This is a genomic window from Micromonospora sp. NPDC023737 (assembly GCF_040639715.1).
In the GTDB taxonomy this organism is placed as follows: Bacteria; Actinomycetota; Actinomycetes; order Mycobacteriales; family Micromonosporaceae; genus Micromonospora.
In genome coordinates this window covers 57672-108325 of sequence record NZ_JBFAAL010000018.1, presented here as the reverse complement: position 1 = coordinate 108325, position 50654 = coordinate 57672, and the positions used below count along the sequence as shown (strand labels likewise).

The 50654-nt window shown below is 71.5% G+C and carries 57 protein-coding genes, 1 pseudogene and 1 riboswitch (1 of these 59 only partly in view); of the genes and pseudogenes, 22 read left to right on the top strand and 36 right to left on the bottom strand.

The features are described 5' to 3' along the window. Positions 1 to 480: C39 family peptidase (locus AB0F98_RS27660; protein ID WP_357741063.1), on the top strand; the 480-nt coding region annotated here is incomplete at its 5' end. Positions 481 to 570: 90 nt separating this feature from the next. Here AB0F98_RS27660 and dusB read toward each other — a convergent pair. The 4 genes from dusB to AB0F98_RS27640 form a co-directional block, all read right to left on the bottom strand. Continuing rightward, complete coding sequence (gene dusB / locus AB0F98_RS27655; protein ID WP_357741060.1) at positions 571 to 1743, bottom strand: tRNA dihydrouridine synthase DusB; 1173 nt, start codon at positions 1741 to 1743, stop codon at positions 571 to 573. Between the two features lie 62 nt (positions 1744 to 1805). Beyond that, positions 1806 to 3185, bottom strand: a complete 1380-nt coding sequence (locus AB0F98_RS27650; protein ID WP_357741058.1) for a glycine--tRNA ligase — start codon at positions 3183 to 3185, stop codon at positions 1806 to 1808. 114 nt (positions 3186 to 3299) lie between these two features. Then, complete coding sequence (locus tag AB0F98_RS27645; protein ID WP_357741055.1) at positions 3300 to 3839, bottom strand: hypothetical protein; 540 nt, start codon at positions 3837 to 3839, stop codon at positions 3300 to 3302. A 24-nt stretch (positions 3840 to 3863) separates the two neighbouring features. Beyond that, on the bottom strand, positions 3864 to 4205 hold the full coding sequence (locus AB0F98_RS27640) for an antibiotic biosynthesis monooxygenase family protein (RefSeq protein WP_357741052.1): 342 nt from the start codon (positions 4203 to 4205) through the stop codon (positions 3864 to 3866). A gap of 27 nt (positions 4206 to 4232) precedes the next feature. Here AB0F98_RS27640 and AB0F98_RS27635 point away from each other — a divergent pair, with 27 nt between their 5' ends. Genes AB0F98_RS27635 through AB0F98_RS27600 form a run of 8 tightly spaced genes read left to right on the top strand, consistent with a single transcriptional unit; the run spans position 4233 to position 8726 of the window. Beyond that, positions 4233 to 4490, top strand: a complete 258-nt coding sequence (locus AB0F98_RS27635; protein WP_076473332.1) for a DUF6703 family protein — start codon at positions 4233 to 4235, stop codon at positions 4488 to 4490. 54 nt (positions 4491 to 4544) lie between these two features. Further along, positions 4545 to 5501 carry a metal ABC transporter substrate-binding protein gene (locus tag AB0F98_RS27630; protein ID WP_357741049.1) on the top strand — a complete coding sequence of 319 codons (957 nt, stop codon included), beginning with the start codon at positions 4545 to 4547 and terminating at the stop codon, positions 5499 to 5501. Further along, positions 5498 to 6259: a metal ABC transporter ATP-binding protein gene (locus AB0F98_RS27625; protein ID WP_357741046.1), complete on the top strand. Its 762-nt coding sequence runs from the start codon at positions 5498 to 5500 to the stop codon at positions 6257 to 6259. Before AB0F98_RS27630 ends, AB0F98_RS27625 begins: the two co-directional genes overlap by 4 nt. 2 nt (positions 6260 to 6261) lie before the next feature. After that, complete coding sequence (locus AB0F98_RS27620) at positions 6262 to 7134, top strand: metal ABC transporter permease (protein WP_357741043.1); 873 nt, start codon at positions 6262 to 6264, stop codon at positions 7132 to 7134. A gap of 43 nt (positions 7135 to 7177) precedes the next feature. Beyond that, a complete protein-coding gene (locus AB0F98_RS27615; RefSeq protein WP_357741040.1) occupies positions 7178 to 7477 on the top strand; it encodes a metalloregulator ArsR/SmtB family transcription factor in 300 nt (99 codons plus the stop codon). Positions 7478 to 7505: 28 nt separating this feature from the next. Then, the gene (locus AB0F98_RS27610; RefSeq protein ID WP_357741037.1) at positions 7506 to 7904 is read left to right on the top strand and encodes a transcriptional repressor; all 399 of its coding nucleotides are present in this window, start codon (positions 7506 to 7508) and stop codon (positions 7902 to 7904) included. A gap of 39 nt (positions 7905 to 7943) precedes the next feature. Next, entirely contained in the window at positions 7944 to 8549 is a 606-nt protein-coding gene (locus tag AB0F98_RS27605; RefSeq protein ID WP_357741034.1) for a hypothetical protein, read from the top strand. A 9-nt stretch (positions 8550 to 8558) separates the two neighbouring features. Further along, positions 8559 to 8726: a hypothetical protein gene (locus AB0F98_RS27600; protein ID WP_355147226.1), complete on the top strand. Its 168-nt coding sequence runs from the start codon at positions 8559 to 8561 to the stop codon at positions 8724 to 8726. A 136-nt stretch (positions 8727 to 8862) separates the two neighbouring features. On the opposite strand, the gene AB0F98_RS27595 is transcribed toward AB0F98_RS27600, so the two are convergent. From AB0F98_RS27595 to AB0F98_RS27580, 4 genes are all read right to left on the bottom strand, one after another. Continuing rightward, positions 8863 to 10797 carry an acyl-CoA dehydrogenase family protein gene (locus AB0F98_RS27595; protein ID WP_357741088.1) on the bottom strand — a complete coding sequence of 645 codons (1935 nt, stop codon included), beginning with the start codon at positions 10795 to 10797 and terminating at the stop codon, positions 8863 to 8865. Positions 10798 to 11026: 229 nt separating this feature from the next. After that, the gene (locus AB0F98_RS27590; RefSeq protein WP_357741030.1) at positions 11027 to 11530 is read right to left on the bottom strand and encodes a DUF6328 family protein; all 504 of its coding nucleotides are present in this window, start codon (positions 11528 to 11530) and stop codon (positions 11027 to 11029) included. A gap of 132 nt (positions 11531 to 11662) precedes the next feature. Further along, positions 11663 to 12412, bottom strand: a complete 750-nt coding sequence (locus AB0F98_RS27585) for an SIS domain-containing protein (RefSeq protein WP_357741027.1) — start codon at positions 12410 to 12412, stop codon at positions 11663 to 11665. A 52-nt stretch (positions 12413 to 12464) separates the two neighbouring features. Beyond that, complete coding sequence (locus AB0F98_RS27580; protein WP_357741024.1) at positions 12465 to 13295, bottom strand: alpha/beta hydrolase; 831 nt, start codon at positions 13293 to 13295, stop codon at positions 12465 to 12467. A 73-nt stretch (positions 13296 to 13368) separates the two neighbouring features. Beyond that, a riboswitch (TPP riboswitch) is annotated at positions 13369 to 13473 on the top strand. Positions 13474 to 13549: 76 nt separating this feature from the next. Between AB0F98_RS27580 and AB0F98_RS27575 the strand changes: the two genes are divergently transcribed. The 5 genes from AB0F98_RS27575 to gndA all read left to right on the top strand — a co-directional run bounded on the left by AB0F98_RS27575 (position 13550) and on the right by gndA (position 18491). After that, on the top strand, positions 13550 to 14140 hold the full coding sequence (locus AB0F98_RS27575; protein ID WP_357741021.1) for an ECF transporter S component: 591 nt from the start codon (positions 13550 to 13552) through the stop codon (positions 14138 to 14140). Between the two features lie 127 nt (positions 14141 to 14267). Beyond that, a complete protein-coding gene (locus AB0F98_RS27570; protein ID WP_357741083.1) occupies positions 14268 to 15728 on the top strand; it encodes an ABC transporter ATP-binding protein in 1461 nt (486 codons plus the stop codon). After that, entirely contained in the window at positions 15725 to 16528 is an 804-nt protein-coding gene (locus AB0F98_RS27565) for an energy-coupling factor transporter transmembrane component T (protein WP_357741018.1), read from the top strand. Before AB0F98_RS27570 ends, AB0F98_RS27565 begins: the two co-directional genes overlap by 4 nt. A gap of 114 nt (positions 16529 to 16642) precedes the next feature. Beyond that, positions 16643 to 16939 carry an MTH1187 family thiamine-binding protein gene (locus AB0F98_RS27560; RefSeq protein ID WP_357741015.1) on the top strand — a complete coding sequence of 99 codons (297 nt, stop codon included), beginning with the start codon at positions 16643 to 16645 and terminating at the stop codon, positions 16937 to 16939. Between the two features lie 109 nt (positions 16940 to 17048). After that, entirely contained in the window at positions 17049 to 18491 is a 1443-nt protein-coding gene (gene gndA, locus AB0F98_RS27555) for an NADP-dependent phosphogluconate dehydrogenase (RefSeq protein ID WP_357741012.1), read from the top strand. A gap of 188 nt (positions 18492 to 18679) precedes the next feature. Here gndA and AB0F98_RS27550 read toward each other — a convergent pair whose 3' ends face one another. The 4 genes from AB0F98_RS27550 to recO all read right to left on the bottom strand — a co-directional run bounded on the left by AB0F98_RS27550 (position 18680) and on the right by recO (position 20942). Then, positions 18680 to 18946 (bottom strand): thioredoxin reductase, encoded by a 267-nt coding sequence (locus AB0F98_RS27550; protein WP_245828472.1) that lies wholly within the window; start codon positions 18944 to 18946, stop codon positions 18680 to 18682. A gap of 75 nt (positions 18947 to 19021) precedes the next feature. Further along, positions 19022 to 19207 carry a hypothetical protein gene (locus tag AB0F98_RS27545; protein WP_357741009.1) on the bottom strand — a complete coding sequence of 62 codons (186 nt, stop codon included), beginning with the start codon at positions 19205 to 19207 and terminating at the stop codon, positions 19022 to 19024. A 112-nt stretch (positions 19208 to 19319) separates the two neighbouring features. Further along, a complete protein-coding gene (locus AB0F98_RS27540) occupies positions 19320 to 20102 on the bottom strand; it encodes an isoprenyl transferase (RefSeq protein ID WP_357741080.1) in 783 nt (260 codons plus the stop codon). Between the two features lie 39 nt (positions 20103 to 20141). After that, entirely contained in the window at positions 20142 to 20942 is an 801-nt protein-coding gene (gene recO / locus AB0F98_RS27535) for a DNA repair protein RecO (RefSeq protein WP_357741006.1), read from the bottom strand. Between the two features lie 102 nt (positions 20943 to 21044). Here recO and AB0F98_RS27530 point away from each other — a divergent pair, with 102 nt between their 5' ends. Further along, the gene (locus tag AB0F98_RS27530; RefSeq protein WP_357741003.1) at positions 21045 to 21944 is read left to right on the top strand and encodes a DUF4097 family beta strand repeat-containing protein; all 900 of its coding nucleotides are present in this window, start codon (positions 21045 to 21047) and stop codon (positions 21942 to 21944) included. Here the strand turns inward: AB0F98_RS27530 and AB0F98_RS27525 are convergent. The 9 genes from AB0F98_RS27525 to AB0F98_RS27485 form a co-directional block, all read right to left on the bottom strand. Further along, the gene (locus AB0F98_RS27525; RefSeq protein ID WP_357741000.1) at positions 21931 to 23034 is read right to left on the bottom strand and encodes an acyltransferase; all 1104 of its coding nucleotides are present in this window, start codon (positions 23032 to 23034) and stop codon (positions 21931 to 21933) included. The two genes, AB0F98_RS27530 and AB0F98_RS27525, sit on opposite strands and share 14 nt — an antisense overlap. 234 nt (positions 23035 to 23268) lie before the next feature. Then, positions 23269 to 24180 carry a GTPase Era gene (gene era, locus AB0F98_RS27520; protein WP_357740997.1) on the bottom strand — a complete coding sequence of 304 codons (912 nt, stop codon included), beginning with the start codon at positions 24178 to 24180 and terminating at the stop codon, positions 23269 to 23271. After that, the gene (locus tag AB0F98_RS27515; protein ID WP_357740994.1) at positions 24177 to 24305 is read right to left on the bottom strand and encodes a hypothetical protein; all 129 of its coding nucleotides are present in this window, start codon (positions 24303 to 24305) and stop codon (positions 24177 to 24179) included. Before AB0F98_RS27515 ends, era begins: the two co-directional genes overlap by 4 nt. Then, positions 24302 to 24688 carry a cytidine deaminase gene (locus AB0F98_RS27510; protein WP_357740991.1) on the bottom strand — a complete coding sequence of 129 codons (387 nt, stop codon included), beginning with the start codon at positions 24686 to 24688 and terminating at the stop codon, positions 24302 to 24304. The genes AB0F98_RS27515 and AB0F98_RS27510 overlap by 4 nt, the downstream gene beginning before the upstream one ends. Next, positions 24681 to 26090: a hemolysin family protein gene (locus tag AB0F98_RS27505; RefSeq protein ID WP_357741077.1), complete on the bottom strand. Its 1410-nt coding sequence runs from the start codon at positions 26088 to 26090 to the stop codon at positions 24681 to 24683. Before AB0F98_RS27505 ends, AB0F98_RS27510 begins: the two co-directional genes overlap by 8 nt. Continuing rightward, on the bottom strand, positions 26066 to 26539 hold the full coding sequence (gene ybeY / locus AB0F98_RS27500) for an rRNA maturation RNase YbeY (RefSeq protein WP_076473311.1): 474 nt from the start codon (positions 26537 to 26539) through the stop codon (positions 26066 to 26068). Before ybeY ends, AB0F98_RS27505 begins: the two co-directional genes overlap by 25 nt. Before the next feature lie 14 nt (positions 26540 to 26553). Beyond that, complete coding sequence (locus tag AB0F98_RS27495; RefSeq protein ID WP_350793502.1) at positions 26554 to 27615, bottom strand: PhoH family protein; 1062 nt, start codon at positions 27613 to 27615, stop codon at positions 26554 to 26556. Between the two features lie 225 nt (positions 27616 to 27840). Then, positions 27841 to 29217 (bottom strand): serine hydrolase domain-containing protein, encoded by a 1377-nt coding sequence (locus AB0F98_RS27490; protein ID WP_357740987.1) that lies wholly within the window; start codon positions 29215 to 29217, stop codon positions 27841 to 27843. Then, positions 29214 to 29573, bottom strand: coding sequence for a histidine triad nucleotide-binding protein (locus AB0F98_RS27485; protein WP_357740984.1), 360 nt, complete (start codon positions 29571 to 29573; stop codon positions 29214 to 29216). Before AB0F98_RS27485 ends, AB0F98_RS27490 begins: the two co-directional genes overlap by 4 nt. Before the next feature lie 91 nt (positions 29574 to 29664). On the opposite strand from AB0F98_RS27485, the gene AB0F98_RS27480 reads away from it, so the two are divergent. Next, complete coding sequence (locus tag AB0F98_RS27480) at positions 29665 to 30426, top strand: SDR family oxidoreductase (RefSeq protein WP_357740981.1); 762 nt, start codon at positions 29665 to 29667, stop codon at positions 30424 to 30426. Positions 30427 to 30453: 27 nt separating this feature from the next. Here the strand turns inward: AB0F98_RS27480 and AB0F98_RS27475 are convergent, their stop codons facing one another. The 3 genes from AB0F98_RS27475 to hrcA form a co-directional block, all read right to left on the bottom strand. After that, positions 30454 to 31188 carry a 16S rRNA (uracil(1498)-N(3))-methyltransferase gene (locus AB0F98_RS27475; RefSeq protein ID WP_357740978.1) on the bottom strand — a complete coding sequence of 245 codons (735 nt, stop codon included), beginning with the start codon at positions 31186 to 31188 and terminating at the stop codon, positions 30454 to 30456. Between the two features lie 153 nt (positions 31189 to 31341). Beyond that, positions 31342 to 32487, bottom strand: a complete 1146-nt coding sequence (gene dnaJ, locus AB0F98_RS27470; RefSeq protein ID WP_175649306.1) for a molecular chaperone DnaJ — start codon at positions 32485 to 32487, stop codon at positions 31342 to 31344. Positions 32488 to 32556: 69 nt separating this feature from the next. Continuing rightward, positions 32557 to 33579, bottom strand: coding sequence for a heat-inducible transcriptional repressor HrcA (gene hrcA / locus AB0F98_RS27465; protein WP_357740975.1), 1023 nt, complete (start codon positions 33577 to 33579; stop codon positions 32557 to 32559). Positions 33580 to 33841: 262 nt separating this feature from the next. On the opposite strand from hrcA, the gene AB0F98_RS27460 reads away from it, so the two are divergent. Further along, on the top strand, positions 33842 to 34501 hold the full coding sequence (locus tag AB0F98_RS27460) for a DUF4870 domain-containing protein (RefSeq protein WP_357740972.1): 660 nt from the start codon (positions 33842 to 33844) through the stop codon (positions 34499 to 34501). A 36-nt stretch (positions 34502 to 34537) separates the two neighbouring features. On the opposite strand, the gene hemW is transcribed toward AB0F98_RS27460, so the two are convergent. Beyond that, on the bottom strand, positions 34538 to 35761 hold the full coding sequence (gene hemW, locus AB0F98_RS27455) for a radical SAM family heme chaperone HemW (RefSeq protein ID WP_357741072.1): 1224 nt from the start codon (positions 35759 to 35761) through the stop codon (positions 34538 to 34540). A 19-nt stretch (positions 35762 to 35780) separates the two neighbouring features. On the opposite strand from hemW, the gene AB0F98_RS27450 reads away from it, so the two are divergent. Next, positions 35781 to 36566: an enoyl-CoA hydratase-related protein gene (locus tag AB0F98_RS27450; protein ID WP_357740969.1), complete on the top strand. Its 786-nt coding sequence runs from the start codon at positions 35781 to 35783 to the stop codon at positions 36564 to 36566. A gap of 133 nt (positions 36567 to 36699) precedes the next feature. On the opposite strand, the gene AB0F98_RS27445 is transcribed toward AB0F98_RS27450, so the two are convergent. Further along, complete coding sequence (locus tag AB0F98_RS27445; protein ID WP_357740966.1) at positions 36700 to 37464, bottom strand: SDR family NAD(P)-dependent oxidoreductase; 765 nt, start codon at positions 37462 to 37464, stop codon at positions 36700 to 36702. Between the two features lie 415 nt (positions 37465 to 37879). Here AB0F98_RS27445 and AB0F98_RS27440 point away from each other — a divergent pair, with 415 nt between their 5' ends. Further along, positions 37880 to 38743, top strand: a complete 864-nt coding sequence (locus AB0F98_RS27440; protein WP_357740963.1) for a hypothetical protein — start codon at positions 37880 to 37882, stop codon at positions 38741 to 38743. A 214-nt stretch (positions 38744 to 38957) separates the two neighbouring features. Beyond that, the gene (locus AB0F98_RS27435) at positions 38958 to 39863 is read left to right on the top strand and encodes a phytanoyl-CoA dioxygenase family protein (protein ID WP_357740960.1); all 906 of its coding nucleotides are present in this window, start codon (positions 38958 to 38960) and stop codon (positions 39861 to 39863) included. Positions 39864 to 39936: 73 nt separating this feature from the next. Here AB0F98_RS27435 and AB0F98_RS27430 read toward each other — a convergent pair whose 3' ends face one another. The 7 genes from AB0F98_RS27430 to AB0F98_RS27400 form a co-directional block, all read right to left on the bottom strand. After that, the gene (locus tag AB0F98_RS27430) at positions 39937 to 40575 is read right to left on the bottom strand and encodes an MOSC domain-containing protein (RefSeq protein ID WP_357740957.1); all 639 of its coding nucleotides are present in this window, start codon (positions 40573 to 40575) and stop codon (positions 39937 to 39939) included. A gap of 59 nt (positions 40576 to 40634) precedes the next feature. Next, complete coding sequence (locus AB0F98_RS27425; RefSeq protein WP_357740954.1) at positions 40635 to 41465, bottom strand: carbohydrate ABC transporter permease; 831 nt, start codon at positions 41463 to 41465, stop codon at positions 40635 to 40637. Then, entirely contained in the window at positions 41462 to 42448 is a 987-nt protein-coding gene (locus AB0F98_RS27420; RefSeq protein WP_357740951.1) for a sugar ABC transporter permease, read from the bottom strand. Before AB0F98_RS27420 ends, AB0F98_RS27425 begins: the two co-directional genes overlap by 4 nt. After that, positions 42445 to 43734, bottom strand: a complete 1290-nt coding sequence (locus AB0F98_RS27415; protein ID WP_357740948.1) for a sugar ABC transporter substrate-binding protein — start codon at positions 43732 to 43734, stop codon at positions 42445 to 42447. Before AB0F98_RS27415 ends, AB0F98_RS27420 begins: the two co-directional genes overlap by 4 nt. Before the next feature lie 235 nt (positions 43735 to 43969). Beyond that, complete coding sequence (locus AB0F98_RS27410) at positions 43970 to 44254, bottom strand: GlsB/YeaQ/YmgE family stress response membrane protein (protein ID WP_076473295.1); 285 nt, start codon at positions 44252 to 44254, stop codon at positions 43970 to 43972. 293 nt (positions 44255 to 44547) lie between these two features. Then, positions 44548 to 46425 carry a translation elongation factor 4 gene (gene lepA / locus AB0F98_RS27405; RefSeq protein WP_357740944.1) on the bottom strand — a complete coding sequence of 626 codons (1878 nt, stop codon included), beginning with the start codon at positions 46423 to 46425 and terminating at the stop codon, positions 44548 to 44550. A gap of 87 nt (positions 46426 to 46512) precedes the next feature. Next, positions 46513 to 47046, bottom strand: a complete 534-nt coding sequence (locus tag AB0F98_RS27400; protein WP_357740940.1) for a DUF4240 domain-containing protein — start codon at positions 47044 to 47046, stop codon at positions 46513 to 46515. Positions 47047 to 47209: 163 nt separating this feature from the next. Between AB0F98_RS27400 and AB0F98_RS27395 the strand changes: the two genes are divergently transcribed. Then, positions 47210 to 48187, top strand: a complete 978-nt coding sequence (locus AB0F98_RS27395; protein ID WP_357740937.1) for a phosphotransferase — start codon at positions 47210 to 47212, stop codon at positions 48185 to 48187. Between the two features lie 182 nt (positions 48188 to 48369). After that, positions 48370 to 48636: a 30S ribosomal protein S20 gene (gene rpsT / locus AB0F98_RS27390; protein ID WP_076473291.1), complete on the top strand. Its 267-nt coding sequence runs from the start codon at positions 48370 to 48372 to the stop codon at positions 48634 to 48636. A gap of 140 nt (positions 48637 to 48776) precedes the next feature. Here rpsT and AB0F98_RS27385 read toward each other — a convergent pair whose 3' ends face one another. The 3 genes and pseudogenes from AB0F98_RS27385 to AB0F98_RS27375 form a co-directional block, all read right to left on the bottom strand. Beyond that, positions 48777 to 49238 (bottom strand): hypothetical protein, encoded by a 462-nt coding sequence (locus AB0F98_RS27385; protein WP_357740934.1) that lies wholly within the window; start codon positions 49236 to 49238, stop codon positions 48777 to 48779. Next, the gene (gene holA, locus AB0F98_RS27380; RefSeq protein WP_357740931.1) at positions 49235 to 50206 is read right to left on the bottom strand and encodes a DNA polymerase III subunit delta; all 972 of its coding nucleotides are present in this window, start codon (positions 50204 to 50206) and stop codon (positions 49235 to 49237) included. The genes AB0F98_RS27385 and holA overlap by 4 nt, the downstream gene beginning before the upstream one ends. 192 nt (positions 50207 to 50398) lie before the next feature. After that, a pseudogene (locus tag AB0F98_RS27375) lies at positions 50399 to 50654 on the bottom strand (ComEC/Rec2 family competence protein) (its annotated part continues 1334 nt past the right edge of the window); the annotation flags it as partial.

Sequence of the window (50654 nt, the reverse complement as noted above, 5' to 3'; positions counted from 1 at the left end):
GCCCAGCCGAACTTCTTCTACTGCGGCCCCGCCGCCACCCGCAACGCCCTCTCCGTCCAAGGCAAGGACATCAACGTCGACGCCATGGCCAAGGAAATGGGCACCACCGAGAACGGCACCAACTCCATCAACGACATCACCCCGGTGCTGAACAAGGAAACCGGCAAGAACGCCTACCACAGCGTCGAAATCTCCAACCCCACCGCCGACGACAAGCAGACCAACACCCTGCAGGCTGACATCGTCCGCACCATCGACGACGGCCACGCCGTAGTCGCCAACATCGCCGGCACCAGCACCGACACCAACGGCAACACCCACTCCTACGAAGGCGGCCACTACATCAGCGTCACCGGCTACCACGACGGCGGCAAAACCGTCACCATCGCCGACAGCGCCGACCCCAACACCGCCTCCTACCAAATCAGCGTCGAGCACCTCGCCGACTGGATCGCCACCCGCGGCTACTCCACCAACTGACCCCCAGCACCAACCGAAAGGGCCGGCCCCCACAAAGGGGGCCGGCCCTTCGCCGTCTCCGGCTTCGGAGCCCGGCAACTTCTCGGTCGGTCAGCCGCCGGAGTCGGCGAGTTCGGCGCCCTCCGGCACGGTGTCGTCGTCCCGGCTCGCGAGCCAACCGTCGGGCAGGAAGACCTTGCCCGGCGAGTTGGTGCGGCCGCGCGGCTGGCCCAGGGTCTCCACCGGGAACGGCACGGTCGGGTCGAGCTTGGCGAGCAGGTCGTCCAGTTGGGACAGGCTCTCGATCATCGCCAGCTCTCGACGCAGCTCGCCGCCGATCGGGAAGCCCTTCAGGTACCAGGCGACGTGCTTGCGGAAGTCGGTGCAGCCGTCCCGCTCGCCCCGGCCCGGGGCACGCTCGCCGGCGCTGAACTGCTCGACCAGTAGCTCCGCGTGCCGGCGCATGGTCGTGGCCACCTCGCCGAGGGTGGGCAGCCGGCGTTCGGGCCGGCCGTTGAACGCGGCCTCCAGGTCGGCGAAGAGCCATGGCCGGCCCAGGCAGCCGCGGCCGACCACCACCCCGTCCACGCCGGTGTACGCGACCATCCGGAGTGCGTCGTCCGCCTCCCAGATGTCACCGTTGCCGAGCACCGGCACGTCCAAGGCTTGCTTGAGGGTGGCGATGGCGTCCCAGTCGGCGGTGCCCGAGTAGCGCTGGGCGGCCGTACGCCCGTGCAGCGCCACCGCCGCCACCCCAGCGTCCTGGGCAGCGAGCCCCGCCTCGACGTACGTCAGATGGTCGTCGTCGATGCCCTTGCGCATCTTGACCGTGACCGGCACCCCGGCGGGCGACGCGGCGTCCACCGCCGCCTTGACCAGCCGGGCGAAGAGTCGGCGCCGCCACGGCAGGGCCGCTCCGCCGCCCTTGCGGGTCACCTTGGGCACCGGGCAGCCGAAGTTCAGGTCGATGTGATCGGCCAGGTCCCGTTCGACGACGATCCGCACGGCGGCCGCGGTGGTCTCCGGGTCGGTGCCGTAGAGCTGGAGGCTGCGCGGCTGCTCGTCAGCGCCGAAGGCGATCATCCGCAGCGTCTTCGGGTTCCGTTCGACCAGCGCGACGGTGGTGATCATCTCGCAGACGTAGATGCCGCCGCCCTGCTCCCGGCAGAGCTGCCGGAATCCGACATTGGTGATGCCCGCCATCGGCGCGAGCACCACCGGCGGCCACACCTGATGCTGCCCGAGGGTGAGTGGTCGCAGCGCGGGCAGGGTCGGGGCGGTCACCCGACAAGTGTACGGGGCCCCGGCAGGCGCTCTCGCTCGCCGCCGGAGCCCCGCATCGCAGCTCAGCAGCCGGGCAGGCGCTCGATCAGGTAGCGCTCGACCTGGTCGAGGGAGACCCGCTCCTGCCCCATGGTGTCCCGGTTGCGCACGGTCACCGCGTTGTCGTCCAGGGTGTCGAAGTCGACAGTCACGCAGAACGGCGTGCCGATCTCGTCCTGCCGGCGGTAACGGCGGCCGATCGCTTGCGAGTCGTCGAACTCCACCACCCAACGCTTGCGCAGCGTAGCGGCGAGCTCCTTGGCCTTCGGCGAGAGCGCCTCATTGCGGGACAGCGGCAGCACCGCGACCTTCACCGGCGCGAGCCGCGGGTCGAAGCGCATCACCGTCCGCTTGTCCACGCCGCCCTTGGTGTTCGGCGCCTCGTCCTCGTCGTACGCCTCGAGCAGGAAGGCGAGCACGGCCCGGGTGAGGCCGGCGGCCGGCTCGATCACGTACGGAATCCAGCGCTCGTTCTTGGCCTGATCGAAGTAGGACAGGTCGACCCCGGAGTGCTTGCTGTGCGTGGAGAGGTCGAAGTCGGTCCGGTTGGCGATGCCCTCCAGCTCCGCGAACTCGGTGCCACCGAACTGGAAGCGGTACTCGATGTCGACGGTCCGCTTCGAGTAGTGCGACAACTTCTCCTTCGGGTGCTCGTAGAAGCGCAGGTTCGCCTCCGACAGGCCGAGGTCGATGTACCAGTTCCAGCGCTCCTGGAGCCAGTACTCGTGCCACTTCTCGTCGGTGCCCGGCTCGACGAAGAACTCCATCTCCATCTGCTCGAACTCGCGCGTACGGAAGATGAAGTTGCCCGGGGTGATCTCGTTGCGGAACGACTTGCCGGTCTGCGCGATGCCGAACGGCGGCTTCTTGCGCGCTGCGGTCGCCACGTTGTTGTAGTTGACGAAGATGCCCTGGGCGGTCTCCGGCCGCAGGTAGTGCAGACCCTCGTCGCTCTCCACCGGGCCGAGGTAGGTCTTCATCAGGCCGTTGAACATCTTCGGCTCGGTGAAGGTGCCCTTGTTGCCGCAGTTGGGGCAGTTCAGCTCGGCCAGGGAGGTCAGCGGCTTGCCGTGCTTCTCGGCGTACGCCTCCTCCAGGTGGTCGGCGCGGAACCGCTTGTGGCAGGACTGGCACTCGGTGAGCGGGTCGACGAACTCGGCGATGTGACCGGAGGCCTCCCAGACCTTCCGGGCCAGGATCACGGCCGAGTCCAGGCCGACGACGTCGTCCCGGCCCTGGACCATGGTCTTCCACCACTGCCGGCGGACGTTCTCCTTGAGCTCCACGCCGAGCGGACCGTAGTCCCACGCCGACCGGGTGCCTCCGTAGATCTCGCTGGAGGGAAAGACAAAGCCTCGGCGCTTGGCGAGGCTGACGACGGCGTCGATACGGTCAACTGGCATGTTTCCTCCTACGCCGGCTGGCGGTCGGCGGGGACGTGATGGGGACGGAACGAGCAGTTCGGGACAACGCTAGCGACGGCAGCGCCCTGAGCCCAGCAGAATACCGGGGCGGGTTCAGTTGATCCCGCAGACCTCCAGGCCACCGGTCTGCGGGTCCTGGCCAAGGATGACCTGTTGCCGCTCCCGCCGGCCACCCTCGAGCATCACGTCGACGGGCACGGTGAGGTTGTTGGTGTCGACGTCGCCGACCCGGTACGCGGTCACCTGCGGCTCCGCGGCCACCCGGCTCTCGAAGTCCGGCCGCGACTCGCGGCGCTGCGCGTCGTCGCAGAGCTGGTCGTACGCCTGGCCGAAGTTCTGGTCGACGAGCGCCTGATAGTAGTCGGTGGAGACCGTGCGGCCCTGCTCACGGACCGCCTGCACGCCACTGACCGCGAGACCGACCACCGCGCTGCCGCCTCCGCCGCAGCAGAGCAGCAGGGCCAGCGCACCGACCCCGAGGCCCAGCCAGAGCCGGGCCCGACGTCCCTCGGTGGGCGGTGCGGCGAACGGCGGCGACACCCCGGGACCGGGCGGCGGAGCGGGAGGTTGTTCGCCGGGCGGCCCGGGCGGCGAGGGGTGCGGCGGTGGGGCTGCCGGTCCGGGAGCGGTCATACGAGCAATCTAGTGCCCGCAGGCTCAGCGGTAAGGACCAGCGGCACGATCACTGGCGTTGACCACCACCGTCCCGCCGGGCGCGGCGGTGGCGAGCGCCTCGTACGCGGACGGCTCGTCGAGCGACTGTGCGAGCAGCGGGACAGCGGCGACCTTGACCTCGAAGCCGCCGAGCGCCCGCCGGTACGCCCCGACGGACTCCCACTCGGTGACCAGGCACCAGTGCGCCGGGTCGTCGAGCGCCCGGACCAGTTGGCCGCGCAGGTAGCCGGGGCGGGCGGCCAGCGCGGTGAGGGCGGCGTGCGCGCGTTCGGTGAACTCGTCGGCGACATCGACGTCGACCACGAACCGGTTGGTCACCAGCACCGGCGTCCTCCTCGTAGAGTCTGTGGGATGCAGCGTACGCAGAGCCCTGTGCTGGGCCGGCTGGCCCGGGTGAACCCGACGGCGGTGTTCCTGATCACCCTGGCGCTGGTGCTGGTCGCCCTCTTCGCACCCGGCGTGATCGGCGGGGTGCTGCTACTGGCGCTCGCCGCGGTCCTGGTCGCGCTGCTGGCCACCACCTGGCCGGTGCAGGCGCCGCAGACGCGCCTGGTGCGGCTGCTGATGCTGACGCTGCTGGTGGCGGTGGCCCTGGTCAAGCTGCTGTGACATGCACTCATGCGTTTTTGACAATCATTATCGTTACGACGGACAGTTGGCGTCATGAACAACCGCCGCACCGTCCGCGCCCTGGCCGCCGCCACCACCGCCCTACTCACTCTCGGCGGCGCTGCCGCCTGTTCCTCCGGCGGCCCGGCCGGCGCCGACCCGCAGCGCGTGGACGTGGTCGCCGCGTTCTACCCGCTCCAGTTCATCGCGGAGCGCATCGGCGGCGACGCGGTCCGGGTCACCAACCTGGTCAAGCCGGGAGCCGAGCCACACGACCTGGAGCTCACCCCGAGCCAGGTCGGCGAGGTCAGCCAGGCCGAGCTGGTCGTCTACCTGAAGGGCTTCCAGCCGGCGCTGGACGAGGCGGTCCAGCAGAACGCCGGCGACCGGTCCTTCGACGTCTCGACTGTCGAGCCGCTGATGGACGCCACCGCCGGCGGCCACCAGCACGAGGGCGAGGAGGCCGAGGAGGAGGAAGCGGCGCTCGGCGGCAAGGACCCGCACTTCTGGCTCGACCCGACCCGTCTCGCCACCGTCGCCGACCAACTCGCCGATCGGCTGGGCAAGGCTGACCCCGACCGGGCCGCCGACTTCACCTCCCGCGCCAAGGAACTCCACGCCGACCTGGCGAAGCTGGACACCGAGTACGCCACCGGCCTGAAGACCTGCGAGCGCCAGGAGATCGTGACGAGCCACACGGCCTTCGGCTACCTGGCCAAGCAGTACGGGCTGGAGCAGGTGGGCATCACCGGCCTCAACCCGGAGAGCGAGCCCTCTCCGCAGCGGCTCGCCGAGGTGGCTGAGGAGGCGCGGGCCCACAAGACCACCACGATCTTCTTCGAGACGCTGGTCAGCCCGAAGATCGCCGAGACCATCGCCGCGGAGGTCGGCGCGACGACCGCCGTGCTGGACCCGATCGAGGGCCTCACCGACGACAGCGGCTCGTCGGACTACCTTTCAGTCATGCGTACGAACCTGCAAGCGCTGCGCACGGCGCTGGGCTGCTCGTGAACCCACCCGTGATCACCGTCGCACACGCGGCCGTCGGCTACGACGGCCGCGCCGTGCTGCGCGACGTCTCGCTCACCGTCACCGCCGGTGAGGTGGTCGCCGTGCTCGGTGCCAACGGCTCCGGCAAGTCCACCCTCATCCGGTCCGTACTCGGGCTGGTGCCGCTGAGCGCCGGGTCGGTCAGCCTCTTCGACCGCCCGCTGCGCCGCTTCCGGCAGTGGGAGCGGATCGGGTACGTCCCGCAGCGGCTCGGCGCGGGCGGCGGCGTACCGGCCACCGTCCGGGAGGTCGTGGCCGCCGGCCGGCTCGCCCGGCGAGGCATCCTCCGCCCACCCGGCGCCGCCGACCGGGCCGCCGTCGACAGCGCGCTGCGCGCGGTCGGGCTCGCCGACCGGGCGAACGACGCCGTCGCCACCCTCTCCGGCGGGCAGCAGCAGCGCACCCTGATCGCCCGGGCCCTCGCCGGCCGTCCCGAACTGCTGGTGCTGGACGAGCCGACCGCCGGGGTGGACGCGGCCAGCCAGGAGGCGTTCGCCGCGGCGCTGCGCGACTTCGTCGCCGACGGTGGAACCGTGCTGCTGGTGGCGCACGAGCTGGGCCCGCTGCGGCCGGTGATCAGCCGGGCGATCGTCGTCCACGAGGGTGGCATCTGCCACGACGGCCCGGTGCCGGATCCGGCCGGTCACCACGCCGAGCCCGACCACGACCACGTGCACCCGCACTGTCCCGACGAGCCGGCCCGGCTCTGGAGCATCTGACCATGGAACTCTTCCAGTACCCGTACATGCAGCGCGCCCTGATCGCAGCGCTGATCATCGGCCTCGCCGCCCCGGCGCTCGGGATCTACCTGGTGCAGCGCCGGTTGGCGCTGATCGGCGACGGGATCGGGCACGTGGCGCTGACCGGGGTCGGCGCCGGCCTGCTGCTCAACCGCTCCCCGGTGCTCGTCGCGGTGATCGTGGCGACCCTCGGCGCGATCGCCATCGAGCTGGTCCGCTCGCGTGGGCGCACCTCCGGTGACCTCGCCCTGGCGCTGCTCTTCTACGGCGGCATAGCCGGCGGCGTGATGCTCGTCGGGCTCTCACACAGTCCCAGCGCGAACCTCAACGCGTACCTCTTCGGGTCCCTGACCACCATCTCGCCGGCCGACCTGACCACGATCGTGGTGCTCGGCGCGGTGATCCTGGTGGCCATGCTCCTGCTGCGCCCGGCGCTCTTCGCGGTCAGCCACGACGAGGAGTACGCCAGGGTCTCCGGTCTGCCGGTGCGGACGCTGAACATGCTGATCGCGATCACCACCGCGGTCACCGTGACGATCGCCATGCGGGCGGTCGGCGTACTGCTGATCAGCGCGCTCATGGTGGTGCCGGTGGCCAGCGCCCAACAGGTGACCCGCGGTTTCCGGACCACCATGACGGCGGCGATGGCGCTCGGCCTCTTCGCCGCCGGCTCGGGCGTCTGGGTGGCGGCCACCGCCGACACCGCACCCGGCGCGTCGGTGGTGCTGATGGCGATCGCCTCGTTCCTCGTGGTCGCGCTGGCCGCAGCCGGCTGGCGGGTGGTGCGCCGCCGGCGGGTGCCCGCGGCGGCGGCGCCGACGGCCCCGGAGCCGCACGAGGTCGTACTGGGATGACCGCGGCGGGCGCGAGCCCGGCGGAACTGGTTATCGTTACGGGGTGAGCGGCGGATCGGGCTACGACGGCTTCGAAGGTGCCAGCGAGCTGTTGCGCGCGCTGTCGGCCCCGGTCCGGTTGGCCATCGTCAGCGAGCTCGCCTCCGGCGAGCGGTGCGTGCACGAGTTGGTGGAGAAGCTGGGGGTGACGCAGCCACTGGTCTCCCAACACCTGCGGGTGCTGCGGGGAGCCGGTGTGGTGCGTGGCTCCCGGCGGGGTCGGGAGATCGCATACTCCCTGGTCGACGAGCACGTCGCGCACATCGTGGCGGACGCGGTCAGCCACGCCGGGGAGAGATCATGAGGCGGCGACGGGTCGGAGGTGTCACGTGGTGAGCGAGAGCAGCGCAACGCTGCGCAACACCCGTCAGCGCAGCGCGGTCAGTGCCCTCCTGGCCGAGGTCGAGGGATTCCACAGCGCGCAGGACCTGCACGCGATGCTGCGTACGCGGGGTGAGCGGGTCGGTCTCACGACGGTCTACCGGACGCTGCAAGGGCTCGCCGACGCCGGCGAGATCGACGTGATGCGCCCGCCGGGCGGCGAGCACCTCTACCGCCGGTGCAGCGAGGGGCACCACCACCACCTGGTCTGCCGGGCCTGTGGGCGGACCGTCGAGGTCGAGGGCCCCGCCGTGGAGAGCTGGGCCGAACGGGTCGCCGCCCAGCACGGCTACGTCGACGTGAGCCACACCATGGAGATCTTCGGCACCTGCCAGGGCTGCGCCGGCTGACCTCCCCAACCGGCCGCCGGCCGTGACACGCTGTCCGGCGTGAAGATCTACGCCGATCGTTTTCCGACCGCCGCCCGACAAGTCCTCACCGACCTGCTCGTCGTCGTCTGGGTGTACGCCGCTATCCGCGGCGCGCTCTGGCTGCACGATCTGGTGCAGAAGCTCGCCGTACCCGGTCAGAAGTTGGAGGGCGCCGGCGGCGGGCTCGCCGACAACCTGGCCGAAGCCGGCGGCAAGGTCGGCCGGGTGCCGCTGGTCGGCGACGAGCTGACCGCCCCGTTCGAACGCGCGGCCGGTGCCGCCCGGGCGCTGGCCGAGGCCGGCCGTGACCAGCAGGAGCTCGTCGACCAGTTGGCCCTCGCGCTCGCCGTAGCCGTGCTGATCTTCCCGCTCGGCCTGGTGCTCGTCGGCTGGCTGCCGCTGCGGGTGCGCTGGGTCCGCCGCGCCGGGTCTGCCGCGAAGCTGGCCGCCGCGCCGGAGGGGCGCGACCTGCTCGCGCTGCGCGCACTGGCCGGCCAGCCGCTGGATCGGCTGACCCGGATCGCACCCGACGTGGCCGGGGCGTGGCGCCGCGGCGACGACGCCACCGTCGACGCGCTCGCCGCGCTGGAGCTGCGCAGGCTCGGCCTACGGGCGGGCCGCTAAGGTCTTCGGGTGTTCTACTTCCTGGTCGTCATCGCCGTTCTGCTGCTCGGCTACGCCGCCGTACTGGTCAGCCTGGTCCGTAAGGGCCGTCGCATCCCGCCCGCGGCCTACCTCGGCCTGGCGGCGCTCAACGGGCTGATCCTCGCGGCGATCCTGGCCTGGGCCATCGCCCGCTGACCCGCTCCGGGGTGGTGTGGAGGGGCTTGGGGGGGGCAGGTCTCTTCCGGAGCCTGATACCTCAGCGGCATATTTATACCTCTGTGGTATCAGGCTCATTCAGAGATGCAGGTCCGCTGCCAGGTGTCGCTCCAGGTCACTGGGGCGGTGGGATCCGACGGCGGACGTCGGCCGCGGTGGACGGGCCGGGCGACCAACGGGCCACCCAGGGCAGCTCGTCGGACGGGGTGATCACACCGGACTCCAAATCGGCGTAGCGGCCGGCGAGGATCCGCTTCGCCGCCGCGACGTCGACCGAGTCCGTGTTCTCCCAGAGCGCCGAGAGGAGGGCCTCGACCCGTACCCGGGCCTGCCGGCAGAAGAGGTCGGCCAGTTCGAGGTTCTCCGGCCGGGCGTCCCGCTCGGCGTGCGCACGGACGCAGACCGCCGCCATCGCGAACAGCTCCGCGCCGATGTCCACGATCCGTCCCAGGAACGCCTGCTTGCGCTCCATCCGGCCCTGCCAGCGGGACATCGCGTAGAACGTCGAGCGGGCGAGCTTTCGCGAGACGCGCTCCACCTGCCGCAGGTGACCGGCGAGCGGCCCGAACTCGGCGTACGCCCTGGGGCTCTGACCGCGGCCGACGGCGAGCGTGGGCAGCCACTTCGCGTAGAAGGCCCCGGCCCGAGCCCCCGCCTTCGCCTTACGACCAAGGCCCGCGTCCGGGTCGATGATGTCCCCGGCGACCGAGAGGTGCGCGTCGACCGCCTCCCGGGCGATCAGCAGATGCATGATCTCGGTCGAACCCTCGAAGATCCGGTTGATCCGTACGTCACGCAGGAGCTGCTCGACGGCGGCCGGTCGCTCACCCCGGGCGGTCAGCGACTCGGCCGTCTCGTAGCCGCGACCGCCGCGGACCTGGATCAGGTCGTCGGCGATCCGCCAGGCCATCTCGCTGGCGTAGAGCTTGACGAGCGCCGCCTCGATCCGGATGTCGTTGCGGTCGTCGTCGGCGAGCCGGCAACAGATCTCCAGCATGGTCTCCATGCCGTACGTCGTCGCGGCCATGAAGGCGAGCTTCTGGGCGACCGCCTCGTGCGTGCCGACGGGCCGGCCCCACTGCACCCGATCGGCGGCCCACTCCCGGGCCACGTTCAACGACCACTTGCCGGCGCCCACGCACATGGCCGGCAGCGACAGGCGGCCGGTGTTGAGTGTGGTCAACGCGATCTTCAGCCCCTTGCCCTCACCCCCGATGACGTTCTCCTTCGGCACGAAGACGTCGTGGAACCGCGTGACGCTGTTCTCCAGCCCGCGCAGTCCGAGGAAGCCGTTGCGTCGCTCCACCGTGATGCCGTCGGCGTCACCGTCCACGACGAAGGCGGTGATCCCACCGCGGCGCCCCTCGCCGGCCGGCACCCGGGCCATCACGACGAGCAGGGTGGCCACGGTGCCGTTCGTCGCCCAGAGCTTCACACCGTTGAGCCGGTAGCCGGTGCCGTCCTCGGTCGGCTCGGCGGTGGTGGCCAGCCGGGCCGGGTCGGAACCGACGTCCGGCTCGGTCAGCAGGAACGCGGAGACCTCACCGGCGGCCAGCCGGGGCAGGAAGCGCTGCTTCTGCTCCGCCGTACCGAACATCTTCAGCGGCTGCGGCACGCCGATGGACTGGTGCGCGGAGAGCAACGCGCCGATCGCCGGACTGACCGAACCGGCGAGCATCAACGCCCGGCAGTACTGGAGGTTGCTCAGTCCGAGCCCACCGTACGCCCGGTCGATCTTCATCCCGAACGCGCCGAGGCGACCGAGCCCCTGGAACACCTCGTCGGGGATGCGCGCGTCCCGCTCGATCGCGGCGCCGTCCACCTCGGTCACGAGGTACTCCCGGAGCCGGGCGAGGAACTCCTCGGCGCGGGCGTCCTCGTCCGGGTCGGAGCTCGGCCAGGGGTTGATCAGGTCGAGCCGGAACCGGCCGAGGAAGAGCGACTTGCCGAAGCTCGGGCGGTCCCAGGTGGACTCACGGGCCGCCTCGGCGACCTGGCGGGCCTCTTTCTCGGAGACGTGCCCTGCCTCGCTCGGCAGCGGGGCGGCGATGCCGCCGCTGGTCTCGGTTGGCTCCGGAGTGCCGCCGGAGGCGTCCGGCTCGGGTCGGCTGTTCTGCGTCGTGGTCACGGCTGCCCCCTCGAACCTCGGTCCGCTGCGTCAACGTGCTCGACAAACGCCACGCTACCCCCGGTTGTTACCCAGAGGTAGCTCTCCGTAAAGATCGAGTTTCGGCGATGGGACCCGGTCGAGCCGTACGCCTCCGGCCGGCGTCCCGAGGTCAGTCGCCGGTGAGCGTACGGGGGTCGTCGTCCTCGTCGTCGATGTCGTCCTCACCCCAGTTGCGCCGGACGAACGGCAGCAGCCCCCAGAACACGAGAAACCAGAGCCCGGTCAACCCGCTGATCACGAACGCGAACGGACGGTCGAGGACGAAGTCGGTGATCAGCAGCACGGCACTGACCATCGAGACCAGCATGAAGCCGAGCCCGTACGAGGCCATCCGATGGGCGAACCGGACCAGCTCCGGCTTGCGTCCTTGGCGGAAGAGCGCCCGGTGGAACGCCACCGGCGAGATGATCAGCGCCGTGGCGGCCGCGGCGGCCAGCAGCGCGACGACGTAGACGTCCTTCTGGAAAGCGGTGGTACGCGTGAAGCCGTTGCTGAACGGCAGAGTCAGCAGGAAGGCGAACAGGATCTGCACGCCGGTCTGCGCCACCCGCAGCTCCTGGAGCAGGTCGGCGAAGTTGCGCTGCCAGCGCTGCCGCTCGGTCTCCTTGGACACGCGCTACCTCCTGCTCCGACGCTACCGCCGGCGGAGCCGGCCGCCGGCAGTAGCGCCAGTGCCCGATCGCCCGTCATCCGAAACGGGCTCACAAGAGGTCGGGTGGAACCACGCCGGGTCGGGCGGCCGGGGTCAGGAGCCCCGGCGGATACGACCGGCGTACCGGGCCTCGAGCGCGTGGTTGTGCTCGTCGCCGCCGGCGATGTTGGCGGACAGGTAGACCGGGGGCTGCTGCCCCGCAGCGAGCAGGCGGGCCACCACCTCGACCGTGATCTGCTGCGCGAGCAGGGCGGCGGTGATCGACGAAACCGCGCCGACCGCGCCACCGCCGGGCAGCGGCAGCGTCGCGTCGCCGTACGGGGCGCCGTTGTCGAGCACCACGTCGGCGAAGTCGGCGAGCTTGCGCCCGGACGGGTGGCGGGACGTCATCTGGCCGGAGTGCTGCGCCGAGGTGATCGCCACCAGAGCGTGACCGTTCTCCTTGACGACGGACGCGAACTCCACCATCGCGCCGTTGACCCCCGAGTTCGAGGCGAGCACGAAGACGTCCTGCGGGCTTACCGGGGCCAGCGCGTAGAGGCGGTGCGCGACCGTCGGATCCCGCTCCAGGGTGGGGCCGAGCACGTCGGCCGGGGCACCGCCGAGCAGTACCAGGTCGCGCAACGCGATCCGGTTGGTGGGCACCAGCCCGCCGGCCCGACCGGCGATCTCCATGGCGAGCGCCTCGGAGTGCCCGGTGCCGAAGGCGTGCACCACCCCGTCGGCGCGTACCGCCTCGGCGATCAGGTCAGCCGCGCGACCGACCGCCTCCCGCTGGCTGCCGGCCACCCGGTTCATCGTCTCGGTCACCACCGCCAGGTAGCCCTCGGCGCTCAGAGTCATCGTTCCTCCGTCCCATCCGTGCTGATTTCCCCACCGGGCCGCGTACGCCCGCTCAGGCCGTGCCGCGTACCCGGGTCAGGATCGCCTCGGCCAGCGGCGCCGGCGCCTCGTCCGGGATCCAGTGGCTCACCCCGGGCAGCTCCACGAAGCGGTAGTCGCCGGTCACGTGCTGCGCGCACATCTCCGCGACGCCCCGGCCGATCGCGTTGTCGCCGTCGCTCCAGACGTACGTGGTGGGCACGGTCACCGGCCCGACGGCGCCCAGCGCAGCCCCCGACATCGCCCGGTACCAGTTCAGCGCCCCGGTCAGTGCGCCGGGCTCGCGCATCGGCTCCGCGTACGCCGCCACCCGGGCCGGTTCGCCGACGCCGTGAAGGAGCCGCCGCAACCCTGCCGCCCGCAGCGCGAGCAGCGCCTTCTCGGCCTTCCCGGCCTGGCGGAACAGCACCATGTACGACGAGCGGGCCTGCTGCTTCGGGTCGTGCGCGAGCGCGTACGCCATCGCGGCCGGATGCGGCACCGAGACGGCGGTGAGCGTCCGGACCCGCTCGGGGTGCGCCGCGGCGACCGCCCAGGCGACGGCGGCGCCCCAGTCGTGCCCGACGAGGTGCGCCGCCTCGACGTCCAGCGCGTCGAGCAGCGCCACCGCGTCGGCCACCAGTTCCGGCAGCTGGTACGCCTCGACCTCCGCCGGCCGGGCGCCGGGCGAGTAGCCGCGCTGGTCGGGGGCGTACGTGCGCAGCCCGGCGGCGTGCAGAGCCGGCACCACCTCGTCGAACTCTCCGCCATGTTGCGGGAAGCCGTGCAGCAGCAGGACGGGCTCGCCGCCCTCCGGGCCGCCGGCGCGTACCACGAACTCCAGACCACGGGCGTCGATGCGCATGATCGGCAGCCTACCCAGGTCGGGCGGCATGGCCCGGCCCCTGCCCACGGTGCTAGCGTCTCCGTATCAATTTCACATCCGACAGGGGAGCGCACAGCGCTGAGAGTGCGGGCACGCCCGCAGACCCTCGAACCTGATCTGGGTAATGCCAGCGCAGGGAGTTCGGTCGACCTCCAGCCGCGTCGCCGTCCGGTGACCACCGGGCGCGGCGTGCGTCTTCTCCTGGTTCCTGCGGCTGAACTGGGAGCAAACAGATGAAAAGCAACGACACCAATCGCTGGCGAACCATCGACATCGTCGTCGCGTCGGTGATCGCCGTCGCCTTCGGCGTCATCTTCTGGGCCTGGAACCTGGTCTGGAGCGCCACCGACGCGGCGTTCGCCTTCTTCCCACCGGCCCAGACGCTGATCTACGGCGTCTGGCTGGTCCCGGCCGTGCTCGGTGGCCTGGTCATCCGCAAGCCCGGTGCCGCGCTCTACTGCGAGACGGTGGCCGCGATCCTGTCCGCGCTGCTGGGCAGCCAGTGGGCGAGCATCACGATCGTCCAGGGCGTGATGCAGGGCATCGGCGCCGAACTGGCCTTCGCGGCGTTCCGGTACCGCTCGTTCCGCCTGCCGGCGGCGGTGCTGGCCGGCGCGCTCACCGGCGTCAGCGCGGCGGTCTTCGACTTCGTCTACTGGAACACCGAGACCGACCTGGCGAGCTACCGGCTCCCGTACGCCCTGCTCACCGTCGTCAGCGCGACGATCGTGGCGGGCGTCGGCGGCTGGGCGCTGACCCGCGCGCTGGCGAACACCGGCGCTCTGGACCGCTTCCCCGTCGGCCGCGAACGCGCCGCGATCTAACCCCAGCCACGACCCCCACCCGCGCGTTGATCATGAAGTTATTGCCGCGACACGCCGTCGAATCCGGCAACAACTTCATGATCACGGGGGTGGGGACTCGGCCGGAAGATGGAGAGGGGTGATTGCGGTGGGCGCGGTGACGCTGCGGGGGTTCGGGTGGCGGCACGCCGGGCGGAAGCGGTGGGCGGTCCGCGGCGTCGACCTGCGCATCGAGCACGGCGAGCGGGTGCTGCTGCTCGGCCCCTCGGGCGCCGGCAAGAGCACCCTGCTCGCGGCGCTCGCCGGGCTGCTGCCGGAGGACTCGGGCGAGCAGAGCGGCACCGTCGAGATCGACGGACTCGACCCGCGTAAGGCCCGGGAACGCGTCGGTATCGTCTTCCAGGACCCGGAGAGCCAACTGGTGATGGCCCGCTGCGGCGACGACGTCGCGTTCGGGCTGGAGAACCGGGGCGTGCCGACCGACGAGATCTGGCCCCGGGTCGACGAGGCGCTGCGCCGGGTCGGCTTCCCGTACCGCCGGGACCGGCTCACCGCCGAACTGTCCGGCGGCGAACAGCAGCGGCTGGCGCTGGCCGGCGCGCTCGCGCTGCGACCGGGGCTGCTGCTGCTCGACGAGCCGGCCGCCAACCTCGACCCGGCCGGCGCGGCGCTGGTGCGTTCGGCGGTCGCCAGCGCGCTGGACGCCGACACGACGCTGATCCTGGTCGAACACCGGGTGGCCGAGGCGCTGCCCCTGGTCGACCGGGTGGTGGTGCTGGAACCCGGCGGCGGGGTACGCGCCGACGGAACGCCGGAAGCGGTCTTCGACGCGCACGGCGACGCACTCGCCGCCGAGGGCGTCTGGGTGCCGGGCCGCACCGTGCCGACGCGCCGCGCGGCCGCCGCGCCCGGCGAGGCGCTGCTCACCGCCGATCGGCTCGGCCTGCCGCCCCGCCTGGCCGAAACCGACCTGACCGTACGCGCGGGCGAGGCGCTCGCCGTGCTCGGCCCCAACGGGGCGGGCAAGTCCACCCTGGCGCTGCTCCTCGGCGGGCTGCTCAGGCCCGGCATCGGTACGGTCACCGCGAGCGCGGAGCTGGCCGGCCGGGACGCCCGCACTCCCCCGTATCGATGGCGCGCCCCGGCCCTGGCCACCCGGATCGGCTCGGTCTTCCAGGACCCGGAGCACCAGTTCGTCACCGGCACGGTCTTCGACGAGTTGGCGCTCGGCCCGCGCCGCACCGGCCGGCCCGAGGCGGAGGTCCGCGCCACGGTGGACGGGCTGCTCGACCGGCTGCGGCTGACCGCGCTCGCGGCCGCCAATCCGTACACCCTCTCCGGCGGTGAGGCGCGGCGGTTGAGCGTGGCGACGGCCCTGGCCACCGCGCCCCGGCTGCTGATCTGCGACGAGCCCACGTTCGGCCAGGACCGGCGGACCTGGCTGGAGCTGGTGGACCTCCTCGCCGACCTGCGCGACGCCGGGCACGGTGTCGTCACGGTCACCCACGACGCGGAGTTCGTCGCCGCGCTGGCCGACCGGCAGGTCACGCTGACCCGCCCCGTGCAGGCCGACGGTGGGCCGGCGGCCTCGACCGGGGAGTCCTCGTGATCAACCTCGAACCGGTCGTCGCCGTCCCCGGAGCGCCGCTGGCCCGGCGCAACCCGGTGGCCAAACTCGCCGCGGCCCTGCTCTTCTCGTTCGTCCTCGTCGCCACGCTCGACCCGGTCGCCCCGGCGATCGCTATCGCCGTCGAACTGCTGGCGTTGCCGCTCTTCGGCATCCGCTACCGGGTGCTGGCCCGCCGCGCCTGGCCGCTGCTGGTGAGCGCGGTCGGCATCGTGGTCACCCTGGTGCTCTTCGCGGCCGAGCGCTCCGGCCGGCTGCTGTTCGAGGCGGGTCCGGTCGTGGTCACCTCGGGCGTGCTGCTGACCGCGCTCGGCCTGGTGCTGCGGATGTTCGCGGTGGCGCTGCCCGGCGTGATCGTGTTCGCCACCACCGACCCGACGGACCTGGCCGACGCGCTGATCCAGAACGCGAAGGCACCGGCGCGGTTCGCGGTCGGCGCGCTGGCCGCGTTCCGTCTCGTGCCGCTGCTCGGGCATGAGTGGCAGGCGATCAGCATGGCCCGCCGAGCACGCGGGGTGGACGCCGGACGCAACCCGGTGGCGAAGCTGCGGCTCTTCGTATCGACCGCGTTCGCCCTGCTGGTCGGGGCGATCCGGCGGGGCACCCGGCTCGCCGTCGCGATGGACGCGCGAGGGTTCGACGCCGGCATTCCGCGTACGGTCGCCCGCCGCCAACGGTTCACCGCCGCCGACGCGTGGCTCGTGGTCGGTGCGGTGGCGCTGGCCGCGGCCGCCCTCACCACCAGCATCATGATCGGGACCTTCCGCCCCCTGATCGGCTGACCGGGAAGCACGGTCGCGCGGTCGCTCGGCCCGGCCGGTCATCGGCTGGGGCGGGACACGCGACGGCGGTGGGAGGGAATGCGGGCGTACGCGCACCCGAATTAGGATCGCTCCATGCTGATCGCGTTCTCGATCACCCCGCTCGGCGTCGGCGATTCCGTGGGCGACCTCGTCGCGGACGCGGTCCGGGTGGTCCGCGAGTCCGGCCTGCCGAACCGGACCGACGCCATGTTCACCACGATCGAAGGCGAGTGGGACGAGGTCATGGCGGTGGTGAAGCGGGCCGTGGACGCGGTCGCAGAGCGCGCGCCGCGGGTCAGCGTGGTGCTCAAGGCAGACGTACGGCCGGGGGTCACCGACGCGCTCACCGGGAAGGTCGACCGGATCGAGGCCCGGCTCGCCGAGGGCTGATCGAAGGCGCTCCCCTACCCACGGTGACGGGATCACGATCACTGGTACCCGTCGCCGTCCGTCGCGATAAGTTCGAAACGCGAACAGCGACGGTGAGAGGTGGCCGCACATGGCCGAGCAGGCGAAGGCGCAGATCGGCGTTACCGGGCTGGCGGTGATGGGTCGCAACCTGGCCCGCAACCTGGCCCGCAACGGGTTCCGGGTGGCGGTGCACAACCGCACGCCGGAACGGACCCGCAGCCTCATCGCCGAACACGGCGACGAGGGCACGTTCGTGGCCACCGAGTCGATGCCCGACTTCGTCGCGGCACTGGAACGGCCCCGCGCGGTGATCGTCATGGTGAAGGCGGGCGGGCCGACCGACGCCGTCATCGACGAGCTGGCCACGCTGCTGGAACCGGGCGACATCGTGGTGGACTGCGGCAACGCGCACTTCGCCGACACCCAACGCCGGGAGGCGGCGCTGCGGCGACACGGGCTGCACTTCGTCGGCACGGGCGTGTCGGGCGGCGAGGAGGGCGCCCTGCACGGGCCGAGCATCATGCCCGGCGGTTCCGAGGAGTCGTACCAGAAGCTCGGGCCGATCTTCGAGAAGATCGCCGCCCAGGTCGACGGGGTGCCATGCTGCCGGCACATCGGCCCGGACGGCGCCGGCCACTTCGTGAAGATGGTGCACAACGGCATCGAGTACGCCGACATGCAGCTCATCGCCGAGGCGTACGACCTGCTGCGGGCCGGTCTGGGCGCCGAGCCGGCGGAGCTCGCGGAGATCTTCCGGGACTGGAACCGCGGGGAGTTGGAGTCCTTCCTCATCGAGATCACCGGCGACGTGCTGGCGCACACCGACGCCAGCACCGGCCGCCCGTTCGTCGACCTCGTGCGCGACCAGGCGGAACAGAAGGGCACCGGCCGGTGGACCGTGCAGAGCGCGCTCGACCTGGGCATCCCGATCACCGGCATCGCCGAGGCGACGTTCGCGCGTTCGCTCTCCGGGCACGCCGACCAGCGTGAGGCGGCCCGACGGGCGTTCCCCGGTGGCGGCGCGAAGCTGAAGGTCGAAGACCGCGACACGTTCGTCGAGGATGTCCGCCGGGCGTTGCTGGCCTCCAAGATCGTCGCTTATGCGCAAGGCTTCGACCACATCAGCGCGGGCAGCCGCGAGTACGACTGGAACATCGACCTGGGCGGCACCGCCACCATCTGGCGGGGCGGCTGCATCATCCGCGCCCGGTTCCTGGACCGCATCCGCGAGGCGTACGACGAGCAGCCCGACCTGCCCACGCTGCTGGTGGCGCCGTACTTCGCCGAGGCGGTCAGCGCGGGCGTGCCGAGCTGGCGCCGGGTCGTGGCCGAAGCGGCCCGGGCCGGGGTGCCGGCTCCGGCGTTCTCCTCGTCACTGGCTTACTTCGACGCGCTGCGCGCGGAGCGGCTGCCGGCCGCGCTGATCCAGGGCTTGCGGGACAACTTCGGAGCGCACACGTATCACCGGGTCGACCGGGCAGGCACGTTCCACACCCTCTGGGCCGGCGACCGGTCCGAAGTCGAGGCCTGATTCGCGGCGCCGCCGGCTGGGGGTGACCCCTGCCATGCCCGGCGGGGACCGGCATCTCAGAATGAGCCTGATACCTCAGCGGCATAATTATGCCTCTCAGGTATCAGGCTCACCGAGAGAACTGCTCCCGGCCAACGCCGAGGAACGGGCGGCCGCCGAGCGGGCGGCGGGGTGATAGCAGGCCCACGTCACCAGGCGCGCTGCGTCTCCTCCGCCGGGGTGGGCGCCCAACCGGCGGCCGGCTCCCCCTGGGCCAGCTCGCCGATCTCACCGGAACGGATGGCCGGGGTGTGACCGAGTTCCGCGCAGTAACGCTCGGCGACGTCGGCGCAGATGTCCGCGACCCGTTCCCGCTGCGCGGCGTCGACCAGGTCCGCGACAGCCAGCGCGGCCGTCATCTCGTACCGGAGATCCCGCATGACCACCCCCGCGTCGGGGGCGTACCCCCGCGACACGCCCCGCGCCTCCGATCCTAGGCGGGGCCGACCCGCACCACCCCGCCAACGCCGCAGCGGGGTAGGGCGCGGCGATCACCAGAAGCGGCGGCGCTTGGCCTTCTGCGGGCGTAGCTTGTCCGCGCCCTGGTTGAGCAGCCGGCTCACTCTCGAAGGGCCGCGCCGGGCCTCCATCTTGCGGCTGAGCTGACGCGCGCCGGCTGCCGCCACCGGAACGGCGATCGCCATCAGCGCCCACTGGGCGATGCGCTTCTGGATCATGTGGGTTCACCTCTCTCAGTGGCTCCTGAGGAGACGGATACCCAGCGTGACGGCGAAGTAAGCCTTCCGGTGGCTGGCTCGAAGCGGTGCGGACCGCCCGGAGGAGCCGGTTTCAGCTCTGGGCGGGCGGGGCGACCGGGTTGGGCAGCGCGCCACCGAAGCGCCGGTCGCGCTGCGCGTAGAGCTCGCAGGCGTACCAGAGGTGCCGGCGGTCGAAGTCCGGCCAGAGCGTGTCGAGGTAGATCAGCTCGGCGTACGCGCTCTGCCAGAGCATGAAGTTGGAGGTCCGCTGCTCCCCGGACGGGCGGAGGAACAGGTCCACCTCGGGGACCTCCGGGTGGTAGAGGTACTTCGCCACGGTCTTCTCGTTGACCTTGGACGGATCGAGCCGGCCGGCGGCCACCTCACGGGCGATCGCCGCCGCCGCGTCGGCGATCTCCGCCTGCCCGCCGTAGTTCACGCAGAACTGGAGGGTGAGCGTCGAGTTGTGGCGGGACATCTCCTCAGCGGTCTGCAGCTCGGAGATGACGCTCTTCCAGAGCCGCCCCGCCCGGCCCGACCAGACCACCCGTACGCCGAGGTCGACCAGTTGGTCACGGCGGCGGCGGATCACGTCACGGTTGAAGCCCATCAGAAAGCGGACCTCTTCCGGCGATCGTCGCCAGTTCTCGGTGGAGAAGGCGTACGCCGACAGGTAGGGGATGCCCATCTCGATGGCGCCCTCGATCGTGTCGAAGAGGGAGAATTCCCCCGCCTCGTGGCCCTTGGTGCGCGGCAGCCCGCGCTCCTTGGCCCACCGACCGTTGCCGTCCATCACCACTGCGACGTGCCGTGGCACCGCGTCCGCCGGCAGCGCGGGCGGACGAGCACCGGACGGGTGTGGTGTGGGTGGCACCGGCTCACGCCGACCGGCCCTCAAAGATCGGATCACCTGCTACTCCCTGTTCACGCTATCGGCGCCAGGTACCGGAGCACCCCGGTCTACCAGCGGGAGCGAGCGTAGCGCGCGTTCCAGGTGCCACTGCAGGTGTGCCGCGACCAGGCCGCTGCACTCCCGGCGTACCCCGGCCTCGGTGGCGTCGGCGATCCGCCAGTCGCCACTACTCAGCGCGAACATCAGATCGATGGTGGCGGGCGCCGGATGGGCCGCGCCGGGCGGCCGGCAGTCCGGGCACACGATGCCGCCGGCCGGGACGGAGAAGGCCCGATGCCGCCCGGGCGTGCCACAGACGGCGCATGCGACTAGCGCCGGCGCCCAGCCGGCCAGGGCCATCCCCCGCAGCAGGTACGCGTCGAGCACGAGGGTGGTGGCGTGGCTGCCCTCGGCGAGCGCGCGCAGGGCACCGAGGGTGAGCTGGAACAGCCGAAGCGACGGCTCCCGCTCGACCGGGGTGAGCCGCTCGGCCGTCTCGGCGATGGCGCTGGCCGCGGTGTAGCGCGGGTAGTCGCCGAGGAACCGCTTGCCGTACAGGTCGATCCCCTCGACCTGGCTCACCGTGTGCAGCGAACTGCCCTGGTTGCCCTTCGGGTCCCCGGCGAGCTGGAGGTCCACGTGCCCGAACGGCTCCAGCCGGGCACCGAACTTGCTGGTGGTGCGCCGCACGCCCCGGGCCACCGCGCGGATCCGGCCGTGCCGTCGGGTGAGCAGTGTGATGATCCGATCGGACTCGCCGAGCTTCTGCACACGCAGCACCACCGCGTCGTCGCGGTAGAGCTGTCGGCGGTACCCGGCCATCTCGCCATTCTCCCTCGGGGTGCGAAATCAGGGTTCCTTCGGGGTGCCGCGGCGAAGGATCCCCGATGCGTTTCGGGCGGTACCGGCCGTAGCGTGCTCGCCATGACCGCTCAGCCTTCCGGCGGCTCCGCTCACTCCGGTGCCGCCTCGCACAGCCGGCCCGCCGACCCGACCCGCCGCCGCGGTCGGACCGGTGGCCACGTCGGCGGGGCCGCTCGCGCCAGCCGCCGCCGTGCCGTCGCCCCCGTCGCGGTCGGTGCCGCCGCCACCCTGATCCTCCTCACCGGGTGCGACAACCTGTCGTACCGGCGCCTGGACTTCGACAACACCGAGGCGGCCCGGATCACCACGGTCCGGGTGCTTCCCGGCTCGGGTGACGTGATCGTGCGGGCCACCGGCACGGCGTCCGAGGTACGGATCAAGCGGGTGGTGCGCTACCAGGGTGCCGAGCCGAAGGCGAAGTACGAGATCAAGGGCGGCGAACTGGTGCTGGACACCGACTGCGGGTCCCGGTGCAGCGTGTCGTACGAGGTGACCGCCCCCGAGGGTGTCGCCGTTCGGGGCGAGAGCCGCTCCGGCGACGTCGAACTGACCCGGGTCGGGGCGGTGGAGTTGCAGGTCCGCTCGGGGGACGTCCACCTCACCGGCACCACCGGCCCGGTACGGCTGGAGGCCAGCTCCGGCGACATCGAGGTGTCCGAGGCGAGCGGTCCGCTCACCCTGCGCGTCTCCTCCGGCGACATCTCGGCCCGCCGGCTACAGGGCGAGGTGGACGCCGAAGCCAGGTCCGGAAACGTGACCTTGGAGCTGGAGAAGGCCGCCTCGGTCCGGGCGCACGCGAGCAGCGGCGAGGTCAACCTCGTCGTGCCTCCCGGCCCGTACCAGGTCCGGGCCAGCGCCAGTTCCGGCGACGAAAACGTCACGGTCACCGACGACCCGACCGCCAAGCTGGTACTCGACGTGAGCACCCGCAGCGGCGACGTCAACCTCAGCCAGCGGTGACCTCCGCCGTGGTCGACTCCGGGGCGCCGCGCTGTGCGGGCACCCGGTTGCCGGTCGAGGACGACGGCGGCCCGGTACGGGTTGCCGTCCGACGGCGGCCCGGGAGCAGTTCCGGCCGCCGCCGCGCCGCGATGTCCTCCACCCATCCCACGGCGAGCGTCACCACGCCGACCAGGGCGAAGACCAGCACCACCCGGATCGCCAGCCCGCGCGGATCCTCGTGCGACCAGCCCACCCCGTCGAACAGTGGGGTGAGCCCCACCACGAACGGCATGTGCCAGAGGTAGATCGTCAGCGCCCGCCGGTTCAGCACGGTCACCACCCGCCCGAAGAGGGCGTTGCGGTCGACCCACGCCGCACCGGACGGCCCTCGGCCGAGCACGACCAGGATGAACGCCAGTGACCAGAGGGCGTTGCCGAGGTGGTTGTCGTTGAGGTCGAAGCCACGGGGGCCGGGATGCGTGAGGATCCACGCGCCACCGGCCGCGGCGAGCAGCAGCACGGCCGGAACGAGCACCCGGTTGGCGAGCCGACGCAGCATGCCCGCGTGGTGCGCGAACCCCAACATCCAGGCGCCGAAGTAGAGGCCGAACTCCCGGAACGGGCCGGGCGCGTTCGGCCAGATCCCCGACTCGATCACCGCGAGCAGCACGTACGGGGCCAGCAGGGTCGGCAGCGGGGCCCGACGGAACAGCCAGAGCGCGATCGGCGAGGCGAAGACGAACCACAGGTAGTCGCGCAGGTACCAGATCGGGCTCAGCGCCAACGCACCCCACCCGTTGGCGGGTGGATCCGAGACCGGGAAGAGCCAGAGCAGCACCCGTGGTGTCAGTGGCAGCCCGGTGAGCAGCATCGCCGGTACGAAGACAGCGGCCAGCACCCAGAGCGACGGCAGCAGGCGGCGCAGGCGGCGCAGCACGGCCGTCGGACCGGACCGGTCCAGCGAGGCGGCCATCAGCGAGCCGGCCAGCGCGAACATCACCGACATCGCCGGGAAGACCAGGGTCAGCGAGGCGAGACCGGTGACGTGGTAGACGACGACTCGAACGATGGCGAGGAAGCGGAGCAGGTCAAGGTATCTGTTTCGCATCAGCCTGCATCTGTCTTGGGGGCGCGACGGATGACTCCTACCCTCCGCCGTGTCACCGGCAAACGGCCGCACGCCCCGCTCGGAGGTGAAACTCCCCATACGCCCGACCGAGTCGGATCAAGGTATCGCCCCGTCCAGCCAGTATCTGATCGACTTTCGACCGATGCTGATCAGCCGGACGGCGCGGCCGTCCGGCTGATCGTTGACGTTGAGCAGGGACGCTGGACGAAACGCTCAGAAGCCGAGCTTGCGCAACTGCTTCGGGTCGCGTTGCCAGTCCTTTGCCACCCGTACGTGCAGGTCCAGGAAGATCCGGGTGCCCAGCAGCTCCTCGATCTGGCGGCGGGCGTTGGTGCCGACCTCCTTGAGCCGGCTGCCCCGGTGACCGATCACAATCGCCTTCTGGCTGGGCCGCTCGACGTACAGGTCGGCGAAGATCCGGACGAGCTGCCCCTCGGGGATCATCTCCTCCACCACCACGGCGATGGAGTGCGGCAGCTCGTCGCGCACCCCCTCCAGCGCCGCCTCCCGGATCAGCTCCGCGACGAGCACCTGCTCCGGGTCGTCGGTGAGCATGTCGTCCGGGTAGAGCTGCGGAGACACGGGCAGGTACCCGGTCATCACGTCGACCAGGGTGTCGATCTGGTGACCGGAGACGGCGCTCACCGGCACCACGGCCGCGAACTCGCCCAGCTCGCTGACCGCGAGCAACTGCTCGGCGAGACGCTTGCGATCCACGAGGTCGGTCTTCGTGACCACGGCCAGCACGGTCGCCTTCAGCTCGGCCAGCTCGCCGCTGATGAATCGGTCGCCCCGCCCGATCGCCTCGTCGGCCGGGATGCAGAGCCCGATGACGTCGACCTCGCTCCAGGTCTGGCGGACCAGGTCGTTGAGTCGCTCGCCGAGCAGCGTACGGGGACGGTGCAGCCCCGGGGTGTCGACGAGGACGAGCTGCGAGTCCGGCCGGTGCAGTACGGCCCGGATGACGTGCCGGGTGGTCTGCGGCTTGTTCGAGGTGATCGCGATCTTCTGGCCGACGATCGCGTTGGTCAGGGTCGACTTACCGGCGTTCGGTCGTCCCACGAAGCACGCGAAGCCGGCCCGGTAGGGACGCTCCTCCGGGTCTCGTACGCCCGTCGCGTTCACGCCACCGCCCCGTTCCGCTGTTCGCGGGCGCGCAGCGCCCGGATTCCGTTGCTGCCGGTTCGCTCGCCGACGAGGGCGACGCGTTCCGGCGATTCGCTGCCGTGCCCGATGGTTCGATCGCTCACTGGAGCACCGTGCCGAGGACCGTGCCGTCCGGCGCGGCCACGTGGATCGGCGCGTCGACGGCCAGGTCGCGGACCACGGCGTGCCCGGCGCCGTCCAGCGTCGAGGCTTCGGTCACCACCACGGCGGCCTCCAGCCGGGTCGCGCCGGCGGCCACCGCCGAGGCGACGGCGAGTTGGAGCGCGGTGAGCGTCAGCGAGGGCAGCGCCACGCTGGCGGCCGCGTACGTCCGGCCGTCCTGGTCGCGGACCGCCGCACCTTCCACGGCTCCCACCCGGCCACGGGCCCCCCGGGCCAGGACGACCAGCTTGGCGTCCTCGGCGCTCAGCTCCGGCACGGCGGACGGGGTCGGCCGCGCCGCGGGCACGGTGGGCGACTCAGGCATCGGCGGGTTGCCTCTCCTCGACTTGGTTCTGATCGCCCCGGGACTCGGCTCGGTCGCCGCGCCCCGGGTTCTCCTGCACTTCTGTCGGCTCGACCCGGCTGACGAGCACGGTGTCGATCCGGTTGCGCCGGCCGGTGGTGCCCTCGGCGACCAGCCGCAGGCCGGCCACCTCGACCCGGGCTCCCGGGATCGGCACCCGACCCAGCGACTGGGCCAGCAGGCCGCCGACCGTCTCCACCTCGTCGGTGGGCAACTCGATGTCGAACAGCTCGCCCAGGTCCTCCACCGGCAGCCGGGCGGTGACCCGCACCGACCCGTCCTCCAGTCGCTCGACCGGCGGGCGCTCGACATCGTACTCGTCGGTGATCTCGCCGACGATCTCCTCGAGGATGTCCTCGATGGTGACCAGGCCGCCGGTGCCGCCGTACTCGTCGACGACGATCACCAGGTGGTTACGGGCCGCCTGCATCTCGGAGAGCAGGTCGTCGACGGGCTTCGACTCCGGCACGAAGGTCGCCGGGCGCATCAGCTCCGAGACCGGCATCTGCTCGGCCGCCGGATCGCCACCGCGCACCCGACGGATCAGGTCCTTGAGGTAGAGCACGCCGAGCACGTCGTCGACGCTCTCGCCGATCACCGGGATCCGGGAGAAGCCCGAGCGGAGGAAGAGCGCGAGCGCCTGCGAGAGCGTCTTGCTCCCCTCTATCCACACCATCTCCGTGCGGGGCACCATCACCTCGCGGGCGATGGTGTCGCCGAGCGCGAAGACCGAATGGATCATCTGCCGCTCGCCGTGCTCCACCACACCGCGCTGCTCCGCGAGGTCGACCAGCTCGCGCAACTCGATCTGGGTCGCGAACGGGCCCTCCCGGAAGCCGCGCCCCGGCGTCACCGCGTTGCCGATGAGGATCAGCAACGAGGCGAGCGGATTGAGCGCACGCCCCAGCCAGCGCACCAGCGGGGCCACCGCCCGGCCGACCACGTAGGCGTGCTGCCGGCCGAGCGTCCGCGGGGCCACCCCGACCACCACGAAGCTGACCACGGTCATCGCGCCGGCGGTGACGAGCGCCGCCCGCCAGCCCGCGCCGAAGGTGTCCACCGCGACCAGCGCCACCAGCGTGGTGGCGGTCAGCTCGGCGAGCAATCGCAGCAGCAGGAGCAGGTTGAGGTGCCGGACCACGTCACCGGCGACGGCCTGCAACGTACGCGCGCCGCGCGCGCCGTCACGGGCCAGTTCGGCGGCCCGCGCCGGCGAGACCGCGGCGAGCGCCGCCTCGGTCATCGCGATCAGCCCGGCGAGCACCACCAGACCGGCGGCGAAGACGAGCAGCTGCACGTCCGGCAGGCCGGCGGCGGCTGTGGAGGCCTGGGCGGACATCACTGTGACCGGCTCGACCGCCAGCTGGACAGCAGTCGGGCCTGGAGCGCGAACATCTCCCGCTCCTCCTCCGGTTCCGCGTGGTCGTACCCGAGCAGGTGCAACACCCCGTGCACGGTCAGCAGGTGCAGCTCGTCGGCGGTCGAGTGACCGGCGGTGGCCGCCTGTTTGGCTGCGACATCGGGGCAGAGCACGATGTCGCCGAGGAGGGCCGGCTCACCGCCGGCCGGGGCGCTCTCGCCCGGGCCGTGGTCGACGCTGCCCTCGTCCATGGGGAAGGCGAGCACGTCGGTCGGCCCGTCGCCACCCATCCAGCGGTGGTTGAGCTCGGTCATGTAGTCGACGTCGACCAGCAGCACGGAGAGCTCGGCGAGTGGGTTGACCCCCATCTCGTCGAGGGCGTGCCGGGCGACGGCGAGCACGGCGTCGGTGTCGACCTCGACACCGGACTCGTTGGCGATCTCGATGGACAACTGTTTCCCCTGATCTAGCGGCGGCGACCGGACCGGCCGCCACCCTGGGCGGTCCGCCCCGGTACGGCGTGCACGCCCTGCGCCTGCTGGTTCTCCCGCTCGGCGTCCCAGCGGGCGTACGCGTCGACGATCTCGCCGACCAGCCGGTGCCGAACCACGTCGGAGCTGGACAACTGGGCGAAGTGGACGTCTTCCACGTTCGCGAGGATCTCCCGTACCACGCGCAGACCGCTGGTCGTCCCGCCCGGCAGGTCGACCTGGGTCACGTCACCGGTGACGACGATCTTGGAATTGAAGCCGAGCCGGGTGAGGAACATCTTCATCTGCTCGGGCGTGGTGTTCTGCGCCTCGTCGAGGATGATGAACGCGTCGTTCAGCGTCCGACCACGCATGTACGCCAGCGGCGCCACCTCGATCGTGCCCGCGGCCATCAGCTTCGGGATCGAGTCCGGGTCGAGCATGTCGTGCAGCGCGTCGTACAGCGGGCGCAGGTAGGGGTCGATCTTCTCGTTCAGCGTGCCGGGCAGGAAGCCCAGCCGCTCCCCCGCCTCGACCGCCGGCCGGGTGAGGATGATCCGGTTGACCTGCTTGGCCTGGAGGGCCTGGACGGCCTTCGCCATCGCCAGGTAGGTCTTGCCGGTGCCGGCAGGGCCGATGCCGAAGACGATGGTGTGCGAGTCGATGGCGTCGACGTAGCGCTTCTGCCCGAGGGTCTTCGGACGGATGGTGCGGCCGCGCCGGGAGAGGATGTTCAGCGTCAGAACGTCGGCGGGCCGCTCGGCGCTGCCCTGCTCGAGCATGCCGACGGTACGCCTGACGGCGTCAGTGGTCAGGGTCTCGCCTTTCTCGATGAGTTCGAGCAGCTCGGTGAAGAGGCGCTCGGCGAGGGCGTTGTCCGCGGGCGCACCGGAGATGGTGATCTCGTTACCCCGGACGTGCACGTCACTGTTGACCGAGCGTTCGACGAGTCGCAGGATCTCGTCACCCGCACCGAGCAGGTTGACCATGATCTTCGGATCGGGGACGGTGATCCGGGTCTGCACCTGGGGCGGGCCGGGAGGTGGGGTGCCGGTCATAGATCGGGCCGAAGGGCCCTGTGCCACCTGCTCTCGATCTCGGCGCCGGCCCTGTTGGCGCGGCGTACGGACGTTCCACCCATCGTATCGGTTCAACACGGGCGGCATCGTGCGCATTTCCCCGCCCTGAGGTGGCACGCGCACGGCCTACCAACACCGACAAAAGACGTGAAGAAGCCGAAGGGGGCGCAGAACGGGACCAACCCGTCCTGCGCCGCCCGCGGGTCAGTTGTCGGCGCGGAAATCGAACCGGTCGAACGTCTCCTGGTTGCGAGTGAACCGGTAGGTGGCCCAGTGCATCCGCACCACCGTCCCCCGTTCGTCCCGGCTCAGCCGGAGCAGCTCACCGACCTCCCGGCCGGAGACCGTCCGGAACACGTCCGGCTGATCGGGCAGCGGCGCGAAGACCGCCGGCGGCTTGCCGGGCGGATCGCCGGCGCCGCGGGCCCGCAGCGACCCGTCGTGCCAGGAGAAGACGTACTCGTAGCCCTCGCCCCACCAGCGGCCGAGCATGCCGCGCAGCGGTGCCGGAGCCGGCGGGCCCGGCCGCCACGGCTCGATCTCCGCCGGATCGTGCTCGACCGCGGCGGTGAGCAGCCGGTGCGGCAGGTCGAGGGCCTCGGAGGCGCTGCCGGACGAGACCAGGACGGCGCAGCCCATCGCGCCGGGAGTGCCCGCTCCGCCGCGTCTGCCGTAGACGCCGGCCAGGAAACCCGGCATCGCGCCGTCGTGCCCCACGTGCATCACCCGATCGCCCTGCGGCACCAGGATCAGGCCCAGCCCGAAGCCACCGGCCCAGAGGTTCTCGTCGGTCACCGTCACCGGCCAGCGCATCTCGTCGAGCGTGGCCGGGGCGAGCACCGTACCGGCCGGCTCGACTGCGGCCGGATCGGCCAGGAAGGCGGCCCAGCGCGCCATGTCCCCGGCGGTGCTCCAAAGCTGGGCGGCCGGCCCCACCGCACCGAAGTCGGTCGGCGGCTCGGGGTGCGCCTCGTCCGAGTAGGCGTCGACCAGGAAGCCGGTGGCGGCCGCCGGACCCGGACTCACCGTGGTGTCGGTGAGCCCCAGCGGCAGCAGCACCCGCTCGCTCAGCACCTCGGCCCACGTTCCCCCGCGCAGCCGGCCGACCAGTTGCCCGAGCAGCGCCATGCCGAGGTTCGAGTAGTGGTAGCGGCGGCCCGACGGCAGCACCCGCTCCGCCCGGGCCAGGTCGGCCAGGAGCTGGTCGGTGCCGGGTGCGCGCAGCGTGTCCCACACGTCGCCGTACGGCTCACGTTGCAGCCCGGCGGTGTGGGACAGCAGCCGGCGTACGGTCAACTCGCCGTGCGCGGGGAGGTCGAGGTGTCGGCCCACCGGGTCGTCCAGGTCGAGCAGACCGTCGTCCCGGCACTGCAGCGTCAGCACGGCGGTGAACGTCTTGGTGACCGAGCCGATCCGGAACTGCGTCCGGGGACCGAGCGGGCTGTCGTTACCCGTACCGCCGACCGTGCAGGTCCAGAGCGGCCGGTCGGCCCGGTGCAGGGCCGCCGAGACCGCCGGGATCCGGAGGTGTGCCTGCGTCTGGCGCACCAGCCGCTCCAGCCGGTCCGGCACCGCGTTCACGCGAGGTCCCGGGCGAGCATCGGGCCCAGCGGCGCCCCACCGAGCAGGTGCGCGTGCACGTGGAAGACCTCCTGGCCGCCGTACGCCCCGGTGTTGAACATCAGCCGGAAACCGTCACCGAGCAGGCCCTCGTCGTCGGCGATCGCGGACGCCGTGGCGAGCACCTCGCCGGCGAGCGCCGGGTCGCCCTGGGCGAGCGTCGCGACATCGGCGTAGTGCTCCTTGGGAATCACCAGCACGTGCACCGGCGCCTTCGGGTTGATGTCGCGGAAGGCGAGGGTGTTGGGGGTCTCCCGGACGACGGTGGCCGGGATCTCCCCGGCGACGATGCGGCAGAACAGGCAGTCTGATCCCATCCGGGCAGTGTAAGGAAGAGCCCCTCGTCGATGCCCTGCCATGGGAAGGACCGCTTCCCGCCCCCGGAGGCGGGTGCGGCAGGATGGCCGCGTGACTTCACGGGCGGTACTGGTGACGGGAGGCTCGCGCGGCATCGGGCGGGCGGTGGTGAAGGCCTTCGCGGCCAGCGGCGACCGGGTGGCGATCCACCACCGGGACTCGGCGGAGCTGGCCGAGGAGCTGCGGGCGCAACTGCCCGGCGAGGGACACGTGGTGGTACGGGCCGACCTCGCCGACCCGGACGCGGTACGGACGATGGTGGACGAGGCGGCGGGCCTGCTCGGCGGGCTGGACGTGCTGGTCAACAACGCGGGCACCTTCGGACCCGCCGACCCACCGCACCCGGTCTTCGAGAGCACCTACGAGCAGTGGCGGCAGCGCTGGCGTGAAGTGCTCGACACGAACCTGTTCGGCGCGGCCAACGCCGCCTGGTGTGCCGCCCAGCACATGCGCGACCGGGGCGGCCGGATCGTCAACGTCTCCTCCCGAGGCGCGTTCCGCGGCGAGCCGGCGAACCCGGCGTACGGGGCGAGCAAGGCCGGCTTGAACGCGGCGGGTCAGTCGCTGGCCGTGGCGCTCGCGCCGTACGGCATCGCGGTGGCCACGGTCGCGCCCGGCTTCGTGGAGACCGACATGACCAACGAGCACCTGAAGGCTGAGCGCGGCGTGGCGGTACGGGCACAGAGCCCCTTCAACCGGGTCGCCCGCCCCGAGGAGATCGCCGCCGCGGTGCACTGGCTCGCCTCTCCGGAGGCCGAGTGGGCGACGGGCACCATCGTCGACCTGAACGGCGCCTCGTACCTGCGCAGCTGACCCCCGCCCCGCCTCGGGACACGGATGTCACCAGCGGGAGAGGCGGGTGGCGAGGACGGCGAGGGCGGCGACCCCGGCCGTCGAGGTACGCAGCACGGAGGGGCCGAGGCGTACGGGCCGGGCACCGGCGGCGGCGAACGCGTCCACCTCCGCCGGAGCGATGCCGCCCTCGGGGCCGACCACCAGCACGATCTCGCCGGCGTCGGGAAGGTCCACGGTGGTGAGGCGCTCGTCGGCCTCCTCGTGCAGCACGAACGCGGCGGCGGACCCGCCGATGCGCCGGGCGACCTGGTTCGTCGACTCGTCCGGAGCCCCCGCGACCACCGGCAGCCACGAACGCCGGGCCTGCTTGGCGGCCTCCCGGGCGGTCGCGACCCACTTCTCCCGGGCCCGTACGCCCCGGTCACCGCGCCACTGCGCCACCGAGCGGGACCCCGCCCAGGGCACGATCTCGTCCACCCCGACCTCGGTCATTGCCTGCACCGCCAACTCGCCCCGGTCCCCCTTGGCGATCCCCTGCACCACGACCAGCCGCGGGACGGACGCGTCGACGTACCCCCGGGAGGTCACGTCGAGTTCCAGGCTGCCCCGGCCGACGGCCGTGACCACGGCGGTGGCGGTGCCGCCCTTGCCGTCGGCGAGCAGCAGTTCCTCACCCACCCGCAACCGCTGCACAGTGGCCGCGTGGTGGCCCTCCGGGCCGTCGAGGGTCAGCGTGTCGGCGGTGGGCAGCGACTCGAGGAGGAAGAGCGGGGCGGACACGGTCAACAGGCTAACCGCCGCGGCACCGGCCGGAACGGTCAGGCGGCAGTCTCCGCCCCGGCCGGCCTCGGACGGACTCACCGACGAATCAGCCGGCGTCTCAGGCCCGGACGGTGGCGGACCGGGCCCGGACCGGGCGGGCCGGCCGACGTGTCAGGCGTGACCGTTGAAGGCGTCGCGCATCCGGGAGAAGAAGCCGCCCTGCTTGGTCAGCTCGGCGACCTCCTCGCCCCGGGTCTTGGCGAACTCGCGCAGCATCCGCTCCTGTTCGGCGTCGAGCTTGCTCGGCGTACGCACATCGAGGTGCACGTAGAGATCGCCCCGGCCGGTGCCGCGCAGGTGCGGCACGCCGCGGGCGCGCAGCCGCAGCGTGCTGCCCGGCTGGGTACCGGCCTTGACGTCGACGGTCTCCTCGCTGTCCAGCGTCTTGATGGTCAGCCGGGTGCCGAGCGCCGCCGCGGTCATCGGCACGGTGACCCGGCAGTGCAGGTCGTCGCCCTTGCGGGAGTAGACGTCGTGGGGACGCTCGTGGATCTCCACGTAGAGGTCACCGGCGGTGCCGCCGCCGGGGCCGACCTCGCCCTGCTGGGCCAGGCGGATCCGCATGCCGTCCTCGACGCCGGCCGGGATCTTCACGGTGAGCGAACGACGGGTACGCACCCGGCCGTCACCGGCGCAGGTCGGGCAGGGGTGCGGGATCGTGGTGCCGTAGCCCTGGCAGACGGTGCACGGCCGGGCGGAGACCACCTGGCCGAGGAAGGTGCGCTGCACGGACTGCACCTCGCCGCGGCCACCGCACGCCTCGCAGGTGGCGAGGTGGGTGCCCGCCGCGGTGCCGGCGCCCGAGCAGGTGGTGCAGAGGACGGCGGTGTCGACGGTGATCGGCGCCTCGACACCGAACGCGGTCTCGTGCAGGTCCAACTCCAGCCGCAGGATCGCGTCGGCACCCGGCCGGGTACGTGGCCGAGGCCCCCGCGAACCGCCGGCGGCACCGCCGAAGAAGGCGTCCATGATGTCCTGGAAGCCGACGAACGGGCCGGCTCCCCCGGCACCACCCGGGCCACCGGCGCCGCCCCCGCCAGGCGCGAGGGGGTCGCCGCCGAGATCGACGATCTGCCGTTTCCGGTCGTCCGAGAGGACCTCGTACGCGGCGTTGATGTCCTTGAACTTCTCCTGTGCCTCCGGGTCCGGATTGACATCCGGGTGGAACTGGCGCGCGAGCTTGCGGTAGGCGCGCTTGATCTCGTCATCGGAGGCGTCCCGGCTCACGCCGAGAATGCCGTAGTAGTCCCTGGCCACTGCGTTCCGTGTCCTCATGTTCGTTTGCGTTGCGCCGGCCGCCGACCGGATCCGGCCGGACGGTACTGCCTAGTTCTGGGCCAGCAGATCGCCCACGTAGCGTGCCACGGCGCGCACCGTGGCGATGGTGCCGGGGTAGTCCATCCGGGTCGGCCCGAGCACGCCGAGGCCACCCACGATCGTCGAACCCGGGCCGTAGCCGGTGCTCACCACCGAGGCGGCGCGGAGATTGTCGATCTCGTTCTCGTCCCCGATGCGCACCCGCATCGAGCTCTCCTCGACCTCGCCGATCAGCTTCAGCAGGACCACCTCCTCCTCGAGGGCCTCGAGGATCGGGCGTAGCGAGCCCTGGAAGTCGAGCAGCCCGCCGCGGGTCAGGTTGGCCGTACCGGCCAGTGCGATCCGCTCCTCGTGCCGCTCGACCAGCGTCTCCAGCAGCACGCTGGCGAGGGTGGCCATGGCCGGGCGCAGGTCGGGGCTGACCTCGTCGACCAGCGCCTGCACCAGCGGGGGTGTCTCCGAGAGCCGCGTGTCGACCAGCTTCTCGTTGACCAGCCGCCGCAGGTCGGTGACGTCGTCGGCCGGGATCGGCCCCGGCATCTCCACGAGCCGCTGCTCGACCCGCCCGGTGTCCGCGATCATGACCAGCATCAGCCGGGTGGTGGAGATCGGCACCAACTCCAGGTGCCGGACGGACGAGCGGGCGAGGCTCGGGTACTGCACGACGGCGACCTGCCGGGTCAGCTGGGCCAGCAGCCGGACTGTGCGGTGCACCACGTCGTCCAGGTCGACGGCGCCGAGCAGGAAACGCTCGATGGCTCGACGCTCGGCCGGGCTGAGCGGCTTGACCCGGGACAGCCGGTCCACGAAGAGCCGGTAGCCGCGGTCGGTGGGCACCCGGCCGGCGCTGGTGTGCGGCTGCCGGATGTAACCCTCCTCCTCGAGCACCGCCATGTCGTTGCGAACCGTCGCCGGGGAGACTCCGAGCTGGTGTCGCTCGACCAGCGCACGGCTACCGACCGGCTCCTGCGTGGCGACGTAGTCCTCGACAATCGCGCGGAGCACGGCGAGCTTGCGGTCGTCGAGACCCATCCTCCCCACCTCCTACGCGCATCGGCCGCCGGCGTTCTGCGCCACGCGCGGCGTTCCTGGCACTCGACTGTAGCGAGTGCCAGTCTACGTCGGCAGGCCCGCCAACGCGATGATCAAGGACGGACCACGGGTGCGGGTCCTGCCCTCGTCGCGGTGACAGGACAGCCGGGCGGGGGGGCGGCCGGTGGTCGCCAGGTCGGACGGGTCGGCCCGGCGGTGTCGCTATGGCGTGACGTTGCCGGCGGCCCCTACCGTGACGTTCATGACTGAACCACCTCGCCCTCCCGGCGCGGGTGAGCCTGGCGGCCAGCCGTCGGACCCGACCCCGCCGCCGCCCGCTCCCGGGCCGTCCGCCGCGGACGAGCCGCCCACCGCACCCCTGTCCGGGGCCCCAGGCCCCGGTGCCTATCCCCCGCCCGGTGCCTATCCCCCGCCCGGTGGCTATCCGACACCCCCCGGTGGCCCGCAGTCACCCGGGGGCTACCCGCCCCCGGGTGGCGGCGCTCCTCCCGGGGACTACCCGCCGCCGGGCGTCGGGTATCCGACCGGCGGCGGCTACGGCCCACCCTCCGGCTACGCCGGCAACGAGGACAAGACCTGGGCGCTGGTCGCGCACTTCGGCGGCGCCGCGGGCATGCTCCTGAGCGGTGGCGTGCTCGGCTGGATCGCCCCGCTCGTGGCCATGCTGGCCCGGGGCAACCAGTCACCCACGGTCCGCGCGCACGCCGTGGGCGCACTCAACTTCCAGCTCGCCTGGTCGATCGTCGGCCTGGTCGGCTGGATCCTCTCCTGCATCCTCATCGGCTTCGTCGCCGTCGGCGCCGCGGTGATCATCGGCACCGTGTTCGGCATCATCGCCGGGGTCAAGGCCAACGAGGGCACCCCGTACCGCTACCCGATGTCGGCGAGCCTCATCAAGTAATCCCGACTGGCCGCTACCCCGCCGGCCGGGCACCCCCTAGGCCAGCAGGTCCCGTACGACAGCGTCGGCGAGTAGCCGGCCGCGCAGGGTGAGCACCGCGCGGCCGGCCGCGTACTCGTCCGGGGCCAGCAGGCCGGCGGCGTGCGCGCGCTCGGCGCCGGCCCGCCCCGTGTCGTCCAACACGTCGAGCGGCAGCCCGGTGGCGAGGCGCAGCCGTAGCATCACGTCCTCCATGTGCGCCTCGTCGACGGTGAGCACCTCCCGGGCCAGGCCGGGCGACCGTCCCTCGGCGAGGCGCTGGGCGTACGCCGTCGGGTGCTTGACGTTCCACCAGCGCACCCCGCCCACGTGGCTGTGCGCGCCCGGCCCGAGCCCCCACCAGTCCCCGCCGGACCAGTAGAGCAGGTTGTGGCGGCAGCGGGCGGCGGGCGTACGGGCCCAGTTGGAGACCTCGTACCAGGAGAAGCCGGCCGCGCCGAGCGCCTCCTGCGCGGCCAGGTAGCGGTCGGCGGCCACGTCGTCATCGGGGTACGGCAGTTCGCCGCGTCGCATCCGGGCGGCGAGCCGGGTCCCGTCCTCCACGATCAGGGCGTACGCGCTGACGTGGTCGGCGCCGGCGGCGACCACCTCGTCCAGCGAGCGGGCGAAGTCCTCGGCCCGCTCCCCCGGTGTGCCGTAGATCAGGTCGAGGTTCACGTGGTCGAACCCGGCGTCCCGCGCCTCGGCGGCGGCGGCGGTGGCCCGGCCCGCGCTGTGCTTGCGGTCGAGGATCGCCAGCACCCCGGGCGAGGCGGACTGCATGCCCAGCGAGATCCGGGTGTAGCCGGCCGCCCGCAGCGCCTTGAGCGACTCGGGCGTGACCGACTCCGGGTTGGCCTCGGTGGTCACCTCGGCGTCGGCGGCCAGCCCCCAGGTGCGGTCGACGGCGTCCAGGATCCGGGCCAGGTCGTCGGCGGGCAGCAGGGTGGGGGTGCCGCCGCCCACGAAGACGGTGTCGACCCGCGGGGGCGGGTTGTCGCCGAGCACCCGGGCGGCGAGCCGGAGCTCGGCCAGGACGGTGTCGGCGTACCCCTCGCGGGTGGCGCCCCCACCCAGTTCGGCGGCGGTGTACGTGTTGAAGTCGCAGTAGCCGCAGCGGCTCGCGCAGAACGGCACGTGGACGTACACGCCGAATCCGCGCGCGCCGACCTCGCGGGTCGCGCTGGCGGGCAGCGAACCGTCGGCCGGTACGGGTTCGCCATCTGGAAGGACGCCGGGCATGGCCACTAGTGTGCCCGGCATGACCTCTCCCGACGCGCTCGTGCGGGTCGCCACGGCCCGTGGGGTGACCACCCTCACCCTGGACAGCCCGCACAACCGCAATGCGCTCTCCACTCCGCTGATGACGCAACTGCTCGCCGGCCTGGCCGATGCGGTCGCCGACGAAGCGGTCCGGGTCATCGTGCTCGACCACACCGGGCCGGTCTTCTGCTCGGGTGCTGACCTCAAGGAGACCGCCGCCGCGTACGCCAGCGGGACGGTGCCGGCCGGGATGCTCGGCGACGTGCTGGCGGCGGTCTGGGAGTGCCCGAAGCCGGTGCTCGCCCGAGTGGCGGGGCCGGCCCGCGCCGGTGGCCTCGGGCTGATAGCGGCCGCCGACCTGGCGGTCTGCGCCGAGGAGGCCACCTTCGCGTTCACCGAGGTGCGGCTCGGGGTGATCCCCGCGGTGATCTCGGCGACCGTACTGCCCCGGCTGCACCCGCGGGCGGCGGCCGAGCTCTACCTGACCGGGGACACCTTCGACGGCCGGCGGGCCGCCGAGATCGGGCTGGTGACCGCAGCGGTGCCGGCCGACGGGCTGGACGCCGCGGTGCAGCGGTACTGCGTCTCGCTGGTGCGTGGCGCGCCGGGAGCTCTGGCCGGGGCGAAGCAGCTGCTGCGCCGCCCCGCGACCGCCGATCTGCGGGCCGAGGTCGCCGACCTGGCCGCGCTGTCGACCGGCTATTTCCTCTCCGCCGAGGGGCGGGAGGGCGTGGCGGCCTTCCGGGAGAAACGGCCGGCACGGTGGGTGCCGGCAGCGAGTTGACCCCTGGCACCCGGTGAGTCCGCGCCGACGGTGACGACAACGCCGAACGGGTCGCGGTGTTCCTCGCCCCGTTCGGCGGGCGATGGCGGCCGGGACACCGCCTGGCAGGGCCGTGTCCCGATCGCCACCCGGCTCACCACGCGGTCGCGCCGCCGTCGACCGGGTAGTTCGCGCCGGTGACGTAGCTCGCGCGGTCGGACGCGAGGAACACCACCAACTCGGCGACCTCCTCGGGCCGCGCGAACCGCTTGAGCAGGGTCTTCGCCGTGATCGCATCCCGCGCGGCCTGGTCATCGCCGAGGTCGCGCTCGCTCGCCGGGGTCAGGATCGGCCCCGGGCTGATCGCCACCACCCGGATCCCGCTCGGTGCGCCTTCCAGGGCGAGCTGCCGCGTCATGCCGATGATGCCGGCGTTCGCCGCCGCGTGCCCGACCATGGGCGGCACCTGACCACCGATCATGCCGGCCATGGACGCGGCGTTGATGATCACGCCGCCGCCGCGCCGAACCAGGTGCGGCCAGGCGAACTTCGACACGTAGAAGGGAATGTCGAGTTCGCCGGCGATGGTCGCCCGCCAGTCCTCGACCGAGAACTCGGGCATCGGGCCGAAGCGGAGCGAGGCCGCGTTGTTGTAGACCACGTCCAGTCCGCCATAGGTGGCCACGGCGTCCTCGACGAGCCGGCGCACCTGTTCCGGGTCGGTGAGGTCGATGGGTGCGACGCCGGTCATCTCTCCGCCGGCGCGCCGGACGAGTTCGACGGTCGCGTCGTTGGCATCGGCCTTCACGTCGGCCCCGACGACCCGGGCACCCTCCCGCGCGAAGGCCAGCGCGGCCACGCGCCCCAGACCTCCCCCGGTACCGGTGATGAGCACTACCTTCCCATCCAGCGTTCCCATGGAACTCCTCCTTGGTCGTGAGCTGTCCGGACGGCTCGGGTACGAACCGCTCGGGCCGCCACCGGGGACCGCTTCCCGAGCGGGCCCCCTTATTGACATGTCAACAACAGGAAGAGCTTGACCGGTCAACCAATTCCGCGTTGCTTCTTCGCGGTGACACTCATGACAGATCAGCCGGGGCCACGTACCGTGCTCTGCCAGAGCGCGGTGGATCTCGCAACGGACGCGTCTTCCAGCCCCGCCATCGCTGTCGTCAACGGAACGGGGCCGGACGATCGGGCGATGCGGGCAGGTGAGAGCGCAGCCGGGGCGGGAACATCCGGCCCGGGCGGGCCGGACCGGGCCGGCCTGAACCGGTCAGACAGCCCGGCCCGGCCTACGAGGGACGTACGCTTGTCGAACTGCCGAACAGGGGGTGTGGGTGCGAACTCGGACCGTGGTGGCGGGTGGCGTGGTCCTCGTCCTGCTCGCCGTGGTGGTTGTCGTGGTGCTCGTCCGGCAGCTCGGGAGCGAGTTGCGCCTTCCCCTGGCCAGCCGATCCTGCACCGTGCAGGCCGATGGCCGGGTGGTCCTCGACGCCGACCAGATGGCCAACGCGGCGACCATCGCGGCGATCGGCGCGCAGCAGGGCATGCCGGAGCGGGGCGTGGTGGTGGCGCTGGCGACCGCCTACCAGGAGTCCGGCCTGCGCAACCTCCCGGATGGCGACCGGGACTCGATCGGCCTGTTCCAGCAGCGCCCCAGCCAGGGTTGGGGCGAACCCGCACAGCTCAGTGACCCGCGGTACGCGGCCAAACGGTTCTACGCGGCGTTGAAGAAGGTCCGCGGCTGGGAGCGGATGCGGGTCACCGACGCCGCTCAACGCGTGCAGCGCTCCGCCTTCCCCGAGGCGTACCAGAAGTGGGCCGACGAGTCGGCCGTACTGACCCGGGCCCTGCTCGGCGACGCCACGCGGGCCGTGGCCTGCTCGGTCGGGCGGACGCCGGCGATGCGTGGCGCCGCAGCGACGGCGGCGCTGACCCGCAACCTGGAGCTGGACTGGGGCGTGGTCGGCAGCGCCGCGCCGGCGGAGTTGACCGGGCTCAGCCTGGCGACGACCGACCAACGCGACGGCTGGCGGTACGCGCACTGGCTCGTCTCGCACGCCCAGGACCACGGGGTGAAGCGGGTCCGTTTCGGAGACCTGGAGTGGACGGCCCGCGATGGCAAGTGGATCGAGGTCGCCGGAGGCCCATTGGCCGGCGCCCGAGTGGTGGCCGAGGTCTTCGCCGACAGCTGACCCAATTTCTCTACAGTCGGTCACCGCAAGAACCGGCCAACCGCTCGAAGCATCGCTTTTGACATCGCGGTCGTGACGCTTGGTATCCACCTCGCTGCCGCTGGTACATCTCCGGCCATTCCCGGCCTTCCGCCCTCCCCGGTTCACGGTTGACCGCGTTACGATCGGCCGCCTGTGCCAGGAAATCTTTTCGCCTTATGGGGAGGGGTACGACGTGGCGTTCGACTACGGCGGCCGGACCGGTTACGAACCGATCAGTGACGTAGATCGCAAGGAGTTCCACGAGCAGGGTTTTCTCCTGCTGCGCAATGTCCTGACGGAGGACCACCGGGCGGCGCTCGAAGAGGCGGTCGACCGCGTCTACGCCGAGGAGAAGGCCAAGGGCAACACCAAGAAGGACGGCACCCTGCACCTTCTCGGCTTCCTCGAGCGCGACGAGCTCTTCGGCGAGCTGCTCACCCACCCGATCGCCTTCCCGTACATGTGGGGCCTGGCCGGGTGGAACATCTACACGCACCACAACCACCTGGACGTGACCCCGCCGGCACTGGAGCCGGAGAAGCCGTACTGGGGCTGGCACCAGGACGGGTACCGGCAGAACTCCGACCCGGAGACCATGGACCCGAACCTGCCCCGGCCGATGTTCTCGCTGAAGGTCGCCTACGTGCTCTCCGACCTCTCGGAGACCGGGCGCGGCGCCACGAAGGTCATCCCGGGCAGCCACCTGTGGAACTCGCTGGACCGGCCCAAGGACCTCAGCGTGCACAACCCCGACCCGGAGGGCACGGTGGAGATCACCGCGAACCCGGGCGACGCGTTCATCTTCGACCGCCGCCAGTGGCACTCCCGGTCGACGAACCTGTCGAACATCACCCGCAAGATGCTCTTCGTGGGCTACACCTACCGGTGGATCCGCCCATTGGACGAGCTGCACCCCGACGTCAACGGCGAGTGGTACCGCAACCGCACCCCCGTCCAGCGCCAGCTGATCGGTGAGGGCACCCACACCGCCAACTACTGGGGCATCAACTGGGACGGGTACGTCGACGACGAGATCCCGCTGCGCAAGGAGCTGAAGGAGCGCGGTCTTCTCGATCGCAGCATCCCCTGGCTGCGCTGACCCAACAGCGAAGGGCCCTCCGCCGTCGCCTCGCGCGCGGCCGGGGCCCTTCGTCACATCTCCCGCCGAACGCTCACCGCACGGCGAGCCGGCGGCGCACCTTCTCCCGGATCGGCTCCGGCAGGTCCGGCGCGTCCAGCAGCCGAGGCAGCAACTCCGACTCCAGGGTGGTGGCCCGGAAGACCTCACCGATGGTCACCCCATGGGTGGGCCGCTCCACCACCTCGACGGGGTCACCCGGACCCACCTCCCCCTCGCGCAGCACCCGCAGGTAGGCACCGGGCAGCGCGCGGACCGTGAACCGCTTGATCAGATCCGGTACGCCCCAGAAGCCGGCGAAGGTGGCACACGGCGTGCGTGGCATGGTCACCTGGAGCAGAGCGGATCCGATCTGCCACTGCTCGCCGATCACCGCCCCCGTCACGTCCACCGCGTACGTGGTGAGGTTCTCGCCGAAGCCGCCGGGCCGGATGTCACGCCCCAACTCGGTCGCCCACCAGGCGGCGTCCTCCTCGGCGTACGCGTAGACCGCCTGGTCTGCGCCGCCGTGGTGCGCTCGCTCGCCGATGAAGTCGCCGGCCACCCCGTCCACGCGGAGCAGCACCGGGCCGTCCACCGGCCGCTTGTCGATGCCGCTGCGGCCACTCGGATCGCCCGCCCAGTCGGCCTCGGTGACCACACCGAGGTTCACCGCCACCACCCTGCCCGTCATGGCAGTCAGCCTAGCGTGGCGGCGGGACGCGCGACCCGGCCAAGATCCACAGTTGTCCGTCAGCCCTTGACCGCGCCGGCGACCAGCCCGGAGACCATCCGCCGCTGCACCAACAGGAAGAAGATGATCACCGGCAGGGTGAACAGGGTGGACGCCGCCATCACCGGCCCCCAGGCGGTGTCGTCACGCCCGAAGAAGAACGTCATGGCCACGGGCAGCGTGTACCGGTTCTGGTCGTTGATGAAGGTGAGCGCGAAGATCAGTTCGTTCCAGGCGGTGATGAAGGAGAAGATGCTCGTGGCGACCAGTCCGGGAGCCACCAGCGGGAAGAGGATCCGGCGGAACGTCTGGGCCCGGCTCGCCCCGTCGATCGCCGCCGCCTCCTCCAACTCCTTCGGCACCGCGGCGACGAAGCCACGCAACATCCAGACGGCGAACGGCAGCGAGAAGCCCAGATAGGTGAGAATCAAGCTGGGCAGCGTGTTGTAGAGCCCGAGCCGCTGGATCATCAGGAAGAGCGGGATGACCAGGGCCTCCAACGGGATCATCTGCACGACGAGCAGCATGATCAGGAAGCTGGTCCGCAGCCGGAACCGGAACCGGGCCACGGCGGTCGCCGCCAGCAGCGCGACCAGGCCGCTGAGCACCACCGTGGAGACCGCGACCAGGGCGCTGTTGAGGAAGAAATCCGCGAAGGTCACCCCGGGGATCAGGTTCCCGGTCAGGATCTCCCGGTAGTGCTCCAGCGTCGGGTGCGCCGGCACCGGCCGTGGAGTGGCGGAGAAGATCTCCCGGCTGGGCTTCAGCGACGTGGCGATCATCCAGTAGACCGGGAAGGCCGCGAAGAGCGCCACCAGCAGCCCGGCGCCGTTGAGCGCGACCTTCTTCACGACTCGTCCTCCTGCTTGAGCACCATCCGTACGTAGAAGCCGGTCACCACGAGCAGGATCACGGTGAGGATCACCGCGATGGCCGCGCCGAGGCCGTACTTCGGCGGTGGCGAGAACGCCTCCGCGTACGAATAGATGGAGAGCATGAACGTCGGCCGGTCCTGGGTACCGCCGGCCAGCACGAACTGCTGGGTGAAGACCTTGAAGTCCCAGATCGTGGAGAGCACGATCAGGATCCCGAAGACCGGACGCAGCAGCGGGAACGTGATCCGCCAGAAGACCCGCCACGCGCTCGCGCCGTCGACCCGGGCCGCCTCGTGCAGTTCGCCCGGCACGCTCTTGAGCCCGGCCAGGACGCTCACCGCGATGAACGGGAACGAGTGCCAGACCACCACCAGGGTCAGGATCGAGAAGAAGAGCAGTGGCGAGTTGAACCAGCCGTAGCCGGTCCAGTCGCTCCGCCCGAAGAACGCCTGCGACAGCTCGTCCGGCAACGCGTTGAACAGCCAGGTGACCAGGCCACTGGTGTCGTCGAAGATCCACTTCCAGACGATCGTTCCGGTCAGCGCCGGGGTCGCCCACGCGAGCATCACGCAACTGGCCACGAAGGTGGCCATCTTCCGGCCGAGGCGATTGAGCAGCAGGCCGACCAGGGTGCCCAGGATCATGGTGAGCGCCACGTTCGCCACCGCGAAGAGCACGGTGTTGCGCAGCACGGTGAGGAAGAACGGGTCAGCCAGGATCTGGGTGTAGTTATCGAGCCCGACCCATGGCCACTCCCGGTCCCCGCGCAACTGCCGGACGTTGTTCAGCCGGTAGAACGACATGGTCACCACCTGGCCGAGCGGCCAGAGCAGCAGCACGCCGATGATGACCAGGCAGGGTAGGAGCAGCAGATACGGCAGGCGGTCGACCGGGCGACGCCGCCGCGCGGGGGTCTCCCGCGCGGCGGACGACTCCGGCGCGTCGGTCAGCGTGGTCACTTGGCGTTGAGGATGCTTTCCATCTCCGCGGCCGCGTCGGCGGTAGCCTTCTCGACCGTCTTCTGACCCTTCATGACCGAGCTGTTCATCGCCTGCGTCACCGTCTTGGTACGGCTGACCTCCACCCACTTCGGGGTGAGCGGCGTGACCTTGGTGTTCTGCATCGTGGTCGCGAACGCCGCCATGATCTTGTCATTGGCGTACGTGCCGCCGGCCACGAGGTCCTGGTAGACCGGGAAGAAGTCCAGGCTGTCGGCGAACGCCTGAGCGTTCTTCTTGTTCAGCAGCACGGTCATGTAGTCCCAGGCGAGGTCCTGGCGCTCGCTGTCCTTCCAGATCGCGATGTCCGAGCCGCCCGCGAAACCGGGCGCGGCCTTGCCGTCCGGGCCGGGGATCGGGAAGGTGCCCCACACCTTCTCGATGTCCGGGTTGTCCTTCTTGATGGCGCCCTGCTGCCAGCTGCCGGCGAACGCCATGGCGGCCTTGCCGGTGGCGAACTGGGTCCGGGCGTCGATCTCGTTCCAGCCGGCGGCGGCCGGCGGCGCGACCTTGTGGACGGTCACCAGGTCGGTCCAGAACTTGACCGCCTTCTGTGCCTCGGGCGTGGTGTAGCCCGACTTCCAGGTGCCCCCCTGGTCGGTGGCGATCTCGCCGCCCGCCGCCCAGAGGAAGGAGTAGAACGGCAGCTCGGAGTTGCCGGGCAGCGCGATGCCGTAGGTGTTGGGCTTCTTGGCCTGGACCGTCTTGGCGACGGTCACCAACTCGTCCCAGGTGGTCGGCGGCTTCACGCCGGCTTCGGCGAACCAGTCGGTGCGGTAGTAGATGGCCCGCACGCCGGCGTACCAGGGCACGCCGTACTGCTTGCCGTCGAGCTGCGCGTTCTTCACGAGGTCCGGCAGCAGGTCCTTGCCCTCGGCCCAGCCGCTCATCCGGCCGCTCAGGTCGGCGAGGGCCTCCTGCGCCGCCCAGCCCTGAGTCTCGGTGTTACCCAGTTCGGTGACGTCCGGCCCCTCACCGCCGGCCAGGGCGGCCTGGAACTTCTTCGGCGCCTCCAGCCACGGGATGTACTGCACCACGACGTCGGTGTCCGGATGCTTCTGCCGGAACTCGGCCTCGACGCCGTCGAGGAACTTGGTCTGGGCCTCGCCGCCCTCGCCCATCATCCAGACGGTCAACTTGCTGGTGTCGGCCGCGTCGTCGTCGCCAGAGCCGCCACAGCCGGTCAGCACCATCGCGGCCGAAGCCACCAAGGCGGTGACCGGGGCCAGCCGCTTCCACCTGTTCACGCCACATCTCCCCTCGCGCCGCATGGCACTAACCTTTACCGCCGCACCTTAGTAGGAAAAAATCCTTTACGACAGGGGCCATCGAGGGAAGGCGACGCGACCGTATCGCAGGTCGAGGGGCGTAGGGCAGGGGCAGCGCCAGACGAATCCGGTCGTACGCATACGAACGGGCGCCCGACCCGTTCGGTCGGACGCCCGTCGCGGTACGGTCGCCGGTCGTACGCCGGCGCCGTCGTCACCGGGTGACGCTGCGGCGTCGGCCCACGCCGGCCACCAGAGCCACCGCGATCGCCGCCAGCACGACCTGCACCAGCAGCTCGCCCCAGTCCACCCCCGAGGTCTCCGTCGCGATCCCCAGCGCCCGCGCCAGCACCGTGCCGAGCAACGCGGCACCCACACCGATCAGCATGTGCAGCCACATCGGCATGTCCTGCCGGCCCGGCACGATCAGACGGCCCAGCGCCCCGACGATCAGACCAACGATGAGCGCAGTGATGATGCCCCAAACGGTCAGCTCCATGGCCGCCCTCCTTCAAGAATGAGTCACACGATGTGTGCTTCCTGTGGTGGCCGCTAAGTTCCCGAGCCATCGAAAGGCCAAACCGGGGGGAGCGCAAAACGTCTGCATGAATGAATGCGAAAGGTGGAGCCGGATCACCGTCCACCCAGGTCGGAGCCGGTAGGGCGAGCTCGGCTACCGGCCTTCGGCCGAAGAAAATTTCCTACCCCCGGCGCGCGGGAACGCCGACGGCCGGCACCCCGGCGTGACGTGCCGTACGGGTGCCGGCCGTCGTACCAGCCGGTGGGCGTGCGCTATTTCTTTCCGGTGGGCTTCCCCTCGGCGGACTCGGAGGAGAGCGCCGCGATGAAGGCCTCCTGCGGGACCTCCACCCGGCCCACCATCTTCATCCGCTTCTTGCCTTCCTTCTGCTTCTCCAGCAGCTTGCGCTTACGGCTGATGTCACCGCCGTAGCACTTGGCGAGCACGTCCTTGCGAATCGCCCGGATGGTCTCGCGGGCGATGACGCGACTGCCGATCGCTGCCTGGATCGGCACCTCGAACTGCTGCCGAGGGATCAGGTTACGCAGCTTCGCGGCGATCGATACGCCGTAGTTGTACGCCTTGTCCTTGTGCACGATGGCGCTGAACGCGTCCACCGGCTCGCCGTGCAGGAGGATGTCGACCTTCACCAGGTCGGACGCCTGCTCGCCCGAAGGCTCGTAGTCGAGCGACGCGTAGCCCTTGGTCCGGCTCTTCAACTGGTCGAAGAAGTCGAAGATGATCTCGGCCAGCGGCAGCGTGTAGCGCAGCTCCACCCGGTCGGCGGAGAGGTAGTCCATGCCGAGCAGGGTGCCCCGCCGTCCCTGGCAGAGCTCCATCACGGCGCCGACGTAGTCGTTCGGCGTCAGCACGGTGGCCCGCACCGTCGGCTCGTACACCTCGGCGATCTTGCCGGTCGGGTACTCGCTCGGGTTGGTCACCACGATCTCCGCCCCGTCCTCCTGGAGCGCGCGATAGACCACGTTCGGCGCGGTGGAGATCAGGTCCAGATTGAACTCCCGCTCCAGCCGCTCCCGAATGATCTCCAGGTGCAGCAGGCCGAGGAAGCCGCAGCGGAACCCGAACCCGAGCGCGCCCGAGGTCTCCGGCTCGTACGTCAACGCGGCGTCGTTGAGCTTGAGCTTGTCGAGCGCGTCGCGCAGGTTGGGGTAGTCGGACCCGTCGATCGGGTAGAGGCCCGAGTAGACCATCGGCTTCGGGTCCTTGTAGCCACCGAGCGCATCCGTAGCCGGATTGGCGTTGATGGTGACCGTGTCACCGACCCGGGACTGGCGCACGTCCTTCACGCCGGTGATCAGGTAGCCCACCTCGCCGACGCCGAGCCCGTCGGCCTTCACCATCTCCGGCGAGATGACGCCGATCTCCAGCAGCTCGTGGGTGGCGCCGGTGGACATCATCTTGATCCGGTCGCGGGCGCTGATCCGGCCGTCGACCACCCGGACGTAGGTGACCACGCCCCGGTAGACGTCGTACACCGAGTCGAAGATCATCGCCCGGGCGGGCGCGTCGGCGTCGCCGACCGGCGGCTGGAACTGCCGGACGATCTCGTCGAGCAGGTGCGGCACGCCCTCGCCGGTCTTGCCGGAGACCTTGATGCAGTCGGCCGGGTCGCCGCCGATCAGGTGGGCCAGTTCCTCGGCGTACTTCTCGGGCTGGGCCGCCGGCAGGTCGATCTTGTTGAGCACCGGGATGATGTGCAGGTCGTTCTCGAGCGCGAGGTAGAGGTTCGCAAGGGTCTGCGCCTCGATGCCCTGCGCCGCGTCGACCAGCAGGATGGCGCCCTCGCAGGCGGCCAGCGACCGGGACACCTCGTAGGTGAAGTCGACGTGCCCCGGAGTGTCGATCATGTTGAGCACGCCCTGCTCGCCGGCCCGGTCGCCCTCGCGGATCGTCCAGGGCATCCGGACGGCCTGGCTCTTGATCGTGATGCCACGCTCGCGCTCGATGTCCATCCGGTCGAGATACTGGGCGCGCATCTGCCGCGGGTCGACCACGCCGGTGAGCTGCAACATCCGGTCGGCCAGGGTCGACTTGCCATGGTCGATGTGGGCGATGATGCAGAAGTTCCTGATGCGCGCCGGGTCGGTGGCACCAGGAGCGTTCGCGCCGGAATCGAGCGTCGGAGGCACAGCTGTCCGTTCTGGTCGGCTGACGTGATCAGGCCGGCGCGGAGCCGGCCCCCTATATGCTCCCACGCCGTCTCGGGCGCGGTCGGATCACTCCTCGGGCGGCTCGACGAAGAGCGCGGCGAGGCGCGGCAACCGCTGCCGCGCCGACTCCTCGTCGTCGAAGTCCCAGAAGTCGAGATCCGGCGTGGGCGCCGGGTCGGGCTCGGCCGGCAGGTCGGTCGCGGTCGCCTTCCGGTACGCCTCCCAGGGCACCGCGAGCATGTCCTCCGACTCGAACTCCTCGCCGCTGAGCGCCGCGGACCGGATCTGCGGCAGTTCGGCAAGCGAGTCCGGGTCCGCGACCGCCCGGGCGAAGACCTCCCGCCCCTGGGTCATCAGCCAGCCGCGGAAGTACTCGAAGCCGTCGTCGGAGGCACCCCCATTGATCAGGTACGCGGCCCCCCACAGATCCACCGTCCGGGACGCGACGAGCACCCGCCGCTGGTGGCGCGCGTAGCCGACGATGTCCGCCGGGTCGCGCTCGGCCAGCAGCGCCGTCGCCCGAGCGGCCACCGCCGGGGCCTCTCCCCCGCCACCGGCCCGGGCCCGATCGATCAACTGCCAGAACTCGTCGGTCCTCATGAGCTGGCAGTCTCTCAGACGACCGGGCGGGACAGCGGAAGGATCTCGCGGGGCAGGCGCTCAGGGCCGGCTCCGGGCACAGCGGTGCCGCACCGGTACCCGCCCACAAATCGCCGACCTGCCGAGGCTGCACGGCGCCGGCGGGGTACGACAGCATGGGGGGATGCCGGTCACGCCACCGCCGTACGACGCCACGGCCGCGCGGCCGAGCTGGACCGATCTGCCACCCGGCCTGCGTTCGGCACTCGCCGAACGGCTGGGCGCCCCGGTCACCGCCGCCCGGATCGCGGGGGCGGGCTTCACGCGGGGCTTCGCCGCCCTGCTGAGCACCGCCGACGGCTCGTCGGTGTTCGTCAAGGCGGCGGCGCGGACCGAACAACCGCGGTTGGTCGAGTGGTACGCCCGGGAGGCCGCCATCCTCGCTCGGCTCCCGGCCGGACTGCCGGTGCCGCGGCTGCGCTGGACCCTCACCGCAGCCGACTGGTACGCGATCGGCCTGGACGCCGTGCACGGCCGTACACCCGACCTGCCCTGGGCGCCGGCCGCGCTCGCAGCCACGCTGGCCGGGTACGCCGAGGTCGCGTCCGAGCTGCGTCACCCGCCGACCGAGTTGGTCGGCCTGGGGCTGCCCCACCTCGCCGACCTGGCCCGGGACGACATCCTCTGGTGGGGCGAGGTCGCCGCCGGACGTGAACCGGCTCCGCCGTTGCCCACCCCGGTGCGAGGCCGGTTGCCCGAACTGGTCGCGCTGGAGTCCCGCCTTCCCGGCTTCGCCGCGGCCGGCACCGGGCTCATCCACGGTGACCTACGACTGGACAACGTGCTGATCGACGGTCACGGCCGGGCCTGGCTCTGCGACTGGACCTGGCTCTGCCACGGGCCGGCCTGGTTCGACCTGGTGACCCTGTTGATCACCGGGTACGCCAGCGGGCTGGACACCGATGGTCTCTTCGCCGGGCATCCGGCCGCGGCCGGCGCTCCCCCGGACGCGCTGGACGTGACGCTGGCCGCGCTGTCCGGGTACTTTCTCACCACCGCCGCGGCTGCCCCGCCCACCGCCTCGCCGCAGATCCGCCGGCACCATCGCTGGAGCGGTGAGCAGGCGCTGGCCTGGCTCGCGACCCGGCAGGGCTGGAGCTGACGATCGGCGGGTCGCGCACGATCCGGGCCGGGACGCGTTCGGGGCGATCGGCGGCAGGGTGGGTCGGATGCCGTTTTGGCTCGTCCCGGCCGACCTGGTAACCTGGCTTTTCGCGTGGTGATGACGCATGCTCGCCGCGCACAGAAGCTGACCAACCCGAGCTATCAAGACGAGGCTGTCGCGTGGCGAACATCAAGTCCCAGATCAAGCGCAACCGGCAGAACGAGAAGCGCCGGCTGCGTAACAAGTCGGTCAAGTCGTCGCTGAAGACCGCAGTCCGCAAGTTCCACGAGGCCGCCGAGTCCGGCGACGTCGAGCAGGCCACCGCCCTCATGCGGGACGCCTCCCGCAAGCTCGACAAGGCGGTCAGCAAGGGCGTGATCCACGCCAACCAGGCCGCGAACCGGAAGTCCGCGATCGCCAAGCGCGTCGCGTCGTTCTCCGCCTGACCCACGCGGCGTCAGACCTCGCCGGAAGCCCCGGGCATCGCCCGGGGCTTCCGGCTGTCTACGTTCTGCGTCCCTGCGGCACACCGGTCGCGGTGTGCCCGGGAGATGGGTTTCCGCGACCTCAGGTGAGGTCGAGCGGATCAGAGGCCGGCGCCCGGACCGATGTCGCGACGGGCGGGCCCGGCCTCGTGGTCCGGGCGGACGGCGGGGCTGAGCGGTTCCGCCGAGACCACGAGGCCGGGACCGTTGTGCGTGACCCACTCCACCCGGGCCCGTCCGACCACCGGTTCCATCTGCCGGCGGAACCGGTCGCGTTCCTGCTCCGGTACGAGCGCCGCGGAGCGGACCACGACCGCGGCCACCACGTCGTTGAGCTTGACCATGACCGCCACGGCGGCCGGCAGGATCAGCACGGCCCACCAGCTGACCAGTTCGGCGAGGGCGAGCAGCACCGCCAGCGCCACCACTCCCTCGAAGAAGAGGAAGCAGAGCACCCCTCCGGGGTTGACGAACCGGAGCCCCAGCACGCGCGCGTAGAGCGGCCGGTACTGCTCCTCGTCGGCGGGGAGGGTGGCCCACGCCGTGCGCGGCGGTCCGCTCACCGGGCGCTGCCCTGCCGAGCAGCGGCCATCGAGAAGACGGCGCGTTCCAGGGCGTACGCCCGGTCGTCGGAGCCACCCTTGACGGCTGCGTTGCACTCGGCGGCGGCCTGCATCGCCTGCGCCAGCCCCTCCGGTGTCCAGCCTCGGCCCTGCCGCTGCGCCCGCTCGATCTTCCATGCCGGCATGCCGAGCGTGCTCGCCAGCTGGTACGGGCTACCCCGTCCGGCGGACGCGACCCGGGCCACGGTACGGACGCCGTCGGCGAGCGCGTCGGCGATCGGCACCGGGTCGACCCCGACGTGCAACGCCCATCGCAGCGCCTCCAGGGCGGCCGGCACGTCGCCGACCATCGCGGCGTCCGCGACCGTGAAGCCACTCACCTCCACCCGACCCCGGTAGTACCGGGCCACCGTGTCCGCGCCGATCCGCCCGTCGGTGTCGGCGATCAGCTGGGAGCAGGCCGCAGCGAGTTCCCGCAGGTCGTTGCCGACCGCCGCGAGCAGCGCCTCGGCGGCGTCCTCGGTGCACTTGCCGCCACCCCGGCGGATCTCGTCGCGGACGAAGGCGACTCGATCCCGGTGCCCCTTCAGCTTCGCCGCCGGCACCACCGTGGCGCCCGCCGCCTTCAGTCCGTCGGCGAACGCCTTTCCCTTGGCGGCGCCGAGGTGCAGGACGACCAGCTGCACGTCCGGGTCGGGGTTCTTCGCGTACGACAGCAGGGCGGCGACCAGGTCCTTGCGGGCATCCTGACCGGCGCGGAGCACCAGCAGCCGCCGGCCGCCGAACAGCGACGGGCTGAGCATCTCGGCGACCTCGCCCGGGGTGAGCGCACCGGCCTGGTACTCGCGAACGTCCACGCCGGGGTCGACGCTGCGCGCTTTCGCGACGGCTTCGGTCACGGCGCGCGTGGCGAGCAGTTCCTCATCGCCGAGGACGAGCAGAATGGGGGCGAGGCTGGCGGGGGTCACGCGCCCATATTCGCACGGCCCGCTGCGGGATCGTGCCTGCTCACCGGCCACCCAGTCGGCGGAGCCTGCACTCAGCGCAAATCTCGACATCCGTCTCGATTCATCACCAATTAGGACAAGATCCCCTCCGATGCGTGCCGCCTGCCGCTCCGGAGAGCACGCGCGGCGGGTCACCGGCTCCCGGCGGCCCACTCACGGCCGCCGGCCGGCCGGCGTGCCCCGGACCACCACCGCGAGACCACCCTCACCCTGAACGGCGGCCACGTCACCGTCCGTGTCGGTACGCAGCACCCGCACACCGTCGCGGGCCAGCCAGGCGAGCAGTTCCGGATGCGGATGCCCGTACGTGTTGCCCGTGCCGACCGGCACCAGCGCCACCGCTGGGCGGACCGCCGTGAGGAACGCCGGTTCCTGATAGGCCGAACCGTGATGGGCGACCTTCAACACC

Bases quoted from the DNA above. Each gene is read 5' to 3' on its own strand.
- AB0F98_RS27560 (WP_357741015.1), top strand. From the start codon at position 16,643: ATGCTGATCGCGTTCTCGATCACCCCGCTCGGCGTCGGCGATTCCGTG.
- AB0F98_RS27450 (WP_357740969.1), top strand. From the start codon at position 35,781: ATGACCTCTCCCGACGCGCTCGTGCGGGTCGCCACGGCCCGTGGGGTG.
- gndA (WP_357741012.1), top strand. From the start codon at position 17,049: ATGGCCGAGCAGGCGAAGGCGCAGATCGGCGTTACCGGGCTGGCGGTG.
- AB0F98_RS27630 (WP_357741049.1), top strand. From the start codon at position 4,545: ATGAACAACCGCCGCACCGTCCGCGCCCTGGCCGCCGCCACCACCGCC.
- AB0F98_RS27575 (WP_357741021.1), top strand. From the start codon at position 13,550: ATGAAAAGCAACGACACCAATCGCTGGCGAACCATCGACATCGTCGTC.
- AB0F98_RS27650 (WP_357741058.1), bottom strand. From the start codon at position 3,185: ATGCCAGTTGACCGTATCGACGCCGTCGTCAGCCTCGCCAAGCGCCGA.
- AB0F98_RS27495 (WP_350793502.1), bottom strand. From the start codon at position 27,615: ATGACCGGCACCCCACCTCCCGGCCCGCCCCAGGTGCAGACCCGGATC.
- AB0F98_RS27460 (WP_357740972.1), top strand. From the start codon at position 33,842: ATGACTGAACCACCTCGCCCTCCCGGCGCGGGTGAGCCTGGCGGCCAG.
- AB0F98_RS27395 (WP_357740937.1), top strand. From the start codon at position 47,210: ATGCCGGTCACGCCACCGCCGTACGACGCCACGGCCGCGCGGCCGAGC.
- AB0F98_RS27410 (WP_076473295.1), bottom strand. From the start codon at position 44,254: ATGGAGCTGACCGTTTGGGGCATCATCACTGCGCTCATCGTTGGTCTG.
- AB0F98_RS27645 (WP_357741055.1), bottom strand. From the start codon at position 3,839: ATGACCGCTCCCGGACCGGCAGCCCCACCGCCGCACCCCTCGCCGCCC.
- AB0F98_RS27545 (WP_357741009.1), bottom strand. From the start codon at position 19,207: ATGATCCAGAAGCGCATCGCCCAGTGGGCGCTGATGGCGATCGCCGTT.
- AB0F98_RS27585 (WP_357741027.1), bottom strand. From the start codon at position 12,412: ATGACTCTGAGCGCCGAGGGCTACCTGGCGGTGGTGACCGAGACGATG.
- AB0F98_RS27400 (WP_357740940.1), bottom strand. From the start codon at position 47,046: ATGAGGACCGACGAGTTCTGGCAGTTGATCGATCGGGCCCGGGCCGGT.
- AB0F98_RS27430 (WP_357740957.1), bottom strand. From the start codon at position 40,575: ATGACGGGCAGGGTGGTGGCGGTGAACCTCGGTGTGGTCACCGAGGCC.
- AB0F98_RS27580 (WP_357741024.1), bottom strand. From the start codon at position 13,295: ATGCGCATCGACGCCCGTGGTCTGGAGTTCGTGGTACGCGCCGGCGGC.
- AB0F98_RS27510 (WP_357740991.1), bottom strand. From the start codon at position 24,688: ATGCCTGAGTCGCCCACCGTGCCCGCGGCGCGGCCGACCCCGTCCGCC.
- AB0F98_RS27445 (WP_357740966.1), bottom strand. From the start codon at position 37,464: ATGGGAACGCTGGATGGGAAGGTAGTGCTCATCACCGGTACCGGGGGA.
- hemW (WP_357741072.1), bottom strand. From the start codon at position 35,761: ATGCCCGGCGTCCTTCCAGATGGCGAACCCGTACCGGCCGACGGTTCG.
- AB0F98_RS27485 (WP_357740984.1), bottom strand. From the start codon at position 29,573: ATGGGATCAGACTGCCTGTTCTGCCGCATCGTCGCCGGGGAGATCCCG.
- hrcA (WP_357740975.1), bottom strand. From the start codon at position 33,579: ATGGGTCTCGACGACCGCAAGCTCGCCGTGCTCCGCGCGATTGTCGAG.
- AB0F98_RS27530 (WP_357741003.1), top strand. From the start codon at position 21,045: ATGACCGCTCAGCCTTCCGGCGGCTCCGCTCACTCCGGTGCCGCCTCG.
- AB0F98_RS27635 (WP_076473332.1), top strand. From the start codon at position 4,233: ATGCAGCGTACGCAGAGCCCTGTGCTGGGCCGGCTGGCCCGGGTGAAC.
- recO (WP_357741006.1), bottom strand. From the start codon at position 20,942: ATGGCCGGGTACCGCCGACAGCTCTACCGCGACGACGCGGTGGTGCTG.
- AB0F98_RS27525 (WP_357741000.1), bottom strand. From the start codon at position 23,034: ATGCGAAACAGATACCTTGACCTGCTCCGCTTCCTCGCCATCGTTCGA.
- AB0F98_RS27620 (WP_357741043.1), top strand. From the start codon at position 6,262: ATGGAACTCTTCCAGTACCCGTACATGCAGCGCGCCCTGATCGCAGCG.